Source organism: Paenibacillus sp. 1781tsa1, from assembly GCF_024159265.1.
Classification (GTDB): Bacteria; Bacillota; Bacilli; order Paenibacillales; family Paenibacillaceae; genus Paenibacillus.
This window is the reverse complement of sequence record NZ_JAMYWY010000001.1, coordinates 1,326,441-1,384,111: the sequence shown is the minus strand read 5'-3', so window position 1 is coordinate 1,384,111 and position 57,671 is coordinate 1,326,441. Positions and strand designations below refer to the sequence as shown.

At 47.2% G+C, this 57,671-nt stretch carries 45 protein-coding genes (2 of these 45 cut by a window edge); 20 read left to right on the top strand and 25 right to left on the bottom strand.

Annotated features, from left to right (window positions below; genetic code table 11):
- A protein-coding gene (locus tag NKT06_RS06010; protein WP_253431319.1) for a helix-turn-helix domain-containing protein crosses the window boundary here: on the top strand, positions 1 to 1,452 show its 3' portion. The gene continues 849 nt to the left of window position 1, outside the view; 1,452 of the gene's 2,301 nt are visible here — the last part of the coding sequence; its start codon lies beyond the left edge, outside the window; the stop codon is at positions 1,450 to 1,452.
- A gap of 199 nt (positions 1,453 to 1,651) precedes the next feature.
- Here NKT06_RS06010 and NKT06_RS06005 read toward each other — a convergent pair whose 3' ends face one another.
- The 8 genes from NKT06_RS06005 to NKT06_RS05970 all read right to left on the bottom strand — a co-directional run bounded on the left by NKT06_RS06005 (position 1,652) and on the right by NKT06_RS05970 (position 13,112).
- A complete protein-coding gene (locus NKT06_RS06005) occupies positions 1,652 to 2,704 on the bottom strand; it encodes a glycoside hydrolase family 18 protein (protein ID WP_253431316.1) in 1,053 nt (350 codons plus the stop codon).
- Between the two features lie 5 nt (positions 2,705 to 2,709).
- On the bottom strand, positions 2,710 to 5,343 hold the full coding sequence (locus NKT06_RS06000) for a transglutaminase domain-containing protein (RefSeq protein WP_253431313.1): 2,634 nt from the start codon (positions 5,341 to 5,343) through the stop codon (positions 2,710 to 2,712).
- Positions 5,344 to 5,350: 7 nt separating this feature from the next.
- Positions 5,351 to 6,373 carry a carbohydrate-binding family 9-like protein gene (locus NKT06_RS05995; protein WP_253431310.1) on the bottom strand — a complete coding sequence of 341 codons (1,023 nt, stop codon included), beginning with the start codon at positions 6,371 to 6,373 and terminating at the stop codon, positions 5,351 to 5,353.
- Positions 6,374 to 6,436: 63 nt separating this feature from the next.
- On the bottom strand, positions 6,437 to 7,723 hold the full coding sequence (locus tag NKT06_RS05990; protein ID WP_253431294.1) for an alpha-L-fucosidase: 1,287 nt from the start codon (positions 7,721 to 7,723) through the stop codon (positions 6,437 to 6,439).
- A gap of 108 nt (positions 7,724 to 7,831) precedes the next feature.
- Positions 7,832 to 9,427 carry an extracellular solute-binding protein gene (locus tag NKT06_RS05985; RefSeq protein ID WP_253431291.1) on the bottom strand — a complete coding sequence of 532 codons (1,596 nt, stop codon included), beginning with the start codon at positions 9,425 to 9,427 and terminating at the stop codon, positions 7,832 to 7,834.
- Positions 9,428 to 9,468: 41 nt separating this feature from the next.
- Positions 9,469 to 10,377, bottom strand: coding sequence for a carbohydrate ABC transporter permease (locus NKT06_RS05980; protein WP_105600785.1), 909 nt, complete (start codon positions 10,375 to 10,377; stop codon positions 9,469 to 9,471).
- Between the two features lie 15 nt (positions 10,378 to 10,392).
- Positions 10,393 to 11,364 carry an ABC transporter permease gene (locus tag NKT06_RS05975; protein ID WP_253431288.1) on the bottom strand — a complete coding sequence of 324 codons (972 nt, stop codon included), beginning with the start codon at positions 11,362 to 11,364 and terminating at the stop codon, positions 10,393 to 10,395.
- Positions 11,365 to 12,188: 824 nt separating this feature from the next.
- The gene (locus NKT06_RS05970; protein WP_253431285.1) at positions 12,189 to 13,112 is read right to left on the bottom strand and encodes an S-layer homology domain-containing protein; all 924 of its coding nucleotides are present in this window, start codon (positions 13,110 to 13,112) and stop codon (positions 12,189 to 12,191) included.
- Between the two features lie 360 nt (positions 13,113 to 13,472).
- Between NKT06_RS05970 and NKT06_RS05965 the strand changes: the two genes are divergently transcribed.
- Together NKT06_RS05965 and NKT06_RS05960 are read left to right on the top strand one after the other, a co-directional pair.
- The gene (locus tag NKT06_RS05965) at positions 13,473 to 15,215 is read left to right on the top strand and encodes an ABC transporter ATP-binding protein (RefSeq protein ID WP_253431280.1); all 1,743 of its coding nucleotides are present in this window, start codon (positions 13,473 to 13,475) and stop codon (positions 15,213 to 15,215) included.
- Entirely contained in the window at positions 15,208 to 17,025 is a 1,818-nt protein-coding gene (locus NKT06_RS05960) for an ABC transporter ATP-binding protein (protein ID WP_253431277.1), read from the top strand. Before NKT06_RS05965 ends, NKT06_RS05960 begins: the two co-directional genes overlap by 8 nt.
- Before the next feature lie 10 nt (positions 17,026 to 17,035).
- Here NKT06_RS05960 and NKT06_RS31645 read toward each other — a convergent pair whose 3' ends face one another.
- Positions 17,036 to 17,170 carry a hypothetical protein gene (locus NKT06_RS31645; RefSeq protein WP_301289863.1) on the bottom strand — a complete coding sequence of 45 codons (135 nt, stop codon included), beginning with the start codon at positions 17,168 to 17,170 and terminating at the stop codon, positions 17,036 to 17,038.
- A gap of 14 nt (positions 17,171 to 17,184) precedes the next feature.
- Here NKT06_RS31645 and NKT06_RS05955 point away from each other — a divergent pair, with 14 nt between their 5' ends.
- Positions 17,185 to 17,685, top strand: coding sequence for a hypothetical protein (locus tag NKT06_RS05955; RefSeq protein WP_253431274.1), 501 nt, complete (start codon positions 17,185 to 17,187; stop codon positions 17,683 to 17,685).
- Between the two features lie 34 nt (positions 17,686 to 17,719).
- On the opposite strand, the gene NKT06_RS05950 is transcribed toward NKT06_RS05955, so the two are convergent.
- A complete protein-coding gene (locus NKT06_RS05950) occupies positions 17,720 to 18,151 on the bottom strand; it encodes an Lrp/AsnC family transcriptional regulator (protein ID WP_253431271.1) in 432 nt (143 codons plus the stop codon).
- 131 nt (positions 18,152 to 18,282) lie between these two features.
- Here NKT06_RS05950 and NKT06_RS05945 point away from each other — a divergent pair, with 131 nt between their 5' ends.
- A complete protein-coding gene (locus NKT06_RS05945) occupies positions 18,283 to 19,035 on the top strand; it encodes an MBL fold metallo-hydrolase (protein WP_253431269.1) in 753 nt (250 codons plus the stop codon).
- A gap of 594 nt (positions 19,036 to 19,629) precedes the next feature.
- Here NKT06_RS05945 and arfA read toward each other — a convergent pair.
- On the bottom strand, positions 19,630 to 21,135 hold the full coding sequence (gene arfA, locus NKT06_RS05940) for an arabinosylfuranosidase ArfA (RefSeq protein ID WP_253431266.1): 1,506 nt from the start codon (positions 21,133 to 21,135) through the stop codon (positions 19,630 to 19,632).
- A 179-nt stretch (positions 21,136 to 21,314) separates the two neighbouring features.
- Here arfA and NKT06_RS05935 point away from each other — a divergent pair, with 179 nt between their 5' ends.
- On the top strand, positions 21,315 to 22,223 hold the full coding sequence (locus tag NKT06_RS05935) for an ArsR/SmtB family transcription factor (RefSeq protein ID WP_253431263.1): 909 nt from the start codon (positions 21,315 to 21,317) through the stop codon (positions 22,221 to 22,223).
- Between the two features lie 129 nt (positions 22,224 to 22,352).
- Here NKT06_RS05935 and NKT06_RS05930 read toward each other — a convergent pair whose 3' ends face one another.
- The 4 genes from NKT06_RS05930 to NKT06_RS05915 all read right to left on the bottom strand — a co-directional run bounded on the left by NKT06_RS05930 (position 22,353) and on the right by NKT06_RS05915 (position 31,992).
- The gene (locus NKT06_RS05930; protein ID WP_253431260.1) at positions 22,353 to 23,147 is read right to left on the bottom strand and encodes a C40 family peptidase; all 795 of its coding nucleotides are present in this window, start codon (positions 23,145 to 23,147) and stop codon (positions 22,353 to 22,355) included.
- A 465-nt stretch (positions 23,148 to 23,612) separates the two neighbouring features.
- The gene (locus NKT06_RS05925; RefSeq protein ID WP_253431257.1) at positions 23,613 to 26,888 is read right to left on the bottom strand and encodes a glycoside hydrolase family 48 protein; all 3,276 of its coding nucleotides are present in this window, start codon (positions 26,886 to 26,888) and stop codon (positions 23,613 to 23,615) included.
- A gap of 93 nt (positions 26,889 to 26,981) precedes the next feature.
- Positions 26,982 to 29,975 carry a glycoside hydrolase family 9 protein gene (locus NKT06_RS05920; RefSeq protein ID WP_253442408.1) on the bottom strand — a complete coding sequence of 998 codons (2,994 nt, stop codon included), beginning with the start codon at positions 29,973 to 29,975 and terminating at the stop codon, positions 26,982 to 26,984.
- Between the two features lie 301 nt (positions 29,976 to 30,276).
- On the bottom strand, positions 30,277 to 31,992 hold the full coding sequence (locus NKT06_RS05915; protein WP_253442406.1) for a methyl-accepting chemotaxis protein: 1,716 nt from the start codon (positions 31,990 to 31,992) through the stop codon (positions 30,277 to 30,279).
- 525 nt (positions 31,993 to 32,517) lie between these two features.
- Here NKT06_RS05915 and NKT06_RS05910 point away from each other — a divergent pair.
- Complete coding sequence (locus NKT06_RS05910) at positions 32,518 to 33,513, top strand: LCP family protein (protein ID WP_253431254.1); 996 nt, start codon at positions 32,518 to 32,520, stop codon at positions 33,511 to 33,513.
- A gap of 177 nt (positions 33,514 to 33,690) precedes the next feature.
- Entirely contained in the window at positions 33,691 to 34,944 is a 1,254-nt protein-coding gene (locus NKT06_RS05905) for an acyltransferase (protein WP_253431251.1), read from the top strand.
- A 38-nt stretch (positions 34,945 to 34,982) separates the two neighbouring features.
- Here the strand turns inward: NKT06_RS05905 and NKT06_RS05900 are convergent, their stop codons facing one another.
- Entirely contained in the window at positions 34,983 to 35,720 is a 738-nt protein-coding gene (locus tag NKT06_RS05900; RefSeq protein ID WP_253431248.1) for a hypothetical protein, read from the bottom strand.
- Between the two features lie 315 nt (positions 35,721 to 36,035).
- Here NKT06_RS05900 and NKT06_RS05895 point away from each other — a divergent pair, with 315 nt between their 5' ends.
- Complete coding sequence (locus NKT06_RS05895; RefSeq protein WP_253431245.1) at positions 36,036 to 36,983, top strand: hypothetical protein; 948 nt, start codon at positions 36,036 to 36,038, stop codon at positions 36,981 to 36,983.
- A 54-nt stretch (positions 36,984 to 37,037) separates the two neighbouring features.
- Entirely contained in the window at positions 37,038 to 37,280 is a 243-nt protein-coding gene (locus NKT06_RS05890; RefSeq protein WP_017690236.1) for an NHLP leader peptide family RiPP precursor, read from the top strand.
- A gap of 76 nt (positions 37,281 to 37,356) precedes the next feature.
- On the opposite strand, the gene NKT06_RS05885 is transcribed toward NKT06_RS05890, so the two are convergent.
- Positions 37,357 to 39,255 carry a sensor histidine kinase gene (locus tag NKT06_RS05885; RefSeq protein WP_253431241.1) on the bottom strand — a complete coding sequence of 633 codons (1,899 nt, stop codon included), beginning with the start codon at positions 39,253 to 39,255 and terminating at the stop codon, positions 37,357 to 37,359.
- Between the two features lie 153 nt (positions 39,256 to 39,408).
- Positions 39,409 to 39,690, bottom strand: a complete 282-nt coding sequence (locus NKT06_RS05880; protein WP_062832955.1) for a hypothetical protein — start codon at positions 39,688 to 39,690, stop codon at positions 39,409 to 39,411.
- Positions 39,691 to 39,835: 145 nt separating this feature from the next.
- Here NKT06_RS05880 and NKT06_RS05875 point away from each other — a divergent pair, with 145 nt between their 5' ends.
- The 3 genes from NKT06_RS05875 to NKT06_RS05865 all read left to right on the top strand — a co-directional run bounded on the left by NKT06_RS05875 (position 39,836) and on the right by NKT06_RS05865 (position 40,721).
- Positions 39,836 to 39,997, top strand: a complete 162-nt coding sequence (locus tag NKT06_RS05875; protein WP_017690239.1) for a hypothetical protein — start codon at positions 39,836 to 39,838, stop codon at positions 39,995 to 39,997.
- 121 nt (positions 39,998 to 40,118) lie between these two features.
- A complete protein-coding gene (locus tag NKT06_RS05870) occupies positions 40,119 to 40,490 on the top strand; it encodes a hypothetical protein (protein WP_145146336.1) in 372 nt (123 codons plus the stop codon).
- Positions 40,491 to 40,529: 39 nt separating this feature from the next.
- Entirely contained in the window at positions 40,530 to 40,721 is a 192-nt protein-coding gene (locus NKT06_RS05865) for a hypothetical protein (RefSeq protein ID WP_253431238.1), read from the top strand.
- A gap of 103 nt (positions 40,722 to 40,824) precedes the next feature.
- Here NKT06_RS05865 and NKT06_RS05860 read toward each other — a convergent pair whose 3' ends face one another.
- The gene (locus NKT06_RS05860; protein WP_483311562.1) at positions 40,825 to 42,129 is read right to left on the bottom strand and encodes an MFS transporter; all 1,305 of its coding nucleotides are present in this window, start codon (positions 42,127 to 42,129) and stop codon (positions 40,825 to 40,827) included.
- Between the two features lie 166 nt (positions 42,130 to 42,295).
- Between NKT06_RS05860 and NKT06_RS05855 the strand changes: the two genes are divergently transcribed.
- The 3 genes from NKT06_RS05855 (at position 42,296) to NKT06_RS05845 (ending at position 44,645) form a co-directional block, all read left to right on the top strand.
- Entirely contained in the window at positions 42,296 to 42,943 is a 648-nt protein-coding gene (locus tag NKT06_RS05855; RefSeq protein WP_253431235.1) for a peptidylprolyl isomerase, read from the top strand.
- Between the two features lie 432 nt (positions 42,944 to 43,375).
- Positions 43,376 to 43,639 carry a YqkE family protein gene (locus NKT06_RS05850; protein WP_253431232.1) on the top strand — a complete coding sequence of 88 codons (264 nt, stop codon included), beginning with the start codon at positions 43,376 to 43,378 and terminating at the stop codon, positions 43,637 to 43,639.
- Positions 43,640 to 43,787: 148 nt separating this feature from the next.
- Positions 43,788 to 44,645 (top strand): SDR family oxidoreductase, encoded by an 858-nt coding sequence (locus tag NKT06_RS05845; protein WP_367399849.1) that lies wholly within the window; start codon positions 43,788 to 43,790, stop codon positions 44,643 to 44,645.
- 138 nt (positions 44,646 to 44,783) lie between these two features.
- Here the strand turns inward: NKT06_RS05845 and NKT06_RS05840 are convergent, their stop codons facing one another.
- Positions 44,784 to 45,545, bottom strand: coding sequence for a YwaF family protein (locus tag NKT06_RS05840; protein WP_253431226.1), 762 nt, complete (start codon positions 45,543 to 45,545; stop codon positions 44,784 to 44,786).
- A 231-nt stretch (positions 45,546 to 45,776) separates the two neighbouring features.
- On the opposite strand from NKT06_RS05840, the gene NKT06_RS05835 reads away from it, so the two are divergent.
- Positions 45,777 to 46,751 (top strand): ring-cleaving dioxygenase, encoded by a 975-nt coding sequence (locus NKT06_RS05835; protein ID WP_253431223.1) that lies wholly within the window; start codon positions 45,777 to 45,779, stop codon positions 46,749 to 46,751.
- Between the two features lie 181 nt (positions 46,752 to 46,932).
- On the opposite strand, the gene NKT06_RS05830 is transcribed toward NKT06_RS05835, so the two are convergent.
- From NKT06_RS05830 to NKT06_RS05820, 3 genes are all read right to left on the bottom strand, one after another.
- Positions 46,933 to 47,640, bottom strand: a complete 708-nt coding sequence (locus NKT06_RS05830) for a stalk domain-containing protein (RefSeq protein ID WP_253431220.1) — start codon at positions 47,638 to 47,640, stop codon at positions 46,933 to 46,935.
- A gap of 270 nt (positions 47,641 to 47,910) precedes the next feature.
- Positions 47,911 to 48,756 (bottom strand): hypothetical protein, encoded by an 846-nt coding sequence (locus tag NKT06_RS05825; protein WP_253431217.1) that lies wholly within the window; start codon positions 48,754 to 48,756, stop codon positions 47,911 to 47,913.
- Positions 48,757 to 48,954: 198 nt separating this feature from the next.
- Positions 48,955 to 50,232, bottom strand: a complete 1,278-nt coding sequence (locus tag NKT06_RS05820; RefSeq protein WP_253431214.1) for a methyl-accepting chemotaxis protein — start codon at positions 50,230 to 50,232, stop codon at positions 48,955 to 48,957.
- Between the two features lie 334 nt (positions 50,233 to 50,566).
- Here NKT06_RS05820 and NKT06_RS05815 point away from each other — a divergent pair, with 334 nt between their 5' ends.
- Positions 50,567 to 52,000, top strand: a complete 1,434-nt coding sequence (locus NKT06_RS05815) for an aspartate ammonia-lyase (protein WP_253431211.1) — start codon at positions 50,567 to 50,569, stop codon at positions 51,998 to 52,000.
- A gap of 126 nt (positions 52,001 to 52,126) precedes the next feature.
- Here NKT06_RS05815 and rpoN read toward each other — a convergent pair whose 3' ends face one another.
- Together rpoN and pruA are read right to left on the bottom strand one after the other, a co-directional pair.
- A complete protein-coding gene (rpoN, locus tag NKT06_RS05810) occupies positions 52,127 to 53,431 on the bottom strand; it encodes an RNA polymerase factor sigma-54 (protein ID WP_253431208.1) in 1,305 nt (434 codons plus the stop codon).
- Between the two features lie 126 nt (positions 53,432 to 53,557).
- Positions 53,558 to 55,105, bottom strand: coding sequence for an L-glutamate gamma-semialdehyde dehydrogenase (gene pruA, locus NKT06_RS05805; RefSeq protein ID WP_253431204.1), 1,548 nt, complete (start codon positions 55,103 to 55,105; stop codon positions 53,558 to 53,560).
- 326 nt (positions 55,106 to 55,431) lie between these two features.
- Between pruA and NKT06_RS05800 the strand changes: the two genes are divergently transcribed.
- Positions 55,432 to 56,355, top strand: a complete 924-nt coding sequence (locus NKT06_RS05800) for a proline dehydrogenase family protein (RefSeq protein ID WP_253431201.1) — start codon at positions 55,432 to 55,434, stop codon at positions 56,353 to 56,355.
- Between the two features lie 533 nt (positions 56,356 to 56,888).
- On the top strand, positions 56,889 to 57,671 hold the beginning of the coding sequence (locus NKT06_RS05795) for a sigma-54 interaction domain-containing protein (protein WP_253431199.1). It continues 1,071 nt past the right edge of the window; the window shows 783 of its 1,854 coding nt (coding positions 1-783); it begins with the start codon at positions 56,889 to 56,891; its stop codon lies beyond the right edge, outside the window.

Sequence of the window (57,671 nt, the reverse complement as noted above, 5' to 3'; positions counted from 1 at the left end):
TTCAGCCGAATTGTGCATATTCGGACCTTTATTATCCTTGTATTCTCCTTTGTGGTGACGATGGGTACGATCCTTGCCATCATGTTGGCACGAAGACAATACCATCCCATTTCAGACTTAATGGAGTTCATCCGGTTGAAGAATGATCCGGATACGTCCTCAACCACCAACGAGCTGGAATGGATCAAGAAAACACTGCATGATTATAGTCAGCGTGTAGATCTTCAGGAGCCCTATGCGCGCAATCATATTTTACTTATGTTGCTGAAGCACGGTCACACCGGAGATTTCCCCGCTGAGTTTACGGATAAGCTTGGCATACGCTTCAACCGATCCCATTATTTTGTCATGATCATGGGCTGGGAGATGCATGCTTTTCGTATCGGTGATAACCAAGAGCAACCAACTGTCATGCAGCTGATGAACGATGTGGAGCTGCCAGAGTTGTCTGCATATGCTTACGGCGTGGAGCTGCCACAGGCAGACCAATTGGCCCTTATCGTGGGATTCAATGCCGAAATTGGGCATGAAGGTAGCCTCGATGCCCGTATAGAGCCCATTGTTAAAAAACTGCAATGGATGGTAGTAGAACACACCGGGGTCGCGCCCGCAATCGGGATAGGCAATAGATACACTTATCCTAAACAGCTGAATCAGTCCTACATCGAGGCATCCACCGCTCTGGAAGCATCGATGCTGCACGGACAGGGTAGCAGTACATACTTTAACGACCTTTCCGGTTCCGCTGTACAGGATTCTTCCTTCTGGGTCCCTAAGGATGTGTTATTAAAGCTGGTTCAGAGCTTAAAACAAGGCAGCTATGATGTGGCGGTTCAGATGGTATCAACCGCGTTGAATACCCTGAAATCCGAAATGCCATCTGTACCGCTGCTGCGTTGCATCTGCTTTGATATTCTGAATACAATGCTCAAAACCGCCTCGGAGCTTGGAATCCATCATGTGGTTGATCAACTTCCAAGGATCACTTCCTATGACTCACTGGAGGATCTGGAGAAAAAACTTACAGGTCTTGCCGCCGAAATCTGCGCCCATGTCGAGGCGAAGAGCGAGACGGAAGAAAGCTCTCTGATGGATGAAATCGTTGCTTATATTGATGCCAATTTCTCGGATTATGACCTCAGTCTAGGTACGATTTCATCGAAATTTACGATCTCTTCATCCTATTTCAGTCGTTCTTTCAAAGAAAAGATCGGCATGAATTTCACCCAATATATCTGGCAGAAACGGGTGGATGAGGTCATACGGCTGCTGCTGCATACAACCGATCCGCTAAAAGATATCATCACCCGCGTCGGTTATCTGGACACACCAAACTTCATCCGCAAATTCAAAAAAGAAACGGGTTATACCCCAGGGCAATACCGTAAAATGCACCGTCCCAACGGCTCCGCCGATTCCCCGGATGATGATGACGAGGAGTGTATTGGATAAAAGGAGATATCGTCTCTGTGATGGTTACATCTCAGAACAGTAAACCATGTATATGAGAGCGAATAACCGTGCCTGATTCATTAGACCAAAACAACGCAAACAAAGGGCCGTCCTATACGTCATGCTCATGACGTATAGGACGGCCCTTTCGTATGTTTTTAGTCCGAAGACATAATCTGATTCGTCGTGGCCGGCGGCCTTATCCGATTTTCCCAGCCGAAAGATCCTTCAGGCCTTGATGCAGTGCATCAAGCAAACGATGCGTCGGATCACAGCTGTACTCCCAGAACATGATGCCGGCCAGACCTTGCTCCTTTACGTAAGCACATTTGCATTGGATCGATTCTTCATCATCATACGATATGAGGCTGGACCCATTAAACAGAAACGGTGCGCAGGCTTCCTCATCCCAATAACGGGTGTAACCATTCTTGTTGATGTAGTTCGCTTCCAGTTCGGCAAATGACGGACCGTAGCCGCCTGTACTGCCAGCCATTTGATGGAGTCCGTGGTTTCGGTCAGGAACCTCAGTCCAGATCCGGGAATAGAACGCAGCTCCGATCACAATCTTCTCCTTCGGGACACCAGCGCGAACAAACAGGTTCACGGAAGCATCCGTACTGATTCGAAACAGATCTCCTGTTGGCGTGTACAGGTTCGTATGATGCCCCGTTAGAACCTGAAAACCGCCGCGCATATCATAGGTCATCAACTGCACGTAGTCCAGATACTGCTGCACCTCAGCCATCTCTGTACCGTCTACATAGTATTGATCAGCCCCTGCCGCAATGGTGAGCAGATAATGACGGCCATCCGCTTCTCCCTTGGCACTCAGTACCTCCCGCATCGTCATGAGAAGTAAGGTGAAATTCCGTTTATCATCAGGACTGGATGCGATACCAGCTTCACCGTAACAAGGATATTCCCAGTCCAGATCGATCCCGTCAAAAGCATATTCCTCCAGCACCCTAACCGCCGATGCAGCCATGCTGTCCCTCCCCGCCTGGGTTGAGGAGGCTTCGGAAAAACCGCCAGCGCTCCATCCGCCTACAGACAGCAGCACTGTAAGATGCGGATGCTCCCGCTTGATGTTCTCGATAACGTGACCGTTTTTTAGATGCTCGGTTGTTATTGCATCATTCTTGACATGACCGAAGGCTACGTTCAGATGTGTTAACTTCAACAGATCCTCATGTGTCATGTCAGGAAGAACTGAATCAACGGCATAACCGGCAACTATATATTTCCTCACCTTCTTCACTCCGATCCATTCGATGATTGTGTTATCGCTGCAGCAACCTGCAGGGCTTCCTTCCCTGTACCGATCTTGTACCCGGAAGCCGAGTAACGAATCTGAAGCTGGTTATCCAGTACAAACAGATGCGGGTAGCCTGCTTCGTGATTTGCAGGTTTCGAAATGAAGCCAGACAAGGAAGCATAACTGGAATCTCGTACAAAAACCGTGCGTACAGGCAGCTTTGGATAACCAGCAGGGTCAAAATAAGCGTTCCATTCTGCATCTCCGATCATGAGTACGATGGGTATGCCCAGCTTATCCAGCGGCTCTGCCAGCTCGCACAGTTCACGAATCAGATGTTTCGTTGGTTCACGCTCAGGTTCAATCCATGCAGCAATGGCGCCCTCCGATCCCAGAAGTTCTTCCAGTTCCACCTCTGAACCATTCAGACGGGTCAGTATACTTCCTGGTGCAAGTTTACCCAGTACTGGAATATCAACCTCAGTCTCGCGATAAGTTAATACAACCTCAGTTGTATCTCTGGCGTTCACGGTAAAGTATACGAAGCGTACGTTTACCGTCCCATCTTTCAGACGAATGCCTGTCGTTAAGCGATAAGCTCCTACCTCAACCTCATATGGCTCACTATAGACATCCGTACTGCCATAAGGATATATCAATGTCTTGTAGACGCCATCCTCCAGACGGGCAAACGAGAAATTTTCGAAATAAGATGCTTCAGGTGTATCCTGCGGAGCTTTTATATCCCTATGAAGTTGGAGCTTTCCCCAGCTTGTGCTCTTCAGAGTTTGAGGTGAGGCGAGACTAAACACTGCATCCTCCCATCCTCTGTCACTTAAATACTGTGGTTTCTGAGCGCTCGGATGTAATCGGGCCGGAATACCCAGACTGCGACATACAGCCACAAACAAAATATCCAGCGACTGAGCGTCTCCCTTCATTAGACTAAACGTTCCAATTGGATTCCCTTTGCCTTTTAGATTAGGAAGATCGTCATAGTATTCATATTGCTGTTCCAGCATTCGGACAAGTGTCGAGGGATTCTCCCTGAACGCTGCTGCCTCATCTGCCGAAAATGCATTCTGGAATACACTTCGATAAGGGACCAACATCTCATAGGAGATCCGCGGACAGAGGATGTATCTCACGAACGTATCTTCCGCCCAAGATTCTTGCTGCGAGAGCGCACCAATCAGATGATCGCGCAGCGTCTGGCGAGCGGTATCAATTAAATCTTTTTCATTCAACGATTCCAGTAACCGGAGCGGCCACTCACCGTATGGATTGGAGCATTCCTCTAGGAAAGCTGCAATTTCACGACTGTTCCCTCGTGCCTTCTGGAGAATATCCCATACACGCATCTGGGGCAGGCCAAGCGAGTGAGACAGTGAGACAGCCTCCTCTTGCCTCAAAAAAGTATCCTCATACTCGCTTCGGGTCTGTGCTCCTTCCTCCAGACGACGATTATGAATCTGAATCTGCTCTTCCGATAACGCAACCGCGCTCTCTCCTTCCCCTTCTGGCGGAGGGACCATATCAAAGTCCACGCTCCCTGCCGGCTGCTCTGACGAATCCAGCACAAGCTCTACATGGTCGTTTCCCTGAGCCTTGATTAGGATCTCACTCCACTTGCCCCCTCTGACCGCACGAATCAACAGGTCGCCATAGCCTGTCTTTAAGGTCGCTTCCCCTTGTGCGTCCGTCCTCACTTCGGCAATCGGATAGAATTCCGCCGCATTATACAGCTCGAAGCGAACACTGGCACCGGGTACGGGCTCTCCCTGCTCATTGTTCACTTTCACACGAATGGTGCGTGTCGGTGCATAGTTCTCAAGCAGATTAATTTCAGTAAATCCCTTTTCGGAGAGCGTTATATCCTCCGGTCCGGGATAGTCGGCATAGATTCTCGTATTAATGAGCATGGCCCTGCGGGCTGGCGGGCTGAACCATCCTTGATTCAGACGGGCTTCCGGCTCGCATGCCCCGATGTAATACCATTGACCATCTGCCCAAGCTTCTACCCAAGCATGATTACTGTCACAGTGAGCCCAGCGCGGTGTGTACACCTGACGGGCAGGGATGCCGATGCTGCGAAGAGCAGCCACCGCCAGCGTGGATTCCTCGCCGCATCGACCCCGAGCATTCCGGATCATCGTCAGCGGTGATATCGTACGCAGATCACTGCCAATATAGGTCGCTTTCTCATGACACCAGTAATTCGTCTCCAGAATGGCATCTGCCATGGATAACTTCGCTGTCCGCTCAGCTAATTCGTCATAGATCAAACCTCGGAAATCTTCAATATTCTCCGTATTTATCCGATAGGGCAACACAAAATGAAGGAACAGATGATCCGGAACGCGATCTCTCCAAGGCACACGTATGCGGGTGTCTAAAGCCCGCCGTACATGGTTCAAGAACAGATCCCCGTTATAATCAGCCATGTCGTTTACCGGCATATAGGCATAGACATATTTCAATGCCCATGTCTCTTCTTGCGTTAGCTCCTGCTGAAAAATATCAAACAACTCCGATTTGTGGGCCTCTGCAAAACGTACCTTCTCTTGGAACTTCTGCTCGATCCTCTCCAATGACTGTGCATCAAGGGAAAATACCAAGGTTTGACTGGTCATTGCGTTCTCACTCCTTCCACAGCTTTCCGTCTTCCCGAATGCAGATCAAGGCCGTGCTGTCCGAAGACGGCGCAGTAATCTGGAACAGGCTGCGAGTCGTTTCAATAACAGGCTCACAGCTCCACGATTCCTCACCCATAAGCAGCTTCACATCTTGGGTAAATTCACCATGCTTTTCATAATAATTACGTTCACGGTAATAAAGCTTGCGAAGCTCCCATTTGATTCGTTCGTCTTCCGGCAACTCAAACGACTGATCCGTTCCGTCATCCTGAAATACAACATAACCCCATAACTCCGGGTAATGCATGTTGATGATGCCCATAGGTGACCAAACCCAGTTGTCCTCCGGATAAGGTTTTCCGGTCTCCGGATTCAGCACCTTACGGTACTCACCGCCCTGTACCTCGGTCTGCCACTCCACACGTGAGAAGTTGACACGCCAGAACTCACCTGGTGCAGGTGAACGGTTTTCTTCGGCACATTCCTTTAGACTGTTCCAGGGAATCGCGACTTCCACGCTCCATTTCTGGTTATCAGCCCCAGGTCTGTTCAGTTCTCCATCGATATATACGGCCGTCTTGAGACCGCTGATATCCCAACCGTTAACCGGAGGCCCACCATCCCGATAAGGCTTCACTAATAACAGGTCCCATACCGTATTGAGCGCATTGATCTCGAACTCATAATATTGATGGGAATCCCCGTCAGGATCGATAAAAATCTCGAAGTCATTATCATAAAAAATAACGGAATCACGCTCAGTCAAGGTAGCCCATATCTGATCTTCCATCAGCTCGGCAGCAAAGTAGAAATAGTCGTCATCCCACAGCATTTTTACCCGTGTCTGTTTCTCTGGCTTCGGACGAAGATCACCTTCGATATCAACGAAATCCTCCGTCCAAAGAGCCCCATTCCAAAATGCCTTATCCACACGACCGTCTAACACCAACGGTTCCTGCGCACGCTTGCATATATAATGTTTGGGAGCATACTCAATCTTGGGCTCTGGCACTCCACTTCTGTTCATGTCACTCTCTCCAATTCGTAAGGGAGGGCATGCATCTATCGGCACACGCCCTCCCCGTAATGGTTAGTTATGGGTGACAACGGCTCCAGCGCCGCCGTACATTTCCAGCTCCTCATCGAATTCGAGCTTAAGAACGGTCACCTGTTCATGTGTGTCTTCCGGGGTCATCTTGATCCACGTTGTTCCCGGGATATTGAACCATGGCACGCCTCCATGAATCTCATGATGAAGCTCTTTGCCTGAATGCAGCACAGTAATCTTCTTGATCTGATTGCAGAGACCTTTGATGCACACATTCTCTTTTGGATCATCATACACAAACAGATACAGTGTCTTTCGATCCTCAGATACAGTGCTGCCCCCCAGGTAATAGCGGGACATAATACCTTCACCCGTTCCGAAGACAGCCTCTTCATGGGTTCGGATCCAAGATCCCAGCCCAAGCAGAATATCCTCCTGCCTCTGATCGATGCTGCCATCTTCACGCGGACCGATATCCAGCAACATATTACCGCCCATCGAAATACAATCACAGAACATCCGAATAATCTGATTCAGGGATTTATACTTATGATCGGTTGGCACATAACCCCAAGATGTGTTGATCGTGGTACAGAATTCCCAGGGTCCCTCCGGTCTTGTAATCGGAATGCCCTGCTCAGGCGTTTTGTAATCCCCATACCCTTGAAGGCGGGAGTTAATGATGATATCCGGGTTGAAGGAGTACAGGTAATGCTTGAACTCCGGTAGATCCCACTGCTGGGCACTCCGTTCCCAATCCCCATCAAACCATAGCAGATCCACCTTTCCGTAATTCGTTAAAATCTCTCCCAGTTGATGGTTATTGAATTGCAAGAACTTCTGCCACTTTTCCTGATCTTGAACACCGTCCACAGGACTTGAATACCGGTTGACACTGCTGAGATCTTCCGGTATTTTCCCACCTTCATATACACTAGGATAATCGGGATGTGACCAATCAATGAGCGAGAAATACATCCCCAGATGAATCCCCTTCTCACGGATTTCTTCCGCATACTCCCTCACGATGTCCCGATTCGCTGGTGTCTGTTTGACTACACTGAGGTCACTATATTGCGTATCCCATAACGCAACGCCATCATGATGCTTCGTTGTTAATACGGCATACCGGGCACCAGACTTCTCAATCAAGTCCGCCCACTTCTCCGCGTTGAATTCCGATGCCGTAAACCCATCCAACTGTTTCATATATTCGTCGTAGGACATCCTGCCATTATAGAAGGACCAAGACTCCGCAACCCCGTCTACCGCATAGATACCATAGTGGATGAATATCCCCAGCTTGGCTTCTTCAAACCATTTTTGCATATCTGTTCACACCTCCCCCGAGCATTGTGATATACGAAAAATATGAAAATCAATGAAGCTTACGCTTATCTTTCTTCCTCCCTGGGAAGTATGTTGACAGCCCTTCTTTTATTGCCCGGAATTCCAGCGATCATAAGCCCCTTGATATAGTTCGATGATACGGTCACTGCCCATTTTCTTCATCTGTGCAATGTACTTATCCCAGTTCTCAAGAGGTTCCTGACCCGTCACAAACTTTGCTTCCATCTGTTTAACGTACGTATCCAGATCAGACAATAGAGCGGTTGCTTCGCTTTGCTCTTCATTTGTCAAATAAACGTTAGGAAATGGTGCTTTTCCGATAGGTACCAACTTCTCTTGATTTTGCTGGTCAATCCACTCATCAAATTCGGTGCGAAGACCCTTCGCTACTTCCGGATCATTAATGCCCGGTGTCAAGATACCAAAGTTCGGCGTGATTTTACCTCGGTATTCCTCACGATCCCCACCCCCAGGAACGGGCAGCCACTCTTTTACGTGATTTTCCTTGTCTTTGAATTGCCATAACACACCTTCCGGACCTTGATTGAACAGAGTCGCACCTTCATAGCTGTACAAGTAATCGATCCATCGCATCGTCGCCTCAGGTGACGGGTTGCTGCTCGTAATCGCAAAGGTACCACGAGCCGACATACCCGGGTGTTTGCCGTATACCGGAGAGTCTGCGACTTCGCTCTTCACTGGTGTCATCAGCGGGTGATCCGTGCTGGGTTCACCGCCGAGTGTGAAGTATGGATGGTAATCGTTGAACAGTGCAAGTTTGTTGCTTTCACCTTTTGCTTTTTTCTGATCGCCTGTTTGAGAGAAGGTCTCATGGTCCAGCAAGTCTTCCTTCCACAAGCGATTCATGAATGTCAGATACCCTTTATAACCTTCTTCTTGATAAGGGTAGTGAACTTTTCCGTCCTTATCGGAATAGATGCCTTCGTTGTACATTCCCCAGAAGCCGAAGAAAAACATGCGAAGATCATCGAGTTTTACAGAAGTCAGCGGAATTTCATCTTGCTGGCCATTGCCATTAGGATCTTCTTCTTTTACACGCTTGAGATACGTATACAATTCTTCCGTGGTCTTAGGCTCTTCAACGTTAAGTGCCTTTAGGAATTCCCCGTTGTACCACATTGGGCCTCTATACCATACAGCCGCTTTATCAATGAATGGGAGTGCATACATATGTCCATCAGGTGTTGTAAATGATTTGCGGACATCCGGGTTCTCATCGAGAATCTTTTTAATATTCGGGGCGTAACCTTCGTCAATGTATTTTTCCAACGGGATCAATATGCCCTGACTGCCATATGTCACCTGCTCGGCGGGCTTGAGGTCCGCAGCATAGAACATATCGGGCAAGTCCCCGCTGGCAAATACCAAGTTTTTCTTCGTTTCAAAGCTGTCGATCGGTGATAGTTGGTATTCCAGCTTGATGCCCGACAGTTTCTCCATTTCTTGCAGCACAGGCATTGTGCTCCAGTCGGCTACGCCGGCATCCTGGGACATGACCTTCAAGGTTAACGTTTTGTCTACAATGGGGAAACCTTCTTTTTTGACCCCCTCAATTGTGGAGGTCGCACTTCCTTCTTCATTGGTTGAACCACAGGCTGCAAGCAATGTTGCGAATAAGGTGAGACAGAGTGTAATGGATGAAGCCTTGCGAAGCTTTTTCATGACAACAACTCCCCTTGTTTAATGTGGTATATGGATTAAGATCAGCCCTTAACGGAACCGATCATAACACCCTGGACAAAGTAACGCTGAAGGAATGGATACACTGCAATGACTGGAAGGGTCGCAACAATAATGACAGCATATTTAACCAGCGCAGCAATCTCCGCTTTCGTATTCATCGCCGTTGCTGAAGAGGTATCAATGGCTCCTCCCCCTTGAGCCGCCATTTCCTGAAGCACGAGAATCTGTCGCAGAAAGAGCTGCAACGGGTACTTGGATGAATCGTTCAGATAAATCATGGCGCTGAAATAGCTGTTCCAGTGTCCGACTCCGTAGAAGAGTGCCATCACTGCAATGATTGGCATGGAGAGCGGAAGCACAATCTTGATGAACAACCGGGTGTTGGTACACCCATCAATATGCGCCGCTTCCTGCAGCTCCTTGGGAATCGTCGATTGGAAGAACGTACGGCATACGATAATATTCCAGATGGATGCAGCGCCAGGCAGAATAAGTGCCCACATGCTGTTCACCATACCAAGATCCTTGACCAGCAGGTAACTTGGGACAAGCCCTCCGCCGAAGAACATCGTTACCATAAACATCGCCATGAAGAATCCTCGTCCCACAAAATCGGAGCGGCTGAGCGCGTAGGCTGCTGGTAGCGTGACAATCAGGTTGACGATGGTACCTACAACGGTATAGATGATCGTATTTTTGTACCCGATCCAGATGTTGGTGTTCTCAAACACTCGGGCATAGCCCTCAAATGTAATTCCTTTCGGAAGTAACCACATCTCCCCTGAGCTTACGTATTTGGGATCACTAATTGAGGCACTGATGATGTACAGTAGCGGATACAACACAATCACGAGTGCTACCGTCAGATAGATGTAATTGCACACTAAGAACACCTTATCGCTTCTGCTTTCTTTCACTGCGGATGACATGTGTATTCCCTCCTTTTACCACAGGCTGTTTTCACTGGTACGACGTGCAATCTGATTCACGGTAATGAGCAAAATCGCATTAACTATGGAGTTGAACAATCCTACCGCCGTAGAGAAACTGTACTGCGCATCAACCAGCCCCGACCGATAGACAAAGGTTGAGATGACATCGGACGAGCCCATGTTCAGCGGATTTTGCAGCAGCAGGATTTTCTCGAATCCGACGCCCAAAATACTGCCCATATTTAGAATTAACAAGATGGTGATCGTAGGGATGATCGCTGGTATGTTAATATGTAAAATCCGTTTAAATCGGCTCGCACCATCCACAACAGCCGCTTCATGCAGTTGCGGGTCTACGCCAGATAGGGCGGCGAGGTATATGATGGTGCCCCAACCTGCGCTTTGCCAGACTCCGGACAGCACGTACACTGTTTTGAACCACGCAGGGTCCGTCAGGAATTGAGGTGCCTGTAATCCAAGGGCCTCCACCAAATTGACAATCATGCCTGACGAGGGAGACAAAAAGGTAATGATCATGCCCGACATCACAACGACCGAAATAAAATGCGGTGCATACGTGACGGTCTGCACAGTACGCTTGAAGAAGGAATCCTTCACTTCATTGAACGCTAACGCCAGAATGATCGGCAGCGGAAAACCTATAGCCAACTCATACAAGCTGATGCTGAGGGTATTCCATAGCAAATCCCAGAAATAATAAGAATTGAAGAAACGGATGAAATGATCGAATCCGACCCATGGGCTTCCCGTGACACCAAGCGTTGGAATGAAGTTTTTGAATGCAATTTGTATGCCGTACATCGGACCATAATGGAAGATCAGAAAGTATAGAAAGGCTGGTGCGATAAACAGATACAACTCCCAGTTACGAATCATCCTTCTCCATAATTTATTTTTCTTACTGCTCGGATTCGTGTATACCGATAGGTTTTGCGACAAGGTGTGCTTCCCATCTGGTTGCATCAGTTGTTTCCTCCTTTTTGGTAACGCTTACATACCGAGTTTATGGTTCATTTCCCCATCCGTAAATATGCCATTTCAACCTTTCCATCTAAAATCACCGAAAATACTGTTACAACGGGGGTTTACACTTTTGTTGCCAGCTTGTCATTGTCATTTTGGGGAAGTAAAACATGTAGAATTTGACCGTTTCCCTCCTTAAGTTGTCATTTAGGGTTTCATCACATGAACCTGGAAAGATGTCAGATCTAAATGGAGGATAGAAAACAGACCTTAAAATCAAAACCTACATATACGATCAGACATCGTGTTCATGTCTAAAAGCATTATGCTAAATTCTAAGGGTTACAGATTGCACCAATGCGAACCAATGTAATGTAATGTAATATTATCTATCATACATCTATCGCACATTATAAGCCTGTAATTGCTTGCCTTTATTCTATATTTCTCCTGTCTCTTTCGTATATATGTTGTTTTTATCTTTGCCTGCAGGATACAAAAACGCTTTTAAACATTGGGATTATGGAGCCATATGTGTAGATTTTGCACAAGGTGTGGAATCTGATACCCATAGATATTTGGGAAAAGACCATTAAAAAAAGCCGATCCAGTAACACGAATTGGCTTTAGAGCCTAAGCAGATGTTCATTTATTCGCTTTATGTGTCACTATAAATATCAATAAATGTAATATAAATGACCATATAAAAGCCTATGTACATTTTTAACTCAAATAAAAAACCACTCTCCATATATGTATGGAGAGTGGTTTTGTGAATACACATTCGTTTTACCCATGATTCGTTTATAGGGTTTGCAGTGAATTTACTTGCCAGAAGGTTGAGCTTCTGCCGTATACCCTGTTGGGATATCCGTTTCTGCAGTCACATTCGTGATAACCATCGGATACATCATATCCGGGTCAGGTTGAATAATGGAATAGAGCACGATCGCGCGTCCATCCTTCTCCAATTTCACATCATCAATCTTCAATCCATAACCAGGGTGTGGCATTTCAGCACTGAGTTTAACTTTGTTTGTTTTGTCATCAACCTTCGTTGTTGTCACTTCAGGTACGATCGCTTGTTGGCCTTCACCTGGATTGGTTGGAGCTGGCTCTGTTGAGCCGCCATTGCCGTGTTTATCCACAAATTCGAGTGCATTGAAGATCATGCTTGCAGCCTCCATACGGGTAAGCGACTGATCTGGACGGAAGTTACCGTCCTTATCCAGTTCAATGATGTTCATGTTCAGCAAGTTCTGGACCGCAGATTTGGCGTCCTTACCGATTTTATTTTCGTCCTTGATATCATTATACTTCATGATGACCGGATAATTGCCGGTTGTGTTAATTCCTTCAAGAAGCAAAGTAACAAATAGCTCACGTGTCATCTTGCCTTGCGGATTCACTTCTACTGGAATAGACAATCCATTTTGGGTAGCGGCCTGTACAGCATCAGCATACCATGTGTCCGGACTAATTTTATCTTGTGCGGAAGACGTAGCGTATGCATTTTTCAGACCAAATGCATTCACAATCAGTTGAACACCCTGTGGCTCGGACAATGCGAGATCTGGACGGAACAGATCCGCTGTTACTCCGTTAACAATACCTTTTGATTTCAATGAATCCACAATCGACTTCTGCCCTTCATCCTTCACATCTGAGAAAGCGAATACCGATGCACCTCCTGCTGTCAAAGAAACGCAGAGTGCAAGCGTTGCAGCCAATCCTTTTTTATGTTTCATTTCTTGGCACCTCCATATGATTAGTAAAGCCTATTTTTTACCTCTTCATTCCTACAGACGGGGTACCCCTAGAAAATGTTTCAGTAATTTCGACATCTGGTGAATACAACACGGGAACACTGCATAGAACTCTTCTCTGACGCCGATAATCCGATTACCTGCTTTTTGCTAACTGGCTTCGTTGACATCCCATCGGATTAGCGCAAAAATAAGAATAGAGAAATCCATCGGATGACGGATAAACAGCGAACCGGATCGCATACAGTAAGAGGGCACGACGCGCTAATAATAGGTGTCGGCCCTTTTCTTGACTCCACCCGCTGAACTGACTTCACCTATAACAAAAGGAGAACAATGCTTATGTCCAAGAAAGGATTACTTCGCGGTTATGTTGTATCGAACTGGCCTGTCTATCTGGTTGCTGTTCTTCTGATTATTGCCTCCAATGTCGGGCAAGCATCCCTGCCCCGCATACTCGGCAGTTTCACGGATCAATTGATGCAGAACACGCTTCACATGCAGACAATCGTAAGGTACAGCCTGTCTCTTTTGGCTATTGCTATCGGGTACAATGTGCTGTTCGGTACCGGGCAGTTCATGATTATGAAGCTCGGTCGACGCTTCGAATTCATGACGCGTGAGCGTATATTCAGTAAGTTTTCCGAACTTAGCGAACATTATTTCTCCAAACAAGGAAACGGGAAATTGCTCAGTTATGTCATGAACGATGTTACTTCCGTACGTGAAGCAATATCCAATGGCGTGACGCTCATGACCAATGCCACCTTCCTGCTATTGTCCTGCATTGTCATGATGCTGCTTAGCGGGATTCCGTTGACACTCATTCTAATCAGCGTTGTACCTTTGCTGGCGATTCCATTTTTGGTCGTATTTTTCGGTCCGCGGATTCGCAAGCGCTCTCGTGACGTACAGGAAGCCCTTGCAACCATGACGGAATCCGCAGAAGAGCAGCTGGGTGGCATTCGCGTAACCAAGACGTTTGCCATCGAAGACAGTGCTCGTGCACGTTTTGGAACTACCGTCGATGCAATCAAGAGCAAACAGCTTCGACTGGTTCGTCTGTCTTCGTTGTTTCAGGCTTTGCTACCACTGCTGGGAGCCATCTCATTGGTTGTTTCTCTGCTTGTAGGTGGTATGATGACCATGCAGAATTCTATTACACTCGGGAGTTTTGTCGCCTTAACCTTATATCTGCGCATTATCATGGGGCCACTTCAACAGATCGGCAATGTCATCAATACCGTTCAGCGCTCAGGCGCATCCCTGGAGCGGGTGAATGACCTGCTCAGCGAAGTAGCGGATGTGCGTGAACTTCCCGAAGCCACAGCGCTCCATACCGTACAAGATATCACCATGGAGAATCTAACCTTCTCCTATCCTGGCAGTTCATCTCCTGCTCTCAAAAACATTCAACTCCATATTCGTGCCGGGCGAACGGTAGGTATTGTAGGCAAGACCGGCTCAGGTAAAAGTACCCTCGTTAAGCTATTGCTGCGTACATATGAACCACCTGAAGGAACGATTCGCATCAATGGTACCGATATTCGGCAGCTGTCGCTGGAAAGTCTGAGATCACGCATCGCCTATGTCCCTCAGGATGGATTCCTGTTTAGTACCACCATCCGGGATAACATCGCATTCAGCGACCGGGAAGTATCACTGGATACCGTGGAACATAGTGCACGGCAAGCCATGATCTATGACAATATTGTCCGTTTTCCCGATCGCTTCGATACACGTCTTGGTGAACGTGGACTCACCCTGTCTGGTGGACAACGTCAGCGAACCAGCCTTGCAAGAGGACTGATCAAGCAAGCACAGTTACTAATTCTGGATGACAGCATGAGCGCGGTTGATGCAGTGACAGAGAGTGGTATTCTGCGCAGTTTGCGCGAAATCGGCAAGGGCAAGACCACATTGATCATCTCTCATCGCATCAGCGCAGTCCGGCATGCGGACGATATAATCGTTCTGGATGAAGGGCGAGTCGCCGAGCAGGGAACACATGCTCAGTTGATGGCTGCCAAGGGGTTATATGCGGCCACCTACCGTTTGCAGGAGGAGGGATTACATCATGTCTGACGCTAACGCTGAACTTCGACCAGATGCAGAAGAAGATCAGAGTAAACGAACTTCGTTCAAAGCGATGATGGCATACGCCAAACCGCATAAATGGGCCTTCGCCGGTATCTTCCTCTGCTCACTGCTTGGCATATCGGCAGATCTGCTGCAACCCTATCTGGTGAAGATCGCCATCGATGATCATCTGGCCATCGGCCAGACCAGTGTGGGCTTTCTCGTTCAGCTTGCAGCCATCTTCCTCGGGCTGGCTGTCATCAGTTTTATTTTTACCTATGTCCAGAATAATCTGTTGCAGCATGTGGGACAGAACATTGTATCCCGGATCCGAAAGGACCTGTTCAAACATATCTCCAAGATGTCCATGTCCTTCTTTGACCGTTTCCATATTGGGAGTCTGGTTACGAACGTATCCAGTGATACGGAGACCATCAGCAGCTTTTTCACCCAAGTACTGCTCAGTCTGATTCGAGATGGTATGATGCTGGTGCTCATTATCGTCTTTATGTTCCAACTTGATCCTGTGCTGGCGAGTTACTCCCTGATCGTCCTGCCCGTCATTGCAGTGGTTGCGGTATTATTCCGTAGTCGACTGCGGAAAGCTTATCAGAATGCCCGTACCCGTCTTTCCCGTTTGATCGCATTTACGGCGGAAAACCTGTCCGGCATGTTCCTGATTCAGGCCTTTCACCAGGAAGAAGAACAGAAGAAACGTTTCTCGGAACAAAATGCGCTCCATCTGAAAGCCAACATTGCTCAAGCCCGCTCCAATGTCATATTCAACCGAACGTTTGATATCCTTGGAAATGCGGCACTGGTCATGATGGTCTGGCTTGGAGGTCGTGCCGTTCTTGGCGAGTCCCTGCAAGTTGGGGTATTGTATGCATTTATCAGCTATATTCGTCAGTTCTTTCAGCCGATTAACCAGATTACGATGCAATGGAATACTTTCCAGTCCACGACCGTATCGATGGATCGCATCTGGAACATTCTGAACACGCGGCCTGAAGTTGCCGATCCTGAACCTAGGCAGGCCTCTTCGTTGGAACCTCGGAACGTGATGGGCCAGATTGATTTTAATGATGTGTCGTTTGGTTATCGGGCAGATCGGCCCCTGATCCAGCATATGAACCTGCACCTCTATCCGGGTGAAATGGTAGGTATCGTGGGCACAACAGGCGCTGGCAAAAGCACCCTGATCTCCCTGCTTAATCGCTTCTATGATGTAGACACGGGCAGTATCGAGATTGACGGTACCGATATTCGACATCTGCCGCAGGCCAAACTTCATCGGATTGTGGGGCTAATTCAACAGGAACCATTCCTGTTCTCCGGTTCCATCATTGATAATGTGAGAATGTTTCGTGAGGATATTAGCCGAGAGCAGGCGATTGAGGCCTGCCGGTTTGTCGGAGCACATGCCATGATTTCGCGTTTGTCACAAGGATATGATACACATCTGTCCGAACGCGGAAGCGGGTTGTCCGCCGGGGAGCGGCAGTTGATCTCCTTTGCCCGGATCGTTGTGTTCCAGCCCCGAGTGCTCATCCTGGATGAGGCAACCGCCAATCTGGACTCACACACGGAACAGCTCGTGCAGCAGGCTCTGGAATCGGTATCCCAGGGACGCACCACCATTGTCATTGCCCATCGTCTGTCCACAGTGATGCATGCGGATCGAATTCTGGTGATGGAGAATGGCGAGATTGTGGAGGAAGGCTCGCATCAGGAGCTGATTGAAGCTCAAGGCGTATATGCCGATCTGTACACGCATGCGCGTGATGCAGGTAAAAATTCAGCTATATCAGGGTAATGGACCTGAATTAAGTTCGTGTTAGACTATAGATCGGGCTAATGAATTCATCTGAGTCTGTCATCTGTGTTATAGCCAATAACGTTGAACATGCCGCTCTGCTCATGCAGGCGGCACGTTTGGCATATCGATCAGCATTGTTCATTAGGAGGTACATCCATGCAGCAACCCGAAACACCCAAGCATGACCATCAGCAGATTCATTACCGACGCAGCACAGCTCTGTGGAAAGGAAGTCTATGCTTCCTTTTCCTCCTCTTGTGCGTGAGCCTATTATGGATCATCGTGGACGGACAAGCCGAAAGACTGGAGACGATATACTATTCCATCGCTGCCGTGCTGGGTATGTGGTTGATCGGCCCCCTATTCTTCATGTTTGTGTCACGACTAACCAGAACGCCTGCCGTGTTGTTATCCTGGGATGATGACGCGTTGAACACGGGCAAGCGGAAGATTCCATGGAGCCGGATTCGCAAGATCGAACTAGCCTCACCTGCCCGCAGCAAGTGGCTCCTGTCCGCTTCTCCCATGATCGTTCTATTCCTGAAGGACGGCACCCGGTCTCATATTCAGACCGATCATCTACTTAGCAAAAAAGAACTGAATCAGGCCGTGGCTTTGCTTCAGAAGACTTTGCAGGAACAGCAGCAAAATGGTTGAGTATCGGGATGGATGAGGACATGTTTCCCCCACATCACTGTGATTTCTCCACACCTATGGACAGGCTGACTCTGTAATTGCCGTAAGGCAGCAATGCTTCCAACAGTTGTCCAAGTTGATCTGTGGTGCTGGTCTGTACCCGCATCAGATAACAGCCTTCTCCGCTGACGCGATGGACTTCAACGATGTCTTTACGATCAGCAATGAATGTACGAAAGGCAGCATGTCTGTCACCGGAGTTCAAGAAAACCGTGACAAAGGCCTGTAGGCCGAGGCCAAGGCGTTCCGGGTTCCATTTTACCGTGTACCCTTCGATTACACCCAGGTCTTGCAGCTTGCGCACTCTTGCACCAACGGCCTGTCCCGTGAGATGAACCTCTTCACCGATCTCTTTGTGAGAACGTTTGGCATCCTGAATCAGGATCTGTAAAATACGGATATCCGTGTTATCTATCGTTTCATTCATCTTGCTTCAGCAATCCTTTCACGGTGAAATTAGCGTAGCCTAATTCCATTCATCATGTTATGTACGCCGTTAAACGGGTTGTATACCATATAGGGTAATACTATTCAACAACCCGAAGGAGTGCAAATATAATGAAAATTCAATTGATTCGCAATGCAACACTGTGGCTGGAATACGGAGGGCTGAGCATTCTCGTTGATCCGATGCTGATGGACGCCGAAGTCATGCCTGCATTCCCCAATACCCCCAATGAGTTACGTAATCCAAGAGTAGCTCTGCCTGAAACCGAAACGGATTATCTGAATCCAGATCTGTTGATTGTGACACATACCCATCCCGATCACTGGGATGAAGCAGCGGCGAAACAACTTGGCAAAGACATTCCTCTGTTCTGCCAGCCCGGAGATGAGGATGTATTTTTGGGTGCCGGATTCACCAATGTAACAGCTGTGGATGAAAAACATGAGCATCACTCTGTCCGATTCGCCCGTACATCTGGGCATCATGGCACAGGTGAAATCGGAGAACGTATGGGCAACGTGTCCGGTTTCGTACTTGAAGCAGATGGCGAACCCGTCACCTATATCGCCGGGGATACGATCTGGTGTGAAGAACCTGCTGAGGCCATTCGTCAATATGCCCCTGAAGTGATTGTCGTGAATGCCGGAGGTGCACGATTCGTGGAGGGTGATCCCATTACAATGGACGGGCCTGATGTTGTAGCCGTGAAGCGCCATGCGCCGTCTGCTCATGTCATCGCTGTGCACATGGATGCGATTAACCATTGTATGATGTCTCGCACGGATCTTGCCACTTATCTGGCATCCGAGCAGTTGAATGGTCAGGTGCTCATCCCGCGTGATGGCGAAAGTTTTGAGTTTTAAGTTTTCAGGTTGAAGTGAAAGCTACGCTGAAGAGAAATTACCTTTCAAACGGGCGGGTGATTGTAACGAACTCAGCACAGGCTATTCGTCTGTTTTCAGCTGCTCTAATATTCTAACGAATCCTATACACGTTATTCGCTCTCTGGATGTGCTTTTCCCTAGATTTGCCCGTCATTTTGCTATGATAACGTGTCTCAGATTCGTTAAATTTCTAATATCGCGATAATCGGCACAATAAGGTGTTTCAGGTTCGTTACCGCGTACGCAGATGACTGTGTACTATGCAGTGTGTAACTGCGTAGTGCGTAGTATGTAGTGTGTAGTGAGTAGTCTGTACTATTTACTATTTACTCCGTACTGTGTATTACATGCTCAACACACGCGTTACATCGATACCTTGCTTGCTACGTTGTCTGCCACATTATTGATTGTGTCGCCATGCCTTTCGTTTCCCTATAAAATACAACGAAAAAGCTGGATGCGATGAATTCGCACCCAGCTTTTTTGATACATGAAGCAAGCTAACCCGCAGGCATCCCTCTCGGACGTCCAGCCTGCAATGAGGTTCCCATGCCTCTCCTTTTTCCTAATCTCTTACTGTACTTTCAATCGGATCACGTTCCATGATGCTTTCGCCAAACTCGCTGTAATCAGGGTATCTGATACAACTGCACCCCCTCGATTATGAGGAGCAACGCGGTTCGGTTGTGCGGCTGTATTCGATGCTTTGAGGTCATCACTTTCCAGCACGATATGCTCGATCAAGCTGCACTTCCCAAAACTGCGCAGATCCACTTCGAGCGGAAGCGATTCTTCCAGATGACGGTTGACTGCGAATACAGTCACTTCACCCTGCTCTTCGTTATGAACCGCAATACCCTCCAGATAAGGAACATCTGTGATTTGTTTGGTATCGTATTTCGGAGACTGGATCAATGGCACCAATGCTGTTCCACGTCCGAACAGGGATGTATGCATGAATGGATAGAAGATCGTCTGTCTCCACGAACCACCGCCCGTCTCTGTCATGATCGGCGCAATAACGTTAACGAGTTGTGCCAGACATGCCATTTTAACCCGATCCGCATGTTTGAGCATACTGATCAACATACAACCAACAAGCAGCGCATCCTCGTGGTTATAGATATCCTCCAGTTGTGGTGGAGCAATCTGCCACGGGTCCATTTTGGAGTCACTTTCATGAGAGTGATACCATACATTCCACTCGTCAAAGGACAGGAACATCGTCTTCTTGCTGCGTTTCTTTGCTTTGATATAATCACAGGTCGCCTTCACGGTATCGATAAAACGATCCATTTCAAGCGAGCGTGCCAGGAAGGTCGGCGTATCCTGCTCCTGATTACCATAGTATTGATGCAGGGACAGATACTCCACATGATCATACGTATGATCCAGCACGGTTGCTTCCCAATCCGGGAAGGATGGCATATTCAGATTCGAACTTCCGCAGGCTACCAGTTCAATGGTCGGGTCCGTCCACTTCATGACTTTTGCCGCTTCAACAGCTGCACGTCCATACTCTTCTGCCGTTTTGTGACCGATCTGCCAAGGCCCATCCATCTCGTTGCCCAGACACCATGTTTTGATCGCGTGTGGCTGCTTGTATCCATGCTTGATGCGAAGATCACTATAATACGAACCTTCCGGATGATTGCTGTACTCTACAATATTGCGTGCTGCATCAGCGCCCCGTGTTCCCAGATTAACGGCCATCATGACTTCGGAATTGGCCTGTTTCGCCCAGTCCACGAATTCGTTGAAGCCAAATTCATTGGTCTCAATTGTTCTCCAAGCCAGTTCCAGTCTGCGTTTGCGTTCTGACACAGGTCCAACCGAATCTTCCCAATTGTAACCGGATACAAAATTACCTCCTGGATAACGTACAATCGGTACGTTCAACTCCTTGACCATCTCCAGCACATCCGTGCGGAAACCCTGTTCGTTCGCTGACGGATGCCCCGGTTCGTATATTCCACCGTATACGGCACGTCCCAGATGCTCAATAAATGATCCGTACAAGCGCTTATCCACTACACCAATAGTAAAATCTTTATCTACCGTCATTTTTGCTTTTTCCATAATGAATTTCAACTCCCTAAGATTAATATAAAAATTAATTGATATTCTATGGATCAACGTTCATATTTATATTAAAATCGATTATAGCCTTAATTTCAACCTGAATTTTGCAAAATGTTATCCTTTTTATTGGATTTATGTTTAACTTAATTCTATACAGACAAAATGGAGGAACAACTGTGATCAGAGCAAATACCGATGCCGAATGGCTTCCCTTATATGAAGCACTTGCCAGTGAAGTACGTTTACAGATTATCCGCCTTGTTGCAGAGACACCCATGAATGTGAAAGACCTCGCTGCTTCATTGGGTCTGAGTAGTGCCATCGTGACCATGCATGTCCGCAAACTTCAGGATGTGGGTATTATTCAGTCCAAAATGATACGCAAAGACGGTGGCACGCATAAAATGAACAGCCTTGCTGTAGACTGGATTGGCATCTCCATGCCGCAGGAAAGTGGCACAGCCCGCAAGCTGCACGAGGTTTCTGTACCCGTGGGACACTATACTCATTTTGACGTCTATCCGACGTGTGGCCTGGCTACGTCCACGCAGGTCATTGGACAGTACGATGACCCTCGCTATTTCCTCGACCCCGAACGAATGCATGCCCATATTCTGTGGTTTGGCCGTGGATTTGTGGAATACAAAATTCCAAACTATATCTTATCCGGGCAGCAGATCAACGCCATTGAATTGTCCCTGGAGATCGGATCAGAAGCCCCATCCGTTAATCCGAATTGGCCCTCGGATATTACATTTATGCTTAATGGCATCCGACTGGGGGAATGGACAAGCCCTGGAGACTCAGGCAACGGACGCGGCATGTTCACCCCGGAATGGTGGAGCGACAGTGTCAATCAATATGGCATGCTCAAGGTACTGCGAATTACGAATGAAGGTACATTTATTGACGGACAACATCTATCCGAAATCACTCTCGCGGATATCCCCGTGGAACGCAACCAGTGGACTCTTCGTCTTTCGGTGGAGGAAGATGCCCAGCATGTAGGCGGGCTTACCTTGTATGGTGAGGGATTCGGAAACTACAATCAGGATATCCTGTTCCGACTGTACTATCAGGATTGAATTCTTCAGCTAAATAGAAAACACAAAAACACCTTCCACTCGCCCTCAGAGGCAAAATGGAAGGTGTTTAATATACATATGAACATCTGCAAAATATCGCAGAAGTTCTAAGAAGGTTCCTGTTGCAACTTACAGCGCACTGCCACCAAACAGGAAGCGGTACTCCCAATGTTTGCCGGAGATATCACTAATCGTTACACCACCGCCAGCATTGGAATACGTATGTAATACCTTGCCGTCGCCCAGGTAAATCCCTGTGTGAGTAATTCTTGCGCTGGATTTATTAACACTGGAATACGATGATGCGGAGCTCCCTTTATACGACATGAAGTACATCAGGTCACCGCGCTTCAGGTTCTTCCAGTTGGTCTGAACCGCACCCTTAGCTTTTACATAGTCTCCCTGTTTACGAGAATCGGCTGGAAGCTTGATGCCCAGTGCATCGATGAAAGCCTGACGTACAAAGCTGGAACAGTCAAACGTAGCTGTGCTGTTACGACTCGCTCCGAACTCATAAGGTGTACCCCAATATTTCATGCCCGCCGCAATGACTTTTTCCACAGACGCATTGCCGGTTTCCGATGTGCCGCTATTCGAACCCGACCCGCTTGTACCGCCACTTACCGCTTGTGTGTATTTGGATGAAGAAGATATGTAGCCTGTCCGATTAGCAGAATCCTTAACTTTATACCAATTCGAACCGGATTGCTTAAGCACCGTTACCGTTTCCCCTTTAGCGACCAAGCGAACAACTTTCGCAGAAGAAGAAGGTGTTGTGCGTAGGTTTACGCCCCAAATTACTTTTACTTGTGAATTCTCAACAGCAGCTGCCGATACCTGTGCCGTTAGTGCTCCTGTCGTCAGACTTCCCATCAGCATCGATGCTGTGACACTTGCCGTAATAATCGTTTTCTTCCAATTCATGATGTCGAGTTCCCCCTGATGTTACAGAATTTTAACCTGGCTTGCTTCTCCCCGGCTTGCCCCATTGTAAACGGGCTATCCATAACGTTCATCAGTCAAAAGTCCTGTATTGATGCAGGCGCACTTGAGCACTAAGTATCAGGGTCTGTCCATCCTCTATTGGCAAAAAGCACTGTTGATTCCTTCTTTTACAAAGGTTAAATTATTGTAACTATTTGATATGCTTCATTTTTCCGCGATACAAGAGTTAGGTCAAATCTCATCCAGGACATGCGTCATATGAACTAGATTTTAATGTTTAAAATCGCAAATATGGTAAACATTACTATGGTTCATTTTCTAATTACCGTTACCCATTTGAAGGATTAGTATAAAAAAAAGAAAAGCCAGGGATTTCTCCCCGGCTTAATCTGTATTTCTCATGTCCTTAATGATCCTACAACTGGTTAAGCAGCTGTCTACTGATTAAGGTTCAATCCCCCATACCTTCGTGCCGTCCTGATAAGCTGTCACTTTCGTCCAGGCACTGAAGGCCGTTTGGGTGGAATCAAAGGAATAATCATTCGTTAGATCAAAATTCGTCCAGTTGTTTTTCGAGAAACGTCCCTGAATAATTCCCGTCTCGGCACCCGCAGCCAAACTGCCAGCACCCGATTTGAATCCAATCTCCAGATAGGTATCTGCCGTGCCCTTGGCCGGATCTATCGAAACAAAATGCCCTTCCACGTTACCGCTGCCAATCTGTGCATAATCACACCAGAAAGTCAGATCAGCCGCACTATCCTTCGTGAAATAATACCGGACCTTTACTTTGCTCAAGTCTACAGCAGTTGTGCCCGTATTCTTCACATTGAACTGTGGAGTGATCGCATTGCCTGAAGTCCCTGAACCACCATGGCGATATTGCACTTCAAGTGTTCCCGTTGTGACTGGAGGGGCTAATGGTGTCAACACCAATACATTCGAATTCGTCTGACCACTCGTATTCACGGCTACGATTCGGTAATTATATGCCGTACCATTCACCGCTGTAGCATCGGTATACGTCAGTGCAGTCAACCCCGTTGCCAGATCAGCATATGCCCCGGTGCCTACCGAACGCTGCACCTTATAACTTGCTGCTCCAGTCGATGCTGTCCATGTCAGTACTGCCTGGGCATTGCCAGCCGTTCCAGTAAGGTTGAATGTGCCTGGCACAACGGTACCTGCGAGTGGTGTTGCAGATGCCTGTGCCGACGGTGCAGACTCACCTACGGCATTCACCGCAGTGACGACATAATAATACGTTGTACCGTTGGTCAAACCTGTATCCGTGAATGTTGATCCTGTGACCCCTGTTGCTACAGGCGTATAAGGACCACCGTTCACTTCTGCACGTTTCACAGTATACGAGGCTGCACCAGCGGCTGCGTTCCAATTCAGAACCACTTGCTCACTTCCTCCAGTTGCTGTTACGCCAGCAGGAGCGGCGGGTACTTCCACTTCCGGACTATCGGAATCCCCGAGGAGACGATCATACTCGCCATACGCTGTAGCCATATCCACCTGTGACCAGAACCGGTGATACGTAAAGGTAGGTGCACCGTTTTCCCACTGCTTCGTGGTCGGGTTATATGATGTTTTGTACAGATTATCCAGGTAAGCCCATGCCGGATCTTGCTTGATGGCCGGACGCAGATCGGAGTATCCAATGTATACGCCATTGCCACCTTTCGCTGGATCAGAAGGTACACCTGCTGTACCTGGAATCGTGTTGCCTTGACCAAAGGTTCCGGACCAGTTCGCCGGGATATAGATCTCTTTGGCAAAGAAGCGGAAGTAGTCTTTACGTTCTTCTTCCGTGACAATCCCCACACCATCATTGTAATCCCAGGCTGTATCCAACAAAGCCTCAGCCAAATCCTTGGCCTCTTGGCCTTCCGCGCTAAGTGTGCCGTTCTCTGCCTGTGTTCCCGCTGCGAAGAAGGTCAGAGCTTTAACGTAACTTCCCAGAACTCCTGTGTCCTGCACTGGATCTTTGGTCGTTACACGGAAGTTCGGATTTTCCGTAAACGAACTGAATCCGTTCCATTTGTCCGGTTGACCCTGCCACTCCTGACCACCCGGAATCCAGAACTCTCCCGGAGCCGGCGTTGTCGCTACCTGAACATTAGTTCCACCCAAAATGCGCTGTCCAGCCGCATTCAGATAATAGCCTTGCGCATCCGTCACCGGGCGCTCACCTACAAATACATAATCCTTGGACCAGTCAATCCATTTCGTGATCACTTTCTTGGCCATCTGGAAGTTCTCAGAGGTCAAATCACCGCTCTCCGCAAGAATATAATACATCTCGGCTACACGCTCCAGCGGCCATGCCTGGAATCCAAACCAGGTGTTGGAATCCGGGTCACGATACACTGGTGCTTCTTGATAGGCCATGTCATAGAATGTACTTGTTCCTGCCGGATAAGCCCCATAGGAACCCCCGATACTGTTCGTTGCTCCCCCGCCGATAGCTCCTTCATGGGATTGTAGCCAAGTGTAAAATTCCAACTGACGTTTCAGTGTAGCATTCCAATCTGCCTTCGCTGTTGCTGATTTCGGAATCAAGCCACCTGCCGGATCAGACAAGGCATATGCCGCGACCGGATTCTGATAAGCCTGATGGGTATGGCTCGCTCCAATGCGCCAAGCCCAATCCCCACCTTGACCCAAACCACCGCCCCATGACGTATACCAAGCCATGAGATACATGTTGGAATCTTTGCCTGTACCCGGCGTTGGTGTACCGTTCTTTGCACTTCCAATTTTCTGGAAGTATTTATCGTACATGCCATAGCGCAGATAGTCCCCCATCTTCTTCGCTTTATCCAGATATTCCGGATTGTTGTATCCCATCTCCTTCGCCCAATACAGTACCTGTACAGCACGTGCATCGGCATCCGTTGCGTTGGTGTAGCGCCATTGCGCTGATGGTGTCTGATTTTCCTTTGTGAACAAACTCATGAAGCCTTCGTTAGCCTTACCAAAGGATTTATCATCCTGGGATGGATGCGGAATGGCTTCCCACACAGACTCCTGCTCCCCACGCTGGAACGTGTTCACATAGGTAGCCGTATGGGATGGATTCAACAGGTTGCCATACCCATACCAGTTATCTACATCCACCAGCCAGTGCATGAGATAGGTCTGATTGTTACCATAGGTGGCCTTCAGTTCAGCATCAATCGGGTCTTTACCCGCTGCATATTGACCATTAAGTTGCGATGGATATTGATCAGGGAAAGGTTTTTCCCCTGCATACGTAGCAGGGCTGTTCGGGTTGTATGAGCTCATCGTAGGCTGCTCTTCCTTGCCGTCACCTTCGTTGACCGGGATAATGAATTTTTCCATACTGTCCCATGCCGCTTCCAGCTGGGACCAATCTCCCGTATAGTGACCATACATGGTCTCTAGCCATAGCCAGTAACTGTATGCCTCGGACGTCGTCATATGACCATAATCCGGGGCCTCACTCAGCAGGGTCTCAATGGAATGATAAGGTAGACCCTCTGGCGAGAAATATCCGTTTGCCGGATCTTTCAACTGTTCATACAATTGCAAAAACCGGGCTTCATTGATGCTGTCGGACTGAATCTCGATGGCCTGATCTGCGGCATGAGCCGTCTGTGGCCCTGCCCACAGTCCGGTGTACCCGGTTAACATGACAGTTCCCGCCAGCATGGCTGTTAAACTTTTTTTCGCAGCTGATTTCAACATGAATATATACCTCCCTGGAATAGTGGAAATTAAATATAAACGCTGTTGCTTTTGGTCTGACCATGCTGCTCTTCGACTTATGACATTCAGCAGTTACGGCTCCAAGCCCCATACTTTGTTGGTTCCCTGATACCCGGTTACCTTGTTCCATGCGGCAAAGGCCGTCTTGGAAGCATCATAGGAATAGTCATTACTTTGATCGAAATTGCTCCAGTTATTTTTGGAAAAGCGTGTCTGGATCACGCCGGTCTCTGCTCCAGCGGCCAAACTGCCTGCTCCGGACTTGAAACTGATCTCCAGATACGTGTCAGCTGTCCCCTTCGCCGGATTCACTGCGACAAATGTTCCTTGAACATTGGCCGTGCCCATCTGAGCATAATCACACCAGAACGTCATATCATCCGTACCATCCTTGGTGAAATAATACCGGATCTTCACGGTACTGAGATCAATCGCTTGTGTTCCGGTATTCTTCACGTTGAACTGCGGAGTTACCGCATTACTTGAATTCCCGGCCCCTCCACTGCGGTACTGCACTTCGAGTGTAGCGGTCGTCACTGGAGGTGCAGAAGGCGTCAGTGCCAGGACGTTGGACAGCGTCTGCCCGTTCGCATTCACGGCTGCAATCCGGTAATTGTACGTGGTGCCATTCAGCGCAGTCGTGTCAGTGTAAGTCAACACGGACAATCCGGTTGCCACATCCGCGTATGTTCCGCCTGCCACCGAACGTTGTACCTTATAGCTAGTAGCGCCCGAGGCTGCTGTCCAGGTCAGGACCGTCTGTGCATTGCCAACTGTCCCACTTAAAGTCAGTGCTCCCGGCACCGTTGAAGCTGCTTGCGGTGTAGCCGACACCTCTACAGAATTCGATGATTCCCCTGCTGAATTCACAGCAGTCACTACATAATAATAAGCCGTCCCGTTGGTCAGTCCCGTGTTCGTATAGGTCAATCCATTCACACCCGTCGCGACAGTGGTATATGGTCCTCCACTCACCTCGGAACGCTTCACCGTATACGATTCGGCCCCGGAACCAGCGGCCCAGGTCAGGTTCACCTGACTGCTTCCCGCTACAGCCTGCACGCCAGCAGGTGCGCCTGGAACCGTGACTGGTGTAACACCAGGCTCCTGTCCATACACCTTCACCCCTGCATCATAGACTGGAAGGTATATGCTCTTCACAGGATTGCCTGTAGTCAGCGTCTGGAACGAATGATCATTGCTTGCGTTCCATGCACCCTGCGGGCCTGTAATGCGGAACTGTACTTCTTTGCGGTAATTCCCTTCCCCACCTGGATAGATCTTCGTATTACCAAAATTCGCCGTAACGGCATAGATATGCTGGGCTGCATCCACCACAACCGGTTGGGATACCGTCGCCCCCTCCGTATAGGAGGTTGTCACTTGAACGTCCGATACCGTACGTCCGGCAGCATACACTTCACTCAAATCCAGGAAATATTTAAAAGACAGTTGATCTCCCATTCGGGCAGGCCAAGCAGAACGATTATTAAGCTGTGCCCGGATTTCCGTATAATTGGAACCGGATGATTTGATGGAAGCTTCCACAAAGAACTCATCACCCTTGACCTCAGGTGCAGGAAAGTTCGCAAGGGGCTGATGATTCTGACCAAATAATAGATTCATCTTCGCCAGTGCTCCGGTAAAACCGGCATTGTAATCGGTTGCCACCTCATTGCTCACATAATCTCCGATATCATCGGTATATCCATCTGATGCATCTGGTCCGCCAACCATAGCACCATACAGAATGTGGCGATGGTTAGCCGGGGTATCCTCGTTATTCAGCCACGAACCATGAGCGGTTCGATGATGCGGATGTTGGGGTGCATTTTGCCCGTATCCGACCACATAACTGCTCTGACGCGGATTATCACCCAGAATATAATTCATCTGCGAGACAGCGAAATCCTCATATCTTGATTTTTTCACAGGATCACTGACCCAGTCGGAGTATACGAAAGAAATAAAGGCTGCATTCGCTGCATATCGGAGCGAGCCCCATTGATCCAGCCACGCAAGACCTCCTGGCGTATACTTGACTCGTGTCCCATTAACTCCAACTGTCCAGTAATCCAGATTGCGTTCAGTCGACTGAATAAATCTCGTGGCCTCCGGCATGTTCAAACTGGATGTAATCCGGGCAAGCAGGATCTGGGCACCATAATGTTTACTGTCCCAACCTTGTGTCCAGGTATACGGCCAATTGGCTGAGCCTCCGCTGGAAGACCAACGGTCCGTAGCTGCAATGGCTTTGGACAAGTAAGCGCTATCATTAGTGGCTAAATATAACCATGCTCCGCCCCATGCCAGCTCGTCTTCATATCCTGTCCACGAGTTATAGAACGCTGCGGCATCCGTGATACAATCGGTGTATTCCCCGCGATACGTATCTGCAAAGTTGTACAGCTCTTTCGCATGTTGGAGCAGTCTGGCCGAATATGCCGGATCATCATCTGCAAATACAATTGACGACGCTGCCAGCGCTGCAGCCGTTTCTGCCGCCAGATCACTTCCCGGGCAGGAAGCGTCAATCTTAAACGACGGACGGTTCATCTGCATAACTTCTGCGGGCCCCCACCAGGCATGGTCGGTATTGCCTGCCCCGACTTGTCCCCATAATTCATTTGGTTTCGTATGCGCTTTCATAAAATAGTCGGTCGCCCACCGGATATTATCCTTAATCTCCTCCAGTTGTCCGGCCTGTTCATATCCGTCGCTGTATTCCACGACAGACCAGGCGAGCATCGTAGCGGAAGCAGCCATCGGAAAGCCGAATTTCACATGATCCCCGGCATCATACCATCCTCCGGTTAGATCAACGCCTACATCCGCGCCATCCTGCATGCCCGAATTACCGCGCCATTCGACCCGATTACTCGCTGGCAACGGACCCGAACGCTGTGCCTCATAGAAATAAATGGCTTTTTGCAGTGCTTCAGCATAGTTCTGATCTCCGGCGGCCGCATCCGCCTTAGGAATTCCTGTGCCCATCGATAAACTCCCTGCCAGTAGTCCTGCCGATAACGCGATCATAGTGACTCGTCTCCACCAGCTCCCCTTCATGTTCAACTATTCATCTCCTCTTCATGAATATTCCGTATGCAGAACTCTGAACTACAAGTTTATATCGCTCCTCCCCATGGTGTATTTCAGTGTAAGTTCCACCATTAATTACCATTATAGCCGTTTGTTTTACTAGCTATATAAGCGTTGGTGACTTCTGAAATAACATTGTTGTGACCTGCTCTGCGTCAAACGACAAAAAAAGCTGTTTCTCTAACACTTATATGCGTTAGAGAAACAGCCTTTCGTCCTTGCTATAATCAGTACCACAAATCAAATGGTATTCTGACCATTCCGTCTGTTACACTTTGAACTTGTTAATCTGCTCCTGCAGTTCTTCAGCCATTTTGGATAATGAACCTGCGGATGATGCGATCTCTTCCATGGAAGCCAACTGCTGTTGAGTTGCGGCAGATACATTATGTACCCCGCCCGCTGCCTCTCCGGCGATGTTGGAGATCTGACTTACATATCCTACAACCTCAGTCGTACTCGCCGACATTTCCTCTGAACCAGCGGATACTTCTTGAATTTCACCCGCTACTTTGTTAACCGCATCGGAGATCTGCTCGAACGCTTGTCCTGCCGCAGTAACCATCTCGATTCCTGCTTCCGTCTCACTGCTGTTCACTTTGACTGCCTGAACCGCATGATCGGTATCTTTCTGAATCAATTGAACAAGATCCGTAATTCGTTGCGCAGATGTGGAAGATTCCTCAGCAAGCTTACGCACTTCTCCTGCAACGACAGCAAAACCACGTCCATGCTCTCCTGCTCGTGCGGCTTCAATGGCTGCATTCAATGCAAGCAGATTGGTCTGCCGGGCAATGTTGTTGATTACCTCGGTAATGGTTCCAATCTCTGCTGAACGTTCCCCCAGACCTGTCACCAATTCTGTAAGTGAAGCAATGGAATTTCGAACAGAACCCATCTGTTCAACCGCTTGCTGAATAATCATGTTTCCTTCTGAAGATTGATTCGCCGCATCCACAGCAGATACGGATACACTTTGGGCAAGCTCAGCTATTTGCTCCGACCCGAGAGCCATCTCATTCATCGCCTGTGAAGAACGCTTCACAATATCGACTTGATCAGACGTACCTACAGCCAATTCTTCCACCGTTTGGGAGATCTGCTCCGAAGCTTGGGTATTCTGCTCTGCACTTGCAAGAAGCTCCTCCGATGAAGCGGCTACCTGTTCGGAAGTCATCGATACCGATTCAATCATTTCGCGCAGATTACCCGACATGGTATTAAAGGAATTAGCCAGCGTGCCTAATTCATCCTTATTCTTCAGTACAATTTTCTCACCTGTCAGATCACCACTTGCTATTGCCATAGCAGCTTCATTCATCTTTTTGATTGGACGTGAGATGATGCTAGCAATGAAGAAAGCAATGAACATCGCAACCAGAAAGGCAAAAATTGTCACGGCCAAAATCACATTAAATGTATTTTCTGCAAGCGAAACGGACTCATTTGTTGCAGCATCCGATCCTTCATTGCCCAAATTAATTAACTTGGTGATAGAGTCATTTGCTGTGTACCACAGTGGATAAGCCTCCGTGTGTAGACGGCTAGACTCATCATAATTGTTGTTCAAACCAAATTCGATAAATGCCGGCATTTTCGCTACATAAGCATCATAATTCGTACTAAAATCATTATAGAGCTTAAGCGCTGCTTCGTTGTTTGCAATTAACGCTTGCAACTGTTTACGCTCATCTTCAATCTTGGTAAGCAGCAACTGTAGCGCTTCGTTCATCTTGGCCGATTCATCTTCGTTCTGTTCAACGATGATGGCAAGCGCCAAACGCTCTACATCGGAGATATCACCATTCATCTTACCCAGCAAGCTCACACTCGGCATCCAAGTCTGATCCACCTCATTCGCCTTGCCAGACATACTATGAATCTGGACTAATGCATAGACGCTTACAAAAACCAGCAGAATTACAACTGCCAGAAAACCAGTCAATAACTTGCCTCGAATCGTTAACCTCAATTTCCCCAACATATTCCCCCGCGTGTCTTCCACATTCCCCACTCCTCAACTTAGCGCATAAACTAATGCATATGAATAATATATCGTCACCTCTAGTCATGAATTGTAGATGTCAGAATTCAATTTCTGCAAATTTCATGTAACTTCGAGGATAACGCAAAAGAAGTCTCCCATCTTTGGCAGAACCAGAGATACGAGACTTCTTTCTTGAACAAAACGATTACGATTTTGCTACATCTTACGTTAAGTCTACCCAGAAGAAATCCACCCACAATATCTCCTGGAACATGTGCATCAACACGATAACGGGCAGTGCGATCATGACCCAAACCGCATATTCGGATGACGTAATCATAAACAGTCCAAAAACGGAATTCAGTACGGGAACAAGATTTTTCAAATAATTAACAAACGCTAACTATTTGTCAATCAATCGTTACATTGACCGAAGTTACGACATCAAAGAGGACATTTTGCTTTCTTTTTGTTAAACTAGTTTGGGTTACATATCAGTTCAATCATAGAAAGGTGAAGATTATGCTTAAAAAATGGTTATGGGGTACAGCCCTGACCCTGATGCTTGCTGTCACAGGGGTCGTTGTATATTACGGATACTCGATTGTTCATTTTGCCAATAGCATCTCAACCGCTTCCGGGACTTCATCCAACTCGTCCTCTTCCGGCACAGACAGCGATTCAGACAAACCGACTACAACAATTCCCAGGTGGGAGGGCCAGGAACGGGTAAACATTCTGCTGCTTGGCGGGGACTCCAGAGGAGATGATGCAGGGCGTTCAGACTCGGTTATGGTCGCTTCCATTGATCCGGTAAGCAAGAAAGCACATCTATTCTCCGTACTTCGAGATACCTATGTCGCAATCCCCGGGCATGGCAAAAGCAGGCTTAATGCAGCCTTCTCCTACGGAGGTGCGGAGCTGACCAAACAAACTGTCAGTGATCTGCTCGGTATTCCCATTCAGCACTATGTCTACACGGACTTTACAGGCTTCATGGCACTCGTAGATGCGGTAGGCGGTATTGAGATCGATGTGGAGAAAGACATGTATTACACCAGTAAAGCGGATAAACATATGTACGACATCGATTTAAAAAAGGGGTTGCAGCATATGGATGGCAAGACAGCCCTTCAATATGTTCGGTTCCGTCATGATGCCACCTCGGATTTCACCCGTACCGAACGGCAGCGAATCTTCATGACCGAACTGGCCAAGAAGATGCAGAGCACCACGTCGCTCTTCAAAATCCCGGAAATCCTGGAAGCTATCGCACCCTATATAGAGACGGATCTTAGTCCAACCCAGATGCTGAAACTCGCATCACTTGGCTTCGATATCCATGCGAACGAAATAGACCAGCAGCAGATTCCACCGAACAAACTGCTTACCAATGAGCTCGTGGGTTCTGCTCAGGTGCTAGGTGTCGATGTAAGCAAACTCCAGTCCTATATTCAGAAACTGTTTGAAGAAGATGCTGCGCCCTCGGAGTCTCCATCATCAGATGAACAGAACTGAGAATAACAGAGTTGAAAATAAAGCGATTATTAAACAACGTATATTTCAGTTTTATGCCCACAGAAAAGACGGTTTCAGCCGTCTTTTTTTGTACCTATTTTCTCCATTTAATGCAGCCTTAATGTTTAACAGGTACCCTTATATGATGAACTCCGGTTCCTGGAGGGAGGGTTATATGTGAAAAAACCGCGAATAGCGGAATGGACCGAGCTGCGGGGCATTGCCTTTCTGGCGATCGTCATGCAGCATAATATCGCTGAGTATATCTATCGCGCCGATATTGAGCAACCGGATTCCATTATGCTGACTATGATTTATCATCTGACCCGATTTGGTACGCCAACATTTGTATTTCTATCGGGTGTCATGCTGTTTTACCATCACCGTAACACCAAACCGGAATACCCTCGCTTCATTCGAAAGCGATTTGGCGATATCTATATGCCGTTTGTGGTATGGACACTCATCTATTGGCTTGCTGTCCGAATTTTCACCCCCGCGTTCTGGGCCAGTGGTATACCGGATATGCGCAGTCTTGTTCGTGAACTGTTTGTACCACAGACGGGATATCACCTCTGGTTTGTCATTATGGTGTTTCAGTTCTATATTCTGTTTCCCCTGTTTTGGACAGGAGCAAAAGCCATTCAGAGGCGTATCCAAAACGTCATACGTTTCACGCCCATGCAAGTTATTGTGGCACTCGTTCTCTTTGCAGCTGCATTCTACGCCCTGCTTATGAAATGGTCCTATTATAATATGGGGGGCTGGACAGAATCGATGTCTGAGCCATGGTCAACGTTGTTGCAATATCGCTCCTATTCATGGGTGATGTACTGGTTCTACTTTTTACTGGGTGCCGTATGTGCCTGGTCAGTGGATAGCTGGAGGAGTTGGACTACGAAGGTACTGCCATGGACGATATGTCTGTTTATAGGGATGTATATATGGCTTGGTTACGATGTACTGCGTGGGTCCGGGGATGTTGTTAATCTGAATATCTCCACCTATCTGAAACCAACCACATTTCTGATCATTATGGCTCAGATGTTTATGATGTATGGTTTCCTTGTACTGATGCGGGGCAAAGATACACGGTTTCAGCGATTGCTAGCCTGGATTGGACGCTATTCGTTTGGTGGATATCTGGTTCATGCACTGGTGATCTACGCGATCGCTTATGTAACCAGACCGCTTCAACTCAGTGGATGGCATCTGCCTGTAACGTTGCTATCGTTCCTTGTAACGGTTGGTCTTGCTCTTGCAATCAGCTGGGCACTTTCCAAACTTCCTGGCTCACGTTTCACCGTAGGGTTAATGCGCAAACCACGTTCAACCCCCAATCCAACAGCTGCTGTGGACAAAAGAATTACACCTGAGCGAACTCCGTCACCCGGCGCAACTCGCAGTCCGGGAACGAGTAAGCCGTTTTAAAACAAAGAAGCGCGTCCCCTCACGGAGACGCGCTTCTTTTATTTTACTTCGCTCGAAGTTGATCGTCCAGGAACAGGTTCCTGGGGACCTGGGGCTGGATGCACGTTGCCCTTCTGATTCACAAACCTCTTCAGATCACCCGTTAATTGTTCCTTCAGCTTGTCCACCAGCTGTGTTTCGCTAATGCCTTTTGCCTGAGCAATCTCAGCCAAAGATTTCCCTCCCTGAAGCTGCTCGTGCAGTTGAGCAGGGGTGACTCCAATAAACCGGGCAATTTCGCCCTTATCTACCATTGGACGTTTGCCGTGGTGGGCAAATTCACGCCGCAAATCACGCAACGGGGTATTGATGACCTTTTTTAACTTGGTATCCATGTCCGCCTTCGTGGCTGCAGCTTGTTCCTTGGTGAGACAACCTTCTTCTACAGCTTGATCCAGGCGCTGTGCCAGTGTAGGCTTCAACTTCTGCAATAACTGCTCCTCACTAAGTCCCTTACGCTCTTTCGCAATCTGGGACAACGTCTTGCCAAGTTCCATCTGTTCTTTCAGATCCCGAAGTCCAATGCCAAGCAAGTCTGCCGTTTCACCAATCATGAACAGACCATGTCCTGCCTGCATGCATGGCTTTGCTGGTTTGCCGGAGGAAGAAGCTTTTGACGCATCGCCATGTCCCTCAGCCCGAACCGTTGAATCAGCGAATGCTACATGTCCTGTTGCTGCTGTTATGACTACGGCTGCCAATCCGGCTGCCATCCATGTTTTCCATTTCAAATTCATTTTTCTGCCGCCTTTCCGATGTCGAAATCCTGTGCCTTCCTAGTTTGAGCCTAAAATCCACTTTTTTATGCCATAAAATACAAAAAGTCATCATTTTTCTCACAATTGATCACAAAAAACCCTATTTTTTTCAGTTTATTTCCGCTATACTGAATGTAACTTCATGATCTATATCAGTTGAACTAAATATTATTTACACTGACACTACGCTGACAGAACAACCTTCCAATCGCTGTTATCGTGTAAATGATTATTTCAACTAATATAGTTGAACAGTCCTTAGTCACCTTATCGCAGGAAGGACGATATGTAATAATGCGGAGAGATTGGTTAGATCCGTTTAGCTCCGATCTGGAGGTGGTGTTTGCTTCAGCGGAACAGCTCGTACGGAAATATCCCGAACCCTTGTCAGGACATGCATTAGAGCAACTTCATTCGGTTAATCCCCTGTTACGAGATTCGGGGCACAGTTATATCGGGTATATCATTCCACTATGGATGCAGTACTCAGATAAACTCCCCCCAGAGAAAGCACACCAATTAAGTACAGCCTGTCTCGTTCACATGTTATATTTTCTGAATCAGGACGACGTGATGGATGAACAACCCGAGAATGCCACATTGAAGTTATCCCTGGGTAATTTATATTACATGGATGCACTTCAATCTTACTCGGAATTATTCGATCTTTCCTCCACGTTCTGGATCTATTTCAGACAATATGTAGTGGATTGGGCCGTGAGTGTTACGGGTGAGCACTCCATTGATTATTTTCAACAGAATCCCTTATTGATTGCTCAAAAGGCTGCTCCTCTGCTCATTGGAGCTACGGGTGCACTGCTTCTGCAGAATCAGTCCGAGCGGATAATCCCGATCTGTTCTGCCATCAACATTACACTCATGACACTCCAGATGACCGATGACTTCACAGACACGCAACAAGATGCTGTGCATGGAAATTACAACAGCTACCTCTCCCACATATCCGCAGCACTGAATCACAACTATCCCGCTCATCCTCTTAGCGAACGTGTACATGACAATGTATACAATACACAACTCATGAACTCTTACGTAGACATTGCTTATCACTATAATCGTACATTAACATCGTCTAACTTAGGAATATCGCATCTCGAGGCGTTTGATTCTTATTTATGCAGTACTTTAGTACAAGCCGTTCAGGACATTACACAACGGAAGAAACGGCTCCTCCAAGGCGGGTTTCATCACTGGATCAGCGAACAACAGTTGGAATTCTGAGCATAAGGACTAAGCTGATTCAGTTTAATTTCAAATACGAAGGGAATGTTGACGATGATGGTATCAGAGAAAACGTTGCATGAGGATATTATTGAAAAGGCTTGGACTGACGAGCACTTCAGACAACAATTGCACTCCAATCCGAAGCAGGCGCTTCGTGAAGCTTTCGGTATCATAATCCCGGAGCACATTCAGGTACGTACCGTTGAGGAGCAGCAAAATGACTATGTTCTTGTCATACCTCCCAATCCTTCCAAAGTAAATTATGATGTGAATTGCGGACCTTGGAGAAGTTAAATCGGGTGAGTTAAGTTGGTAATGTAAGAAATTAGGGTAGGAACAAAAAAAGCCGCTGTATCCTTCTGGGAGTTCGTCATTCGACGAACTCAGCAAAAGATACAACCGCTTCTGTTCCTACTCCTTTTGTGCTTGTAAAGCTGATCTGCCCTTGCATCGCTTCAACAATACGGAATGTCACCATCATGCCCAGACCTGTGCCTTTGATTTTATTGGAGAAATAAGGCTCGCCCAACCGGGAAAGTGCTTCCTCGTCCATTCCTTCTCCGTTATCCCTGACATGCACCTTAATCATTCCATCCTGCTTGTACGCCCAGATATCAATCTGGCCTTGTCCCTGCAGAGCTTCAATACTGTTCTTGATAATGTTGATAAAAGCCTGCTTAAACTTCGAGGAATTGCCCCGAATATATAAATCTGGCGGAATGTCAGTGGTGATTTTTCCACCTTCCAGATTAGCCATCGGTACAAGAATACCTTCAATATGATTGAACTCATCCGAGATATTGAGCGAGATAATATGGTCAAACTCAGGTTTGGCAAAGGTAAGAAAGTCCGTGATGATGCCCGAAGCCCGATCGAGTTCCTCCAGTGCAATACGCACATACCCCTTATTCTTGTTGTCTTCCTGTTCTGTCATAAGTTGCAGGAACCCTCTTGTCACCTGAAGCGGATTACGTACTTCATGGGCAACGGAAGCAGCCAATTCGCTTATAATCTCCATCTTCTCGGAACGCTGCAACTCATTGTTGAACAACTCCAGTTCCTTGGAATACTCCAGAACTTTGGTGTGTTTCTCGGCAAAACGACTGCCGAGAATGGCAATCAGCGAGATCACAAATGCAACCATGGACCATTTCCACCATAACAGATGATACGTCCCACTCCGCTGATAATACCACAACAGTTCAGCCACACTGATCAAGGCAAATGTACCGAATCCTGTTGCAAGCAGCAGAGCTTCCCGATTTCGTTGCAGTGCTTTGGCGATGGTACCCACCAACAGGATGGTCAGCAGGATGACCAGCACCATGCCAACCACACGCTGTACGAGCAGATTGTAGAGGAACTCCCATTGCCCACCTGAAGTAACATAGATAAATAGAGAGAAGACAGCGATAACTGAATATATGAATTGTATTTTTCGCAGTTTGGTGAAGATACCATGCAGTCCTGGCCCGATAATCTGTTCAAAAAAATAACATAGCGCTGGCATACCCAGCAGCATCGCCAGATCAAAGACTACGGAATACAGGTCACCATATACCTGATAGAATGTATACAAAAATTGCGAGTACGTGATGATCATTGTGCCGATGGAACCCATCACTATGCATAGTGAGATCCATAATCCCTTATGGAATTTGCCAAGGAAGAACGTACAACTCAGCATCGTAATCGCTGTGAAGACAAAGGTCGCGCCCAAAATCACATCAATAAGCCCGTTATGAATATATTTCTCCTGTAACGCAGCATAAGGTCCAACCTGAACAGTACCTTGTATGCCCAGACGACCTTTCTCATTTTGAGACCATACATAGAGCGTGTCACCCGCATTTTCGCTGGATAAGGGCAGCAACACAGCATTATTATCATAATTGTAATGGTAATTCTCGTAGACCTTGTGGTCCTCCAGATAGATAACAATATGATTGCCTTTAATGTTCTCAAATCGAATGGCTGAACTTTCCTCACTCAATTTAGGGATGGTCAGGCGAGTCCATAAGGAACTCGATCGATCCGTATTGCTATACTCTAACTTATCGATGCCCTGCTTTTCCCATATCTCGTCTGCTCCCTTAACTTCACTTATGAACCCTTGATCGTCAACGTTCCCCCATTTTACTTCCCATCCTGTTATGGATACAGGTTGCTGAATCGCTCCTGAAGTTGCAAAGACTATCCCATGTGGCATACCTAGAATAATCAATACACTCATCCATAAGATGACGATAGCTTTGGGCACATTTTTCATTCACAGCACCTCAAAGTTCTAATTTTCCCTATCTTAGATTCTCTCATTTATCATTCGCCACCATTTGTCACGTCACCTTCTTGAGATAAAATGAAATTTCACATTTAAGTCGATTTATAGTCTTATTTCCATTTTATTGTTAAATATATCCGGTTAATCACGCAAGTCTTCGAACTGGTTCTCTATCATTTCCCGTTCTTTCTGTTCAACTTGACTGCGGAATTCAAGCCACTGCTCTGTTTCCTCATCATCATAGATGGTCCATATATCGGAAAAAAGGAAATCCCGCAACTGGACAACTTGTCCGGACCATATTCCGCCTACCCAAAATAAACCGTCTGGACGACGGATGACGGTACGGGAGAAACCGGGTGTGGACGCCTTTTGCCCGATACGGATACGTGTAATCATATTGCCCAGTGTGAACCAGTCCACTTGAGATCCCTCCCTTACATATTCAAGCTTCATCATAACATAGGCAAAACAGGAAAAGCTGTAAAAACGGCGGCTGCGATTCAATCCTTTGCTCTAGGTGTAATGGTTTCTCAAAGCAAACAAACACGCTAAGGAGATGATTGCAATGAATGAGCCACATCGTACAGTTGAGGTGGAACATAAGGATGTTCAGCATAAATCGGATTCAAGTATGGTCGCTTCCACATTTATTAAATACGCCGCTTATATCATTATCTTTTTCGGATTCTTATACTTCTTGGTTAAATATGTATTCCCCAAATTCTAAGGCATTCATATCGTAGCAAACACCCGGGGATAATAAGCTGTGCAAGATTATAACACTAGCGCTTTGGGTAACTACGGGGTAAGAAGCTTTGAACAACCGACAATGAAAGGAAGTGTTACTCATGTCTGACAAACCAATTAGTAACGAAGAGAGCGACCGCTATTATGACCGTTATCAGAGGTCCCGCGATATTCCGCCAGAGACGGAAGTCCCGGAAGGCGATATGGATACCTTTGATGAAGTTTCCGGCAGACGGATTGTAACGGAAGATTCGGATCTGGCACCCGTAGCCGCAACCGCCGTGGACGAGCCGGAATTGGATTCACGTTTGGCTGAGACACCGCTGGAATCTGTACCCGATGCAGACCTTTTGCAACCAAACAGTCCAGTTGATCCAGCTGCCCCCGATCCGGATGCACTGCATGGTACCGATCTGCTCAATGGTGCTGGTGCGGATGCCAAACCAGAGAACGACATTCCACCACGACGTTAATTGCTGTTATGACATCCTGAATGAGGAGGTGCATACCCGATGAAGGAATATCGTGACAAGCATGTGCATGAACCGGATAATCTTGTAACCGAAAGGGATATTGACCCGGACTTCGGACTCTTCACTGAGGACTCCTTCCCCGAAGCGCTCGAGGATGAGGATCAACGTGATGCGGTGGAACATGCCATTCCTAAAGAGAAGGCTACTCGTAAGCCCTCTTCGAATGACTAACTTATATATATCCGTAGTAGAGTTAAAAAAGATGACGTCTGTAATTTCACAGCGTCATCTTTTTCGTTATCTGTAAAGTTCACTTTCTCTTTGCAATTCAGTATCACCGCTTTGCGGAGACCTTACCTGCTCCAGGCAGTTTGTGATCCAATCCCGACCACTTCGCGACAATCGCAGTGATAATCAGTGCAAGTCCATTAATGATAAAAATCCAGCGTATCGGCAGCCAGCCACCGAGAACGCCGCCAATAATCGGTCCGGCCATCGTCCCGATCTGGGCAGCGGACTGGTTCAGACTAAAGGCCCTTCCCCTGAAACTTGATGCGGTAGCCTGCACAATCATGGCGTTAATTGCCGGAAATACAGCCGCAAAGAATAAACCATACACAAATCGCAAAATGCCAAATGCGATATAACCTGTTGTAAAGAACTGCAGAAGATTGCCTACAGCCCCACCAACCAGTCCAATGATCAGCACTTTACCGTATCCGATCCTTGAACCAATCTTGCCCCAACGCGGTGCCATGATAACTGTTGCTACCCCCACCGCCGAGAAAATAATACCCGAGCTGAGTGAGGCACGATCAGGCTGAACGCCCATTTCCATCACATAGACCGTCAAAAGCGGCTCCAGAATCATAACGGAGAACGTACATATGCCCATCATGCCAAGCACCGTCATAAACAAACGATTCGCTCTCGCTTCACGAATGTCATCCATGACATGGGAACGAGCTTTATTCCGGTTGAAGTTCTCTTCTTTTACCCAGAAGGTTGCGATGATTGCTGAGACTAATACAACAATTGCCGAAAACAAAAATGCATTCCGGTTGCCATAATAGTGACTCACCACGCCACCAATCAACGGTCCAATAATACCACCAGTGGCTCCAGCAGTAGACATAATACCCAGTGCATAACCGGTCTTCTCCTCAGGTGTATTCGTGCCTACCAGAGCAATTGCTGCTGGAACAAACCCTGCAAGCAGACCCTGAAATAATCGAACAACAATCAGCGAATATGGGTCCTGCACGAAATAATTGATTAGATACAAGACGGCAAGGCTATATCCTGATCGGATGAGCATAGGTTTACGCCCGTATTTATCAGCCAGCGATCCCCAGAACGGAGACACGAGTGCACTCGCGAGAAATGTAATGCCGAATGCCAGTCCTGACCATAATTCCAGGTGATCACGAACCCCCAAGTCAGCACTTAGAAACAGGGGCAGAAATGGAATCGAGATGGAATACGCCGTGCTGCAAAAAAATACACCAATCCACAATATGACCAGATTTCGCTTCCATGAGAAGTTCATATACCCGCACGCCCTTTCCGTTACTGACGTCGGGACTGCCGTGTATTGGAGCGGACGGAACAGACCCGTACGTCCCCGATGCGGAAGCATTTTCCTTATTTTACACCCATCATTCCTTGAAGGCCATCCCTTGTTCACCACAACCACACGTATTACATTGCCATCCTGTCCACAAAAACGGTATGATAGTTGGGTAAATATCCAAATATGATTTGGAGAAAATATATCATGCAGAGATGCAAGGAGGAACGTTTTCATGTCTTTACGGTGGAAAAAAACAACCGCAGTATCGCTCGTTCTAGCGATGTTGCTTATCGTCATTAGTGGTTGCGGACGCCCTTCAAGTGGCGCTACAGAAACACCAGCTCCAGTTGAACCAACGGGTCCCAATCCGGTAGCTACCATTGAAATGGCTGATGGACAGAAGATCGTCATTGAGCTATATCCCGAAATCGCACCCAATACGGTAAATAACTTCATCTCCCTTGCGAATAAAGGGTTCTATGACGGCCTGATCTTTCATCGGGTCATTCCAGGCTTCATGATTCAGGGTGGTGATCCAAATGGGAACGGTTCTGGCGGCCCAGGTTATACGATCAAAGGGGAATTTACATCCAATGGTCACAAAAACCACCTGAATCATACGCGTGGGGTTATCTCCATGGCGCGTACAAATGATTTGGATTCAGCAGGCTCCCAATTCTTCATCATGTTAGCGGATGCGGATTACCTGGATAATGCATATGCTACTTTTGGTAAAGTGACCGAAGGTATGGACGTTGTTGATGGTATTGCAGCTCAGAAGATAGGTGAAGCTGATAAACCCGTTACGGATCAAGTCATGAAAAAGGTTACAGTGGACACACACGGTCTTGAATATCCAGAACCGGTAAAAATGCCTTAATGAACTCTAAACAAAAAGCTCTGTCCTGTGCGAAAACGCAAGGCAGAGCTTTATTTATTGATTTCAATGATAGCGGTTACATATATGACTTTATAAAAAATGACCTCTCCCGGCATCATCCTCAATACATCCATCCCATCAAACGTAACCAGCCGATAATCGCAATCCATAACGGGCAGCTAAAGGCAACACCCCATGCAAGCCCTTTCAGTAAACCACGGTTTACTTCCACGAACAACGACTCCTTTCTCCAGGGAATAGTCGCAGTATCGGTAATAGTATATGATTTTATACCCGTTTTCATTCGTCACGCAACCCTCGTTTTCCTGCTTTTGTTCCGCAGATTCATGGAATGCTTTACAGGAACCTGATATACTATGACTACTGTACGATAAATGGAACCTGATTCATGTTTGGAAAGGAGATTTTCCTATGGCAAAATCCAAAAAACGCACTCCTGCTCCCAAAGCAGCAGTAGCACAGGATAAACCCACAACACTGAAGGATCTGCTGAGCAGTGATGTGTTGGAGAAGCTGAAAGCTCAGGCGGATGAAGCCAAGGCTGCCGAAGCGGCTCTTAAAGAGCAGGAACGTCAGCAGGCAGAAGAAGCTCGCCAAGCGGAGCAGAAGCGCCGGGATAACGACTTCGAATATCTGCTCAATAACAGCCCTATGGACTGGAAGAAACATAAGTAAGCCAGGGCATGTCCTGAGGGTGTCTCCTACCTTCCACATGCCAAAATAAATATTGCAAGCAGACAGATCATGAAGCCGATCTGCTCACAGAACAGGGCCGCGTTGCGGTCCTGTTCTTTTTGATATAGACACATATGATTCATCAGTCTTGAGCCGGGTATGTAGAAGTAGAGCGTACAACGATAATCTAACCCATACGGAGGGATCAGAGATGACTGAACAACGTTTGGAAGGCAAAGTTGCGATTGTAACTGGAGGTGGATCGGGTATTGGTCAGGCTACCGCTATTCGTTTCGCCGAGCATGGAGCCAAAGTATATATGCTGGATCGTACACCCGAAAATGCGGAGGAAACAAAGCAGACGATTGAAAAGGCTGGCGGAGAAGCGTATGTGATCGAATGTGATATCTCCAAACCGGACCATGTGCAGAAGGCGATCAATCAGGCTGCGGCTGAAGCGGGCAAACTGGATATCATATTTGCCAATGCCGGCATCAATGGAACGATGGCTCCGATTGAAACGATGGAGATCGAGGACTGGGACCAGACGATGGAGATCAATATGCGCGGAACCTTCGCAACCGTCAAATATGCCATTCCCCATCTGAAAGAACATGGTGGCAGCATCATAATCACCAGTTCCATCAACGGTAACCGGGTCTTCTCAGGAATCGGATTCTCTGCATACGCTTCCAGCAAAGCGGGACAGACTGCGTTTACGAAGATGGCTGCACTGGAGCTAGCTCGTTATAAGATCCGTGTAAACGCCGTCTGCCCAGGAGCCATTGATACCAACATTGATGATAACACCTACCCGTCGGATGATCTGAAAGATGTACAGATTCCTGTTGAATTCCCTGAGGGTCATGAACATCCGCTCAAGGGCGAACCTGGAACGTCGAAGCAAGTGGCTAACCTCGTTCTGTTCCTCGCTTCCGATGAAGCCTCTCATGTTACTGGTACACGAATCTACGTGGATGGTGCGGAATCTTTGCTCCGTGGATAAAATATAAATATAAGTTGGTCCCATTCAGGGACAACGCCCAAACATCCCGCAAGCGATCTGACCCGATCAGATTACTGCGGGATATTTTATCTATAAGAAGTTTATAATCCGGTGCAGATGCAACTGCAAAGATTATCACTATACCGCGGAGCTTTTACCCTTTTTCACACGATGGTTCAACCGGTCTGGAATGGCAAAGAGCAAAATGTACATCAGCGAGAACAGGACTAGCGCCAGGATCTCTTCCCCAAGGATGTACATGGGATACGGACCTAACATATCAAGCACCGAGGGTGTACTCGGCTTGTGTCTCAAAAACATGTAATTTGCGTCGAGCAAGACATCTACAATGTATACAACTAGTGCTGCCACATTCACAAATATCATTGAACCTGCTACAGATCTCCAGCTAGGTCGTAGCTGTTCCACCCAGGTCATGTAGAGTAAAGCCAAAATGATACAGGCATGAGCGACGAAAAATTGAATGAATCGAAAATGTGCATAACCATAACCCAGATTAGGAGTCAGGATCGCCATAAGGGCTCCAGCTATGCCTGCAAACAGCAGTGCAGAATGCAGCAGTCGACTGCATGTCAGTAGTAACAATGCCGATAATAACAAAGACAGACTGCATAGTTCGAGTGGTAGTGATGTCTGTAGGCTCCATATGTCTCCGTACACATACCAGAGTTGAAGCACGATTTCACAAGTGAACATGATACAGGCCAGAACAATCCGCAATTTGCGGCGGGCCCTTTCTGACCAAGATCGAAGACGGCGGCGAAGCAGAAACATCAGGACGATCAATGCTGTAATTACGCTAATCGAAATGATATGTGAAGTGGAGAACAGGATAAACGGCTCTGCATCATAAGGGTCCAGCCATGGTGGATACGCCATGCATCTCTTCTCTCCTTTGCGAATATCTGACCTACATTATCTCTCTTTAATGTTAACTTTTTCATTTTGCCATTGAATGAAAGAGCTGTCCAGTTGGAATTCTAAATAAGCATTGTAATTTAAATATCTTTATGTTAAGATAAATTCAGAATCAAAACAAACGAAAAGTTAGTAACTTTCTTAAAAGAAATGAAATATACAGTTCTCAAAACCTAATTAGGAGGAATTATTATGCAAATCAAAGGACTTCACCACGTATCAGCTCTAACCGCACATGCCGATCAGAACTATCGTTTCTACACCAATATCATGGGTCTGCGCCTCATCAAAAAAACAGTCAACCAGGACGACGTGTCCGTCTACCATCTCTTCTATGGTGATGAGAAAGGCAATCCGGGTACCGAACTTACCTTCTTCGAGATTCCGATGGCCGGACAGACTCGTGAAGGCGTGAACAGCATATCCGGAACGTCACTGCGCGTTCCAAATGATGCGGCACTTACTTACTGGCAGCAGCGTTTTGACGAATTCGAAGTCCCACATGGAGAGATTGTTGAACGGGGTGGTCGTGCCACGCTTTCGTTCACAGACTTTGAAGGACAACGTCTGATTCTGGTCTCGGATGAAAATAATACAGGTGTCGCTGGTGGCAAACCATGGGATCAGAGCCCTGTGCCTGCTGAATATGGCATTGTGGGCCTTGGCCCCATCCATCTTACGGTAAAAGATGCTTCCCTTACCACTCCGGTTCTTACCGAACTGCTTGGTTTCAGAGCCAAAGGAAGTTACCCTGCCTTTACTCCAGGTCAGCCGGATGTACTCGTTTTTGAATCCGGCGAAGGTGGCAGCGGCTCCGAGGTGCATGTTGAGGAACGAAATGACCTTGCCCAAGAACGTCCTGGACGTGGCAGCGTACACCATGTTGCGTTCCGTGTGGACAATGAAGAAGAATTGAAACAATGGGTGGAACGGGTTCATAACTTCCGATTCCCTAACTCCGGTTTTGTAGATCGTTTCTACTTCCGCTCCCTGTATTTCCGTGAAGCAAACGGTATTCTGTTCGAGCTTGCAACCGATGGTCCGGGATTTGATACAGATGAAGAAATGGAGCATCTGGGAGAATCACTGGCGCTGCCTCCCTTCCTCGAAGGACGACGCGCTGAGATTGAAGCGAACCTAAAACCACTGGATACCATGATCCGCTAATATTCGGAACTGGCGTGTAATTCTGCAAAAAGATTTCAATTCAAAACGAAAATAAAAACGATGTTCACCAGGCAACTCTGAATACCGGATACGGTTCAGGAATTGCCTAGTGGATCATCGTTTTTTTATGTGTATGCTTGCCTTTCCCCTTCTGTAAGGTGGCAAACTTGCAGATTGTGTTTTACTTCGTCAGATACGATGTTGTGAGCGGTACAAACAGTGATGAACCCGGATCTTCAGATACAATCTTGACATAGACAGCGTCTGTACCTTTAACATCCACATCTAGACTCATCATACCGCTTTCTGGAGTGATATTGAACTTCTTGAGTGTCGCGAGATCCTGATCATAGATATGAATCTCCTGATTTCCTGTTAGCGCGGCAAGTTCCAAGTGCAGAGAAGAATACTTTTTACCCGTATTAATCTGGATATCATCCCCCTGTTTCGTAGGATCATTATGCAGATAAACATCCTTGTAATCCTTGCCCTTATATGTGGTATCCTTAGGATCTTTGGTGTGCCAAGCGGTAGATCCCAGTACGGATGTTCCAAGTGCACTCAGCGTTACTTTTCCGTTCGTTACTGGCGCAGATCCATTCGTTCCGCCAATCAGGACGGATGAAGTTGCACTGTCATATGTGATCTCTGTCCCAAGTAATGAGCCCACAGCACGCACAGGCAAATAAGTCGTTCCGTTGTAAGTGATAGGCAACACCGTTTTACCATTGGCATCTTTGGCTGTCACCGTGGCACCATCCATTTTTAGCGTAATCTTGCTGTTTAGATAGGCTTTAATTTGTTCCAACCCTGTTGCTGCGAGTGCACCCGTCCCGATCCCAAGCGTTAATGTGCCTACCATCAAACCCAGTACAACCTTCTTCTTCATCAAAATCCCTCCTGAACGTTAAAATGATTTGTCCTTTATACATTTAAACCACTAAAGTGATAATGTCAATTGTTTACTGCATTTTTAGTACCCTGTTCCTATTTCCGGGCAGCACAAAACGAGGCTGTATGTCCCAATTTTTTTTCAGCCTCGCCCTGTTTCCCACTGTCTGCAAACGCAGATAAGGAGATATTCTGTTCAGACGCTCACTACATTTCACATTCGAGAACTTCCAAATTCCCGCTGCACTACGATATCAACATGATGACATCAATCAAAAGATTCATAATATTCTTCTTCATACACTTCCATGCTGTATTTCAAATTCGTAGCCTTCCACTCGCCATTCTTATACTCATAAGCGAATGTTAAATCACCGGCATATAAAGCCGCACCGTAAGATCCTGCTGCGGATACGACGAGTTGGCCATTCTCCACGCTGTAATAGGTTACTCCACCGAATTCCAACTCTTTGTTATATACGCCGCCATTCGTATCTTCTTCAATCCGTAAAGGTTCTGCTTGAACGCCATCAACGGCGACATCAACATCCACACGGTCTGGTCTAACCGTAACTTTTGACTTCACATGCTGTTTCGCAATCTCATCCAAAGATTGCATCTTCATCTCTTCCAGCGTTACCGGATTAATGATACGTGCTTGTCCCAAATAAATACCTGTTCCATGACCTTCCGTGTACAGAACAACAATCTCTTTCTGGCCGTCTCCATTCAGATCCAGCTCGTGCACTTCGGGTTTGTAAGACCCGCCTTCTCCTTGCCAATCACTAAATTCTCTTGTCTTGCCGTTCACTTCCAAAATCATTCCGTTATATATATATCCTGAACCCTCAACTTTCATAGGGTATAATCTGACGTTCTCATTCTCTGGAGCTAACGAAACGTATTCCTCTTTCACGGGAATGGATTCCTGTGTTGTCTTCGCTGTGTCATGCAATTTATCTATATTGGAAGCCTCGACCGCTGCGGTCTGGCTGGATTGATCATCTATATTAAGCTGTTTTTGCGATTCATTCATGGTTCTGGCAGCCGAAGTTGTACTAATCGTAGCTACCGCCAAAATAATCATCAGCAGGATACCTGTCCAAGTTTTCAATATACTGGGCTCCTTTATCTGTTGTGATAATCCTATTATATCTTCATTTATCGCCCGCAAGTTGCGAATTTGTTAATCTTTCATAAAATAATCTTTACAAATTTTCGTTTTCACGAAAGAACGTTCGGCTTTAACCAGAATAAGCAAATTATTATGCCAAAACTGTTCTCAAAAAGCAAAAAAAATCCCGAATACAGCTTAAGGCTGCATCCGGAATGCTTTGGTTTTGTCCAATAACCGATCGGTTAATTGTCTCAATTCTTCAGCCGAGGATGAAATCTCCTCCATGATGGCTGTCTCTTCGTGTGCGGCATCCATGATTCGTCTCGCCTCATCCGAGAACGATCCTGCTTTCCCCTGGATCTTCTTCACATGACCATGCGTTTGTTCCACACGGCCAGTCTGTTCTGCAATCTTGGAACCGATATCATGCGCACCTTTCATAAATACGTCCACCGTGCCTGTCAGTTCATGCAACGTCTGATCTACAGAGATGGTCCGCTCCGATTCATTAACCACGAGACCATGCTGCTCATGAGACAGTTGTGCCGTCTCCCTGATCCGCTGCTGCACACGACTAATCAGCTCATTAATCCGATGCACTGATTCCTTACTCTCGTCTGCCAGCTTACGAATCTGTTGCGCCACGACTGCAAAACCAGAGCCTTCTTCGCCAGCTCGTGCAGCCTCAATGGAAGCATTCAGGGCAAGCAACCCTGTTTCCTCAGCAATATTTTTGACAGACTGGGTAATTACTTCGATATCAGAGGCTTCCTTCTCCAGTAGCAGCATAATGTCGCGGGAACGATTGTGTGATTCGGCCAGCTCGTCCATGCCTTTCATCAACGATGAGAATGTCTGTTTTGTATGATCCACCGATCGTTCCATCTGACCGGACATCTCTGTCATGTCCATGGACTGGCTATGCATACGCTGAAAATCGTTCAGCATCTCATCCGCCGTAATCAGAGATTGATGGGAAGTAACCTTCTGCTCTTCTACGCCTACCGCAATATGATCCACCGCTTCTGACATCATCTCGATCTGCTCCGCAGCTTGGGTAATGGCTTCACTGAGCGACTGCGCATTCTGAGATGTGGTCCGTGTACTGTCCGCAATATCGTTCACAATACTTCTGAGATTAGAAACCATTACACGAAAAGCATCATATAATACAGTAAGTTCATCCTGTGTACGGCGCTGCGGAATCTCCGTTGTCAGATCGCCAGATGAAACCTGTTGCGCCGCACGAGACAGATGAACAATCGGACGAGTCAGCCAGCGAGAGGCAAACCACCCGAGAATCCCGTTCCAACACACCCCCATAACCAGGATAATCGATATGTATACCCAATTTGGAATATCTAACTTAATCCAGTCTTTGACAAAAAATATAAAAAAGCCGCTAGTTCCGTACGTAATAATTGAGATTAGTACCAAACCTGCGACTGTCTTTGCGCCTAAAGTCCATTTCATGTTTACACCCCGTAGTCCTTTTTTCCTATTTTACCAATCAAGTACCAAATTTCATGTGATATACATCACTGAAAACGTTCTATCCGCCCCATATTTACCGTTCATGCATGACTTCTCTACCATGAAGCGCATAATATGTAAGACAAGCTTAGCCGCCCCTCCTATTCTCATAAAATTGAATAATATTCCATTTAACATCCTTAATTTTATTTATTATCGGCACAAGAGGCCAAATGATTTAGATTGGCATCCATTTTGCTTAAATGATATACTGAGTGCGCTTCGGCAATGCCGGAGCTGACCTATTTATTGGATGCCACTGGAGGCGAACGAAATGTCTACTATGTCCACAAGGACGGAGAAAGATTTTATCGGTGAAAAAGAAATTCCGGCTTATGCCTATTACGGCATTCAGACGGTGCGGGCCGTGGAGAACTTCCCGATTACCGGCGTTCCGGTACACCGGGAGCTGATCACAGCTCTGGCTGCGGTGAAAAAGGCAGCAGCAGTTACGAATATGGAACTGAAAATGCTACCAAGTAAAATCGGCAATGTAATTGTCATGGCAGCTGAAGAAATGATGAAAGGCCATCATCTGGATCATTTTATTGTAGACTCCATTCAGGGCGGTGCAGGCACCTCCATGAATATGAATATGAACGAAATTTTGGCCAACCGCGGACTGGAGCTGTTAACCAAAAGCAAGGGAGACTATTTCCACTGCAATCCGAACAACCATGTTAACATGTCCCAGTCCACCAACGACGTGGTACCTACAGCACTGCGTATTGCGGCATATCAACTGTCCGAGACGTTACTCACTACCATGAAGAGACTGCAGGACGCGTTCCACAAAAAAGAAGAAGAGTTCAACGATGTGGTCAAAGTAGGCCGTACCCATCTTCAGGATGCTGTGCCTATTCGCCTTGGACAAGAATTCGGAGCTTATGCCCGTGTCATCGGCAGGGATATCGAGCGTCTGGAATTCGCCAATCGTCGCTTGCTTACAATTAACATGGGCGCAACTGCCGTAGGCACAGGGCTCAATGCGAAACCTGAATACATCGTTAAAGTTACGGAACACCTATCCGATGTTACCGGACTACCACTACAAACAGCTGAGGATCTCGTGGATGCGACGCAAAACACGGATGCCTATCTGGAACTTTCGGCGGCACTGAAGGTATGTGCGGTCAGTCTGTCCAAGATCTGTAACGACATTCGCATGATGGCCTCAGGTCCGCGTGCAGGATTCAATGAACTACTCCTGCCACCGCGTCAGCCCGGATCGTCCATTATGCCGGGCAAAGTCAATCCGGTAATGGCAGAAGTGATTAACCAGGTATCCTTCCAGGTGATGGGCAATGACCACACCATCTGCATGGCGTGTGAAGCTGGTCAATTCGAGCTGAATGTTATGGGCCCGGTTATTGCGTTTAACTTGCTGCAATCACTGAAAATCATGAATAACGGGATTGATGTGTTCACACGTTATGCGGTTGAAGAGATGGAAGCTAACCGAGAGCGCTGCGAATTAATCATGAAACAAAGTTTCAGTGTGGTTACGGCGTTGAACCCACACTTAGGTTATAATGTGGCGGCTTCCATTGTGAAGGAAGCACTCAAAACTGGACTTACCTTGCAAGAGATCATTCTGGAACGCGGACTACTGACTCCGGAAGAACTGGAAGAGATTCTTCATCCGGAGCAGATGACGACGCCAGGAATTGCCGGAGAACATTTCCTGCGTAATATGGAACGCTTGTAGGAACTCAGGAAATCTAACGCAGGAACCTATACACCCATAATGCAACAAGAACCCCCGCAGACCGTTCATCCGGTTCGCGGGGGTTCTTGTGTTCAATTCAGAGATGATAAGACATCAGCTATTTGATTAAGCCCATCGTTTACGCTCAAGGGAAGGCAGAATCTGAAGTTCCTCCCTGTACTTGGCAACCGTTCTGCGGGAGATGACAATTCCCTCCTCGGCAAGCAGTGTGGTCAAGTGACTATCCGAGTATGGCCGCTGCGTCTGTTCTGTGCGAATGATTTCTTTTAATCTTCGTTTCACCGCTGATGCTGATGTTTTACTCCCTGACGTTGTACGAATTCCCGAGGCAAAAAAAGCCCTGAGTTCATATACACCATATGGGGTGTGAATGTACTTACCACTGACTGCACGACTTATCGTTGATTCATGCATGCCAATCTTCTCTGCAATAACAGCAAGATTAAGCGGTTTTAGCGCGGATGGGCCTTTGACCAAAAAGTGCTTTTGCTCTTCCATCACGGCCGCCAGCACACGCACTAAAGTCCTGCGCCGGAGGTGTACACTACGAATGATCGCCCTCGCCTCTGCCGCGCGGGTAGCCCAGATTTCGTCAGGCGCCGCTTCCCTGATCCAGCGGATGCACGCTTCATTCATCGATACACGAGGGTTACCTGCCACATGCAGGCTAAAATAGGCCTCACCGTTACGCAACCCTACAATGGCATCTGGAATAATGTAATGTGGTCGTTCCGTACATCCGATGGATCGACAGGGCTTGGGGTCAAGACGTGTAATATAGTCATAGGCAACCTGAGCTTCTTGTGAAGTCATGCCTAATCGACTCCCTGTTTTACCTGGGTGAAAAGGAACCAGTGCTTCCAATCCCGCTTCCACCATCCGCTCCGCATACAGCGCAGCTGATGAATCACGTCTAATCTGGAGCAAAAGACATTCCTGCAGATTCCGCGCCCCTACACCCGCAGGGTCCAGCGATTGGAGAAGCTCCAGTCCCGCTGCAATCTTGCTCATCGGTTGCTCAATTGCTGCTTGCACCTCTGCCAGTTCAACGGTCAGATAACCATCATCATTGACGCACCCTGCCAAATATACGGCCATATTTTCCATTTCGACTGGAAGTGTCATCACTCGAATTTGGGCAATCAGTAACTGTTCCAGTGTAGGTTCTGCATCTCTGACCTGAAGCAGCGGATCGTAGGAATCATACCTGCGCTGATCCATTCGCCGCGGAATCCGGGCGAGGGGTGCAACTTGTTCTTCCAGTTCAAGAACTGGATTTTCCTCCGCCGCATCCAGCAAGTAACGAGTCAGATCCTGTCCGGACATGGTTAGCAAATGAAAGGATTGTTTCATCTCCGGCGTGATGGACAGCCGAATACGTTGTTCCTGCACCAACTGAACACCTAACATCCGTTTCCCTCCTTGTGCCTTGCTGAGTAATAAGCGTTTTTTTATACGAACAAAAGGATTTGCAGGGATAATAGCATACTATTCACACAATTGTAAGAGGAATTTCGTCCGATCATGAGTTTCTGTCTAGTATTTCTCCGATACCAGCTTCGCCTGTGTAAACAGCAGCAGATAGTCTCTTCCACCTGCCTTGGAATCCGTGCCTGACATGTTAAATCCGCCAAATGGATGCGTGCCTACCAGTGCTCCGGTACATTTCCGGTTGAAATACAGATTACCCGCGAAGTACTCGCGTCTTGCCTGTTCCAGATGTTCACGATTACGCGAGATCACCGCGCCGGTCAGTCCATAGTCGGTATTATTGGCGATATCCAATGCGTCCTGGAAAGATTCGGCTTTGATGAATGCAAGCACGGGTCCAAAAATCTCATCCTGAGCAATCCGGGCTTTGGGGTCCACATCGGCAATTATGGTTGGTTCAATGAAATAACCTTCAACATTCCCTGTACCGCCACCGTGCACAAGACGCCCCTCACCCTTGCCGATTTCAATATATTCCGTGATCTTTGCATATGCCTTGTCATCGATAACCGGCCCGACCTGACTGCCAACTTCAAGTGGACTGCCCATCGTCAGTTTCTGTGTCCGTTCAATCACTTTTTGCAATACTTCATCATATACATCCTTATGAATAATGGCACGGGAACACGCCGAACATTTCTGTCCTGAGAAACCAAATGCCGATGCGGTAATGGACTCTGCCGCGAGTTCCAGATCACTGTCACTGTCTACAACGATGGAATCCTTGCCACCCATCTCTGCAATGACCCGTTTGATCCATTTCTGACCTGGAGCTGTACGTGCTGCACGTTCATTAATTCGCAGTCCTACATCTCTGGAACCGGTGAAACTGATAAACCGGGTGAGCGCATGATCCACGAGATAATCGCCCACTTCACTGCCTGGTCCTGGTAAAAAGTTCACGACGCCATCCGGCAGGCCAACTTCTGCGAGCAGTTCCATAAACTTCGCTGCAATCACCGGAGTTGTGCTGGCGGGCTTTAATACCACCGTGTTGCCGGAGACCAGTGCAGCAGAGGTCATACCTGCCATAATCGCCAGCGGGAAGTTCCAAGGTGGAATAACAATGCCAACGCCCAGCGGTATATAACTCAGTTCATTATCTTCCCCTGCAATCCGCACGAGGGGCTGGGGTCCACTCAGTCGCTGCATATCCCGTGCATAGAATTCCATAAAATCAATGGCTTCCGCTGTATCCGCATCGGCTTCAGGCCAGGTCTTGCCGGCTTCATAGACCATCCATGCGGAGAATTCATGCTTGCGACGGCGCATAATGGCAGCTGCTTTGTACAGATAACGAGCCCGTTCATTCGGATCGGTATGTTTCCAAGTGCGGAATGTCTCCGCGGCTGTCTGAATGGCCTTTTCGGCCAATTCCTGATCTGCCTGATGGATCGTTCCGACAACTTGATTCTTGGCCGCGGGGTTCACGGACGTTAACGTGCGGCTGCTTGTTATTTTTTGCCCACCAATAATAATCGGGTATTCCTTCCCAAGTTCAGCTTCGACCTGACGAAGTGCGTCTTCAAATGCTTCCTGGTTCGCCTGGACTGCAAAGGGTGTGAATGGTTCGTTAACAAAAGGGATATTCATCAAATGATTCCTCCTTCAGGATGTGGGATTCGCTGGCTGCTCGCCTGAATTATTTTGCATGTTACTCATCACCCAATATATGTAGCAAAATCCGTGCCAACTCCGGTTGGACCTGAAATATTTTTCTTATTAAATTTAACTAAAGAAAATTCACACTGCCCATTCCGTTTTGTGTAAATGTTAGTTCAATTTAAATAGATCATTTTCATGAAAAATAGTAGAGCCTCGCCAAATCTGGCACGCTTCTTGCTTCTATAAGGGATAAAAAAGCATGATTCAACCGAGCTTGAATCGAATGATGCAGAATGCTGAAGGAGGAAACGAAAATGAGTGTAGGAACGGAAATATATCGCAAAACCTTATTAACCGTGGCAGGCAACAAAGCTGTAGAGAACCTGTCCATCAAATATGGTAAGAAGCTGGCAGGCAAGTTTATTGCAGGAAACACCTTGGAAGAAGCTCTCGAAGAGATCCGCATACTCAATAACAAAGGCATCATGGCTACGCTCGATCATCTGGGCGAAGGCATCACCCGCCTGAGCGAAGCAGCATTATACAGGGATGAGTATGTACGATTGGTAGAAGGCATTGCACGTGAAGGGGCAGACTCCAACGTCTCGCTGAAACCAACCCAGATGGGCCTCGCACTGGACCCCGAAGAGGGCTATCGAAATATCCGTACCGTTGCCGCACAAGCCAAATTGCATGATCTTTTTGTCCGAATTGATATGGAGGATAGTCCATTTACTCAAGCAACGCTGGATATTGTTCGAAGACTGCACTCGGAAGGACTGCACAATACAGGCACCGTATTGCAAGCCTACCTGCATCGCACCGAAGAAGATACGCGTGATATGATTCGGGAAGGCATCCGGCTTCGTCTGGTTAAAGGTGCTTACAAAGAACCCGGATCAGTCGCCTATCAGAATACTTCTGAAGTCATTCATCAATTCAAAACAATGATTCGTAATCACCTCGATCAGGGTGTATACACTGCGGTGGCCTCGCATGATGATCACATCATTAACTGGACGAAACAATACGCCAAGGATCGCGGAATCTCGCCGGATGCCTTTGAATTTCAGATGTTATATGGTCTGCGCATGAGCGAACAGGAACGTCTCGCCAAAGAAGGCTATCGCATTCGCTGTTACGTCCCTTACGGTACCATGTGGTATCCGTACTATACCCGCCGTTTGGCCGAAAAACCAGCTAATCTCTGGATGGTCGTTAAAAATATGTTTAGATAAAACTTCGATTGAACTCATCATATTTTGTTTGAAAGTACTTCCCCCACCCAGAAAGGTTTTCCCTATAACCATGCTGTCCTGTTATTTTGGAAAGCATGGTTATTTGAGCGTTAAAACTGATTCTTAATCTTTAACACGTTATCAATTCATTCATATGTCTAAAAAATAAGAAACCCCAAATTGAAATGTCCAATATAATAGACACACCAGTACCTCTTCATACAGTTAAATCACACCACTTCCCTCGTTTCTCCGGTCTATCTGCTCCATTTCGCAAAAATATATACGTTATGTTTTATAACATTAAATTCACTCAGAGGCTTTGGATCCCAGCTAAAATCAACACTTATCTTCGTTTCAACCCAATGTAATCGTATACAATTAAAAGTGAATTTTTATTTATCGAGTCGAACATACCAACCTGCACACCTGATGTCAAAAAATATATACACAGCTCCATCAGAACGTTATAATATACATAATTTCACATTTACATTTTGTTATAAGTATATGCTGCAACCGAGGTGATCCCGATGAGACATTTACTTCCTGAGCTGAATGCTTTATTACGAACAGATATGAGTATTCTGGATGAATTCCTGTATGACGAAAACACACTTCAGTCTATACCGTCAGAACTCCGTATAGGTACTGACAGACCTGTCTTTATACGTCGCAATACTGAATACACCTGGTTGTACAGCCAACCCAACAGAACAGTACCATACGGCCGTCTTCCCGTACCTGTCGTCTCTGCTTCGATTGAACTTGCGGAAGTGATCCCCTTATTTGCTACGAGCCCTCTTCTATTAATAAAGAATGATCAGGGCGAATACGAGGGTTATATCGCCGTATCCGATGTTTTGCATGCCATGATGCATGCGCATCGCTTAATAGAAGCTTATTTTGAGACCACACTTGAGACAGCGGGCTCAGCTCTGACATTAATTAATGAAGAGGCCAAGGTGGCCTACTGGACAACTGGGGCGGAGCATGTTTTTTCGATCAGCAAAAAAGACATCATCGGACAACCCGCAGCAGACTTTTTTCCTCCAGATCGGCTACAGTCTCTCAAGACGCTGTATACCGGCGAAACGGTCTATCGCAAACAGCATCAGCCACGGCCCGACCTGTTCGCTCTGATTAATGCCCGTCCTGTCCAACTGGATGGACATATTGTGGGCGCAGTTGCTGCTGAAGTGGATATAACAACTGAAATTAGATTACACCAGGAACTCTTACATATGACTTCCAAAGTCCAGCATCTGGAGAAAGCCGTGGCTCGGCTACGGCCCGAATTAGATCCATTCGCCAGA

Bases quoted from the DNA above. Each gene is read 5' to 3' on its own strand.
- NKT06_RS06000 (WP_253431313.1), bottom strand. From the start codon at position 5,343: ATGACCAGTCAAACCTTGGTATTTTCCCTTGATGCACAGTCATTGGAG.
- NKT06_RS05995 (WP_253431310.1), bottom strand. From the start codon at position 6,373: ATGAACAGAAGTGGAGTGCCAGAGCCCAAGATTGAGTATGCTCCCAAA.
- NKT06_RS05990 (WP_253431294.1), bottom strand. From the start codon at position 7,723: ATGCAAAAATGGTTTGAAGAAGCCAAGCTGGGGATATTCATCCACTAT.
- NKT06_RS05985 (WP_253431291.1), bottom strand. From the start codon at position 9,427: ATGAAAAAGCTTCGCAAGGCTTCATCCATTACACTCTGTCTCACCTTA.
- NKT06_RS05980 (WP_105600785.1), bottom strand. From the start codon at position 10,377: ATGTCATCCGCAGTGAAAGAAAGCAGAAGCGATAAGGTGTTCTTAGTG.
- NKT06_RS05975 (WP_253431288.1), bottom strand. From the start codon at position 11,364: ATGCAACCAGATGGGAAGCACACCTTGTCGCAAAACCTATCGGTATAC.
- NKT06_RS05970 (WP_253431285.1), bottom strand. From the start codon at position 13,112: ATGAAACATAAAAAAGGATTGGCTGCAACGCTTGCACTCTGCGTTTCT.
- NKT06_RS05965 (WP_253431280.1), top strand. From the start codon at position 13,473: ATGTCCAAGAAAGGATTACTTCGCGGTTATGTTGTATCGAACTGGCCT.
- NKT06_RS05960 (WP_253431277.1), top strand. From the start codon at position 15,208: ATGTCTGACGCTAACGCTGAACTTCGACCAGATGCAGAAGAAGATCAG.
- NKT06_RS31645 (WP_301289863.1), bottom strand. From the start codon at position 17,170: ATGAACAATGCTGATCGATATGCCAAACGTGCCGCCTGCATGAGCAGA.
- NKT06_RS05955 (WP_253431274.1), top strand. From the start codon at position 17,185: ATGCAGCAACCCGAAACACCCAAGCATGACCATCAGCAGATTCATTAC.
- NKT06_RS05950 (WP_253431271.1), bottom strand. From the start codon at position 18,151: ATGAATGAAACGATAGATAACACGGATATCCGTATTTTACAGATCCTG.
- NKT06_RS05945 (WP_253431269.1), top strand. From the start codon at position 18,283: ATGAAAATTCAATTGATTCGCAATGCAACACTGTGGCTGGAATACGGA.
- arfA (WP_253431266.1), bottom strand. From the start codon at position 21,135: ATGGAAAAAGCAAAAATGACGGTAGATAAAGATTTTACTATTGGTGTA.
- NKT06_RS05930 (WP_253431260.1), bottom strand. From the start codon at position 23,147: ATGAATTGGAAGAAAACGATTATTACGGCAAGTGTCACAGCATCGATG.
- NKT06_RS05925 (WP_253431257.1), bottom strand. From the start codon at position 26,888: ATGTTGAAATCAGCTGCGAAAAAAAGTTTAACAGCCATGCTGGCGGGA.
- NKT06_RS05920 (WP_253442408.1), bottom strand. From the start codon at position 29,975: ATGAAGGGGAGCTGGTGGAGACGAGTCACTATGATCGCGTTATCGGCA.
- NKT06_RS05915 (WP_253442406.1), bottom strand. From the start codon at position 31,992: ATGTTGGGGAAATTGAGGTTAACGATTCGAGGCAAGTTATTGACTGGT.
- NKT06_RS05910 (WP_253431254.1), top strand. From the start codon at position 32,518: ATGCTTAAAAAATGGTTATGGGGTACAGCCCTGACCCTGATGCTTGCT.
- NKT06_RS05900 (WP_253431248.1), bottom strand. From the start codon at position 35,720: ATGAATTTGAAATGGAAAACATGGATGGCAGCCGGATTGGCAGCCGTA.
- NKT06_RS05895 (WP_253431245.1), top strand. From the start codon at position 36,036: ATGCGGAGAGATTGGTTAGATCCGTTTAGCTCCGATCTGGAGGTGGTG.
- NKT06_RS05890 (WP_017690236.1), top strand. From the start codon at position 37,038: ATGATGGTATCAGAGAAAACGTTGCATGAGGATATTATTGAAAAGGCT.
- NKT06_RS05885 (WP_253431241.1), bottom strand. From the start codon at position 39,255: ATGAAAAATGTGCCCAAAGCTATCGTCATCTTATGGATGAGTGTATTG.
- NKT06_RS05875 (WP_017690239.1), top strand. From the start codon at position 39,836: ATGAATGAGCCACATCGTACAGTTGAGGTGGAACATAAGGATGTTCAG.
- NKT06_RS05870 (WP_145146336.1), top strand. From the start codon at position 40,119: ATGTCTGACAAACCAATTAGTAACGAAGAGAGCGACCGCTATTATGAC.
- NKT06_RS05865 (WP_253431238.1), top strand. From the start codon at position 40,530: ATGAAGGAATATCGTGACAAGCATGTGCATGAACCGGATAATCTTGTA.
- NKT06_RS05860 (WP_483311562.1), bottom strand. From the start codon at position 42,129: ATGCTTCCGCATCGGGGACGTACGGGTCTGTTCCGTCCGCTCCAATAC.
- NKT06_RS05855 (WP_253431235.1), top strand. From the start codon at position 42,296: ATGTCTTTACGGTGGAAAAAAACAACCGCAGTATCGCTCGTTCTAGCG.
- NKT06_RS05850 (WP_253431232.1), top strand. From the start codon at position 43,376: ATGGCAAAATCCAAAAAACGCACTCCTGCTCCCAAAGCAGCAGTAGCA.
- NKT06_RS05840 (WP_253431226.1), bottom strand. From the start codon at position 45,545: ATGGCGTATCCACCATGGCTGGACCCTTATGATGCAGAGCCGTTTATC.
- NKT06_RS05835 (WP_253431223.1), top strand. From the start codon at position 45,777: ATGCAAATCAAAGGACTTCACCACGTATCAGCTCTAACCGCACATGCC.
- NKT06_RS05830 (WP_253431220.1), bottom strand. From the start codon at position 47,640: ATGAAGAAGAAGGTTGTACTGGGTTTGATGGTAGGCACATTAACGCTT.
- NKT06_RS05820 (WP_253431214.1), bottom strand. From the start codon at position 50,232: ATGAAATGGACTTTAGGCGCAAAGACAGTCGCAGGTTTGGTACTAATC.
- NKT06_RS05815 (WP_253431211.1), top strand. From the start codon at position 50,567: ATGTCTACTATGTCCACAAGGACGGAGAAAGATTTTATCGGTGAAAAA.
- rpoN (WP_253431208.1), bottom strand. From the start codon at position 53,431: ATGTTAGGTGTTCAGTTGGTGCAGGAACAACGTATTCGGCTGTCCATC.
- pruA (WP_253431204.1), bottom strand. From the start codon at position 55,105: ATGAATATCCCTTTTGTTAACGAACCATTCACACCCTTTGCAGTCCAG.
- NKT06_RS05800 (WP_253431201.1), top strand. From the start codon at position 55,432: ATGAGTGTAGGAACGGAAATATATCGCAAAACCTTATTAACCGTGGCA.